This is a genomic window from Mycolicibacterium aubagnense, assembly GCF_010730955.1.
Taxonomy (GTDB): Bacteria; Actinomycetota; Actinomycetes; order Mycobacteriales; family Mycobacteriaceae; genus Mycobacterium; species Mycobacterium aubagnense.
On the sequence record NZ_AP022577.1, the window covers coordinates 3,942,812 to 4,000,482 of the forward strand.

The following is a 57,671-nucleotide window of genomic DNA, read 5'->3' on the forward strand; positions in this document are numbered from 1 at the left end:
GTTCGGTTTCGACGAGCTCGGCGACGCCCCGGTGGTCGCCGACCAGGGCCGCAAACCCTTCCTCCTGGTCGGTAGTGCGCTCACCTCGATCTTCGTCGTCGGTGTTGTGGCCCTTGCTATTTCGCTTGCGGTGAGCATCCGGCCGACGGTCGATCAACGGCCCGCGCCCGCGCAGGCCGCGATCGTGCCCAGCGCTCCGATTGCCGCACCCGTACCCCCGCCGGCTGCGGTCCCTCCGCCCGCGCCCGCCGCCGCGGTTCCCGCGCCGGCTCCGGAAGTCCAGGCCCCCGCTCCGCATCAGGTCGAAGCGCCGCAGGTGGTCAAGGAATCGGCGCCGCAGGTGCACGTGCCGGCTCCTGCCCCGGAAGCCCCGGCCCCCGCCCCTGCGCCTGTCCCGGTGTCGATGCCTGACGTGCCCGCCGCTCCCGTGGTGCCGCCGCCGGCCGCGGTACCTGACCCGGCTCCCGCGGTGCTGCCGCCGCCGGTGATCGCGATCCCTGGGCCGCAGCCGCCTGCCTGGAACCCGTGGGCACCGCGTCCTCGCCAGCCCCAGTGGATTTCGACCGATCCGGGCAACAGCTACCCGGACTACCCGAGTCGGGGCGGCCGTGGACCCAACGACGGTTACCCCGGCGACTACCCAGGTAACGGTTACCCCGGCAACCAGTACCCGGGCCAGTACCCGGGCGGCTCCAACGGTTACCCCGGCGACTACCCGGGCAACGGCAACGGAAAGAAGCCGAAGCAGAAGCCGCAGAACTGCTTCCTCATCTTCTGCGCGCCCAGCTGACGGCTTCGCGGCAGGCTGTTTGTCACCTGCCGTTGGCCTGACGCTCAGTGTCGCGTAGCACCGCGCTCATCAGGGCTGCCTATCAAGGCAGTATGAGATGCACTGTGTTCGGTACCGGCTACCTCGGGGCGACGCATGCCGCCGGCATGGCGGAGCTCGGCCATGAGGTCCTCGGCGTCGACATCGACCCCGGCAAGATCGCGAAGCTGGCGTCCGGTGACATCCCGTTCTACGAGCCCGGGCTGCGAAAGCTGCTGCGCGACAACATCGAGGCGGGACGGCTGCACTTCACCACCGACTATGACGAGGCCGCCGAGTTCGGCGACGTGCATTTTCTCGGTGTGGGCACCCCGCAGAAGAAGGGGGAGTACGGCGCCGACCTGCGGCACGTGCGCTCTGTCATCGACACCCTGGTCCCGCGGCTGCGCCGGTCGGCGGTGATCGTCGGCAAGTCCACGGTTCCGGTCGGCACCGCTGCCGAGCTCGGGGTGCGAGCCCGCGAGCTGGCGCCGGTCGGCGTCGACGTCGAGGTGGCCTGGAACCCGGAGTTCCTGCGCGAAGGCTTCGCCGTCAAGGACACGCTGCACCCCGACCGCATCGTGCTTGGCGTGCAGCCGGATTCGAAGCGCGCCGAAGCGGCGGTACGTGAGCTGTATGCGCGGATCCTGGAACGCGGCGTGCCGTTCCTGCTCACCGACCTGCAGACCGCGGAACTGGTCAAGGTCTCCGCGAATGCTTTTCTGGCCACCAAGATTTCGTTCATCAACGCCATCGCCGAGGTGTGCGAAGCGGCCAACGCCGACGTCACCGTCCTGGCCGACGCATTGGGCCACGACCCCCGCATCGGCCGACGATTCCTCAACGCGGGCTTGGGATTTGGCGGTGGCTGCCTGCCCAAGGACATCCGCGCCTTCATGGCCCGAGCCGGCGAGCTGGGTGCTGACCCCGCGCTGACCTTCCTGCGTGAAGTGGACAGCATCAATATGCGCCGGCGCACCCGCATGGTGGAACTGACCACCAAGGCGTGCCGCGGGACGCTGTTGGGCGCCAACATCGCGGTGCTGGGTGCGGCGTTCAAGCCTGAGTCCGACGACGTGCGCGACTCGCCCGCCCTGAACGTGGCGGGGATGCTGCAGCTCAACGGCGCTGCCGTCAACGTCTACGACCCCAAGGCCATGGACAACTCGCGACGGGTTTTCCCGACGCTGAACTACTCGACGTCCGTCATCGAGGCCTGCGACCGCGCCGACGCCGTGCTGGTCCTGACCGAGTGGCAGGAGTTCCTGGACCTCGACCCCGAGCAGTTGGCGGCCACCGTGCGCGCGAAAGTGATTGTCGACGGTCGCAATTGCCTCGACGTCGCGAAGTGGCAGGCTGCGGGCTGGCGGATGTACGCGCTGGGCCGCAATCTGACCGCCTGATTTCCGACTGCAGTATGTAGCCGCCGCCATCGGGCGTGCTTAAGCTCGGCTTTATGACGCTCAGGCAACGTCTCAACTGGTTCGCGCTGCACGCCGTCATCCGCCAGCTCGCCGGTTACGGCGCGCGGCACGGCGACCTCCAGGGCCGACTCATCGCCGACCCGTCGGTACGGGCCGACCCGGGCGCGTTCGCCGACGAACTGCGCAGCCGTGGCCGGATGTACCGCGGTCGCGCGGCCTGGATCACTGCGGATCACGCTCTGGTGCACCAGATTCTGCGTTCGGACGACTTCACCGTCACCCAGATCGGCGGCACGCTGCCCGGTGTTCTCGGCTGGCTGGAGGGCAAGACCACCGTCAAAGGCCGGTTGCATCCGCTGCTGCCGCCGTCGCTGCTGTCGGTCGACGGAGAGCAGCACACGCGCTACCGCAAGACCGTCTCGTCAGTGTTCACCACGCGGGCCGTCGCGGCGCTGCGGGAACGGGTGCAGCAGGCCGCAACGGGACTCATCGATGAGCTGGCATCGGCGCAGAACGGTCCTGCGGTCGACGTCGTACAGGGCTACTGTTCGCAGCTGCCCGTGACGGTGATCGCCGACATCCTGGGGGTGCCCGAGCACGACCGGTCGCGCATCCTCGAATTCGGCGAGTTGGCCGCGCCCAGCCTGGACATCGGGCTCACGTGGCAGCAGTACCTCAGCGTGGAAGGCGGATTGGACGGCTTCAACAGCTGGCTGAGCGACCACCTCCGCGCGCTGCAGGACAACCCCGGCGACGACCTCATGAGCCAGCTGATCGCGGCCAGTGACGGTGGTACCCGGCTCAATGACGAAGAGCTGCGCGCGACCGCCGGGCTGGTTTTGGCGGCGGGCTTCGAGACCACCGTGAACCTGCTGGGCAATGGCATCCGCATGCTGCTGCAGCACCCTGAACAACTGGCACTGGTGATGGCGCAGCCCGACCTGTGGCCCAATGCGGTCGAGGAGATCCTGCGGCTGGATTCGCCGGTTCAGCTCTCGGCACGTATCGCGAAAGTCGACGTCGACGTCGCCGGGTACCACGTGTTGGCCGGCCAGCCCGTCATCCTCTACCTTGCCGGCGCCAACCGGGACCCGGCCGTCTTCCCTGATCCGCACCGCTTCGACGTCACCCGCGACAACGCCGGCAAGCATCATTCGTTCTCCGGTGGACGGCATTTCTGCCTCGGCGCCGCACTGGCCCGGTCCGAGGGCGAAGTGGGCTTGCGGACGTTCTTCGAGCGGTTCCCCGACGCGCAACTCGCGGGGCCCGGCACGCGGCGCGACACCAGGGTGCTCCGCGGTTGGGCGGCATTGCCGATCGCACTCGGGCAGGCGCGCGCAGCGGTACCGTCGTGAAATGGCCTTCCGCACAGCCCTGATCGAGGAAACCGCCGCCTTCGGCAACATCATCCGCACTGCTGATCTCGATACCGAGGTGCCGACCTGTCCGGGGTGGACGCTCAAGCAACTGCTCAAGCACGTCGGACGTGGTAACCGCTGGTGTGCCCAGATCGTCGCCGACCACATGAAAGAGCCACTCGATCCCCGCGAGGTGCGGGACGGGAAACCGCCCGAGGACCTCGACGGTGCCATCGACTGGCTGAACGCCGGTGCGCAAGCGCTGATCGATGCCGTCGAGCATGTCGGGTCGGACGCGAAGGTGTGGACGTTCATGGGCCAGAAGCCTGCGGGGTGGTGGATTCGGCGCCGGGTCCACGAGCAGACGGTGCACCGCGCCGATGCTGTTCTGGCGCTCGGCCTTCCGTTCATCCTGGATCCGGAGTTGGCGGCCGACGGGGTGACGGAGACATTGGAGCGCGTGGCGATGATGGCGGCTGCCGCGGACCCGCCGCTGGAGCGCGGGCGGTCGTTGCACCTGCACGCTGCGGAGTCGGAGCTGGGCCCGACGGGCGAGTGGCTGGTGGTCAACGACGAGGACGGCCTGGGCTGGTCACACCAGCACGCGAAAGGCGATGCGGCGGTGCGTGGTCCGGTGACCGGGTTGCTGCTGGCGGCCAATCGCCGGCAGACGGCCGAGGAGGCCGGCCTGGACGTGATCGGCGATGCGGTCGTGTGGCAGCGCTGGGTGGATCACTCGGCTTTCTGAGGCTCGCCCGCCGACGATGAAGTAGCGTCTAAATCATGACGACTTCGGAGATCGCGACGGTCCTGGCGTGGATCGACGCCCTCAACGACAGAGACTTGGACACGTTGGACAAGCTGTCCAGCGGGGATATCGAGATCGGTGACGCGAACGGGGCCACCCAAGGCCGGAATGCGTTGCGGGCCTGGGCAACCGATCTCGATGAGAAGGCCACGGCCGGGCGGATGTACGTGCACGACGGTGTCGTGGTGGTTGAGCAGACCATCACCGGCGGCGGCGCCGACCGTCAGGTCGCGACGGCCTTCCGGGTGGTCCACGACCACGTCACCTCGGCGTTCCGGCACGAGGACCTGGCGTCGGCGCTCGCGGCGACGGAGCTCATCGAGTCGGACGCGGTGTAGCCAGCACCGCCGCGATGGCGGTGGTCAGTGGAACCGACAGCGCCAGCGCAATGCCACCGACCGCCGACCGCGCGATCTCGATGGCCACGCTCTCGCTGGTCAGCACGTCGCCCAGCGACCGGTTGGCCACACTGAACAACAACAGCAGCGGGAGCGCGCTGCCCGCGTAAGCCAGCACCAACGTGTAGACGGTGCTGGCGATGTGGTCGCGCCCCACGCGCATGGCGCCGGTGAAGATGGCCCGCCGGGACGCGCCATGTTCGGCCAGTTCGAAGGCTGTCGACGCCTGCGTGACGGTGACGTCGTTGAGCACACCCAGTGAGCCGATGATGAAGCCGGCGAGCAGCAGGCCGGTGATCGACACCGACCCCATGTAGGCCGCGATCTCGTTGTTCTGGTCTTCCGACAGCCCGGTGAGGTGCGCCAATTCGATTGCCGCCCAAGACAACACCGCTGACAGGAGCAGTGAGCTCAACGTACCGAGCAGGGCGGCGCTGGTCCGCAGGCTGACCCCGTGCGCCAGGTAGATCACCGCGTACAGGATCACCGACGACGCGACGAGGGCCACCGGGATGGCCGGGCCACCGTCGCGCAGGGCGGGCAGCAGAAACACCGTCAGCACCACGAATGCGACGGCGATACCGACCAGGGCCCGCAGCCCGCGCCAGCGCGCCACCGCGACAACCACCACGGCGAAGACGGCAGCCAACGCGGTCAGCGGCCAGGTGCGCTCGAAGTCGAAGAAGGCGTAGGTGGTGGTGCCGGAGTCGTCGACCTGGCGCGTCACCCGGATGTGATCACCGGCGGCCAGATGTGGCTGGCCCGGGCCGGTGCTGAACTCCAGCAGGGTATTGGCGCCGGAGTTCGGGCCGGAGTCGATCCCAATCAACGACTGCACACACGTACCCCCACCGGGCGGTGCCGTGACCGGCGCCGAGGTCAGTACCGCGCCGACCGACGGGCTGCCGCAGTTGTTCATCCCGGTCGACACCACGTGCCCGGCTTCGGTACTGACGGCGCCGCCGTGGGCGTTCTGGAACGGCAGCGGGATGTCGACGGCCTTGCCGTGCGGCCACAGGAGCACGGCGCCGATCACGGTGGCCAGCCCGATCACCGCCAGCAGCCCGACGACGATCTTCGCTGCCAGGGGGCTCAGCGGCGCAGGGCCGGAACTGTGCGAATGGGTATGCGAGTGCGCCACCCGAGCCAGCCTAGGGGGTCGGCCTGAGAGCATCCCGCCGCTCGGCCTCGATTGCCAGCTTGGCGGACAACGTGGCCAGCACGTACTTGACCACGGCGCGGTAGCCCAGACCGACGACCCGCCAACGACTTTCGAAGGTCCCGCGCCAGTCGATCCGCGTGCCGCCCGGCTCGGGGGTGAATGTCACCTGTGCCCGGTAGTTCCGCACCGGCGTCTTCGAGATGATGGCGTAGCCGTGCCGTCGCCCGGGTTCGTGGATGGTCGTCTGTTCTCGGGTGGGGAACCGCGGCGTACCGACGGCGCGAATGGCGCCGACACCGCCGTCGTCGTCGGGTCCGCGGGTTTCCCAGGCCGAGTACGTGATCAGTGGACGTGCCCACTCCGACCAGCGGGACCCGTCTGCCACGACGTCGAACAGCGTGCTCGGCGTGGCCTGCGCATGGCGGGTGACCAGGACCTCGTAGTGGCGTGTCATGTTGACCAAGCTAATAGAACGGTGTTCCATTAAGCAATGGATCTGCCGGATTCCCCAGTGGCGCTGACTTTTGCGCGGGCGCGCAGCCAGCAGCAGCGGGAGGATCGCGTGCGGCAGCTGGCCCAGGCGACCCGGGCTCTGCTCAAGGCCACCCCCGCCGGCGAGCTCACGATCGGGGAGATCGCGACCGCGGCGGGCCTGGCCAAATCCGGCGTGCTGCGCTACGCCGGGTCCCGCGAGGCACTCCTGCTCCTGGTGATGTATCACGAGCACCTGGGCTGGCTGGATGACTTGGACGCGCACCTCGCCGATGAACGGCGCAGTGTGGCAAAGGCTTTGGCGCATACGCTCGCCCGGCGACCGGTGTTGTGTGATCTGATCAGTGCCACCCCGGTGCTGATGAACCGGCTGAGGCCGGACGCGGCCGAGGTCGTGCGCACTCAGGCGCGCGACATCGAAGAGCGCCTGCGCGAGACCCTCAAGCCCCGGCTGCCGTTGGACCAGCAGCGCCTGGTGCTGCTGACGGCGGCGATCCACGCGTTCGTCGGCTCGGTATGGGGTTGGGCCGCAATCGATTCCGACAAGCAGCCCGAACCCGGTACCGAACTCGAAACCACCCTCGCCGCGCTGCTGCGGACCTTCATCGTTGGCCTGACGCAGTGATTTGTGCACGATTTTCCGCGGCAAGCGCGGAAAATCGTGCACAAATCACGAGGGACTACTGGCGGTAGCTTGCCAAGAAGTTGCCCAACCGCTCGATGGCCTTGGACAGATCGCGGGCCCACGGCAGCGTCACGATGCGCAGGTGATCCGGTGTGGGCCAGTTGAATCCAGTGCCCTGGGTGAGCAGGATCTTCTCCTGCAGCAGCAGGTCCAGGACCAGCTGTTCGTCGTCCCGGATCTCGTGCACTTCGGGGTCCAGCCGCGGGAACGCGTACAGCGCGCCCTCGGGCTTGACGCAGGACACGCCAGGAATCTCGTTCAGCTTGTTCCACGCGACGTCACGCTGCTCCAGCAGCCGGCCGCCGGGCAGGATCAGGTCCTCGATGCTCTGGTGTCCACCGAGTGCCACCTGAATGGCATGCTGCGCAGGCACATTCGGGCACAGCCGCATGTTGGACAGCAGGCTGATGCCCTCGATGAAGCTGGACGCGTGCTCCTTGGGGCCGGTGATGGCAAGCCAGCCGGAGCGGTAGCCCGCCACGCGGTAGGCCTTGGACAGGCCGTTGAACGTCAGGCACAGCATGTCCGGGGCCACCGACGCCATGGGGATGTGCTTGGCGTCGTCGTAGAGGATCTTGTCGTAGATCTCGTCGGCCAGCAGCAGCAGCTGGTGCTTGCGCGCCAGGTTCGCGATGGACTCCAGGGTCTCGCGGCTGTAGACCGCGCCGGTGGGGTTGTTCGGGTTGATCACGACGATCGCCTTGGTGCGGTCGGTGATCTTCGACTCCAGGTCGGCGATATCGGGGTTCCAGCCCTGCGTCTCGTCGCACAGGTAGTGCACCGGGGTGCCGCCGGCCAGCGCCGTCGACGCCGTCCACAGGGGATAGTCCGGCGCCGGGATCAGTACCTGGTCGCCGTTGTCGAGCAGCGCCTGCAACGTCATGGTGATGAGCTCGGAGACGCCGTTGCCCAAGAAGACGTCGTCGACATCGAACCGGGGGAAGCCCTCGACGAGTTCGTAGCGGGTGACCACCGCACGACGCGCGGACACGATGCCCTTGGAGTCCGAGTAGCCCTGGGCGTAGGGGAGGGCGGCGATCATGTCGCGCATGATCACGTCCGGCGCCTCGAAGCCGAACGGCGCGGGGTTACCGATGTTGAGCTTGAGGATGCGGTGACCCTCGGCCTCGAGCCGAGAGGCCTGCTCGTGTACCGGGCCACGGATTTCGTAGAGGACGTCCTGCAGCTTGGTCGACTGCGCAAACGTCCGCTGATTACGCGGATGGCCGCCATGCCATGTGCGGTCAGCGGGTACCTGGTGGGTGGTCACGGTTTCCATGCTCTCATCGGTGTCGAATTCTTTTGCCGATCTGCGATCGGCGCCACATATGCCAATGGCCAGCTACGACGCTCCTGGGGCGGGTCGTAGCTGGCCATTGCGGCGTACTTCGCGTTACCGCTTACCGGGGCGCCGTGCGCCTGGCTTCATGCCCAGTCCGACGACCGGCGGTTCCGGCTTGGCCTCGGCCGCCGGGGCCGGTTCGACCGCAGTCGAGGCAGGCTCGGTGGCGGTCGATGCCGGCTCAGCAGCCGCAGGAGCAGCCGGTGCTGCTGCCGGAGCAGCGGCCTTCTTGGCGCCGGGACGACGCGCACCCGCAGCCAGGCCGAGCCCGACGACGGGAGCCGCAGGCGCGGCCGGTGCGGCCGGTGCCTCGGCGGCGGGAGCAGCCTCAGCAGCAGGAGCCGGGGCAGTAGCGGCGGCCGGAGCGGCAGCCTTCTTGGCACCCGGACGCTTGGCGCCCGCGGCCAGACCCAGACCGTTGGCAGCAGCGGCCGGGGCGGCTGCCGGAGCGGCGGCCTCAGCAGCAGGTGCAGCCGGAGCGGCGGCCTTCTTGGCACCCGGACGCTTGGCGCCGGCAGCCAGACCCAAACCGCCCGCCGGGGCGGCGGCCTCAGCAGCAGGTGCAGCCGGTGCGGCAGCCTTCTTGGCGCCGGGGCGTTTGGCGGCCATGCCGAGGCCGGTGACCGGCTTGGCGGCGGCGCCGCCGGCGGCGGCGGGGGCGGTCGGGGCGGCGGGTGCCTCGGCCGCGGGAGCGGCTTCAGCGACAGGTTCCGGAGCCGGAGCGGGCTTGGGGGCTTCCTTGGCCTTCTTCTCCGCCAGCGCCGCGGAAGCCTTTGCCGCCGTGCCCTTGGCGGGCAGCGTCACCGTGCTGGTGTCGAGCGAGTTCAGCAGCAGCTGAGCGACGTCGAGCACCTCGGTTTTGTCGATGCTGCGGGTGGCTGCCACGTCATCGACGCCGTCGCTCATCATGACGCGGCAGAACGGGCAGCCGGTCGCGATCGCGGAGGCGCCGGTGTCGACGGCCTCTTCGGCGCGCTCGGTGTTGATGCGTTTGCCGATGTGCTCTTCCATCCACATGCGGGCGCCACCGGCACCACAGCACAGGCCACGGTCGGCGTGCCGGGGCATCTCGGTGAGCGTCGCGCCGGCCGCGCCGACCAGCTCACGCGGGGCCTCGTACTCCTTGTTGTGCCGGCCCAGGAAGCACGGGTCGTGATAGGTGACCTCTTGGCTGGCGCTGGAGACGGGGATCAGTTTTTTGTCCCGCACCAGCCGGTTGAGCAGCTGGGTGTGGTGCACCACGGTGTAGTTCGCGCCGAGTTGCGGGTATTCGCGGCCGATGGTGTTGAAGCAGTGCGGGCAGGTGACCACGATCTTGCGTTTGGCCGCATCGACCCCGTCGAACAGCTCGTTGATGGTTTCGACGTTCTGCGCGGCGAGCTGCTGGAACAGGAACTCGTTGCCGGCGCGGCGGGCCGAATCCCCGGTACAGGTTTCCCCGGTGCCCAGCACCAGGAACTTCACCCCGGCGGTGGCGAGCAGTTCAGCGACGGCCTTGGTGGTCTTTTTGGCGCGGTCCTCATACGCCCCGGCGCAGCCCACCCAGAACAGGTACTCGAACCCCTCGAAACTGTCCACGTCTTGGCCGTAGACCGGGATGTCGAAGTCCAGCTCGTCGATCCAGGTGGTGCGTTCTTTGGCGTTCTGGCCCCAGGGGTTGCCCTTGAGTTCGAGGTTCTTGAACAGCACACCGAGCTCGCCGGGGAATTCGGATTCGACCATGACCTGGTAGCGGCGCATGTCCACGATGTGATCGATGTGCTCGATGTCCACCGGGCACTGCTCCACACACGCCCCGCAGTTGGTGCAGGACCACAACACATCAGGATCGATGACGCCGCCCTGCTCGGCGGTGCCGACCAGCGGGCGCAGCGCCTGCTCGGGCCCGGACCCTTCGATGCGGGCGAAACCGTCCTCGGGCACCCCGTGCCCGTGCAGGCTGTCGCCGAGGGTGGCGAAGTCGACCGAGCCGGCGTCGGGCATCGGTTTGCCTTCGATGATGTACGGCGCCTTGGCGAACAGGTGATCGCGCAGGTTCATCATGACGAGCTTGGGGGACAACGGTTTTCCGGTGTTCCAGGCCGGGCACTGGGACTGGCAGCGGCCGCACTCGGTGCAGGTCGACATGTCCAGGTTGGCTTTCCAGGTGAAGTCCTCGATGCGGCCGCGGCCGAACACCGCGTCCTCGGCCGGGTCGTCGAAGTCGATCGGCTCGCCCTGGTATTCCATCGGCAGCAGCGGGCCCAGACCATCGGGCAGGCGCTTGAAGGTGACGTTGATCGGGGCCAGCCCGATGTGCAGGTGCTTGGAATGCAGCACGATCAGCAGGAACACCAGCATCACCCCGATGTGGGCGAGCAGGGCGATGGTCTCGATCCACACGTTGGCGGTGTGCCCCAGCGGGGCCAGCAGCGCGGCCATGCCGTCGGAGAAGAACGCGCCGTTCTGGTACGGGAAATGCTCGCCGAGCACGTTCACGGCGGCGCCGCGGAAGATCGCGTAGGTCAAGATGACCAGGAAGATCATGATCAGGATCTCCCACGCGCCACCGTTGTGCGAGCCGTAGAACCGGGACTCACGACCAATAGTGTCCGGGTTCTTGGTCAGGCGGATGATCGCGAACACGATGATGCCGGCCAGCACGGCCAGGGCGAAGAAGTCCTGCAGGAAACCCAGCACCGCCCAATGCCCCACGAACGGGATGGCGAACTTCGGATCGAACAGGACCCCATAAGCCTCCAGGTACACCGACGCGAGGACGAAAAAGCCCCACATGGTGAAGAAGTGCGCGATACCGGGGATCGACCACTTCAGCAGCTTCGACTGCGCGAACACTTCCTTGTTCTGATTCAGGAAGCGGCGGGCCAGATCGTCTTTACGGCCACGCTCATCACCGAGCTTCTGCCCCGAGCTGATCAGCTTGGTCAACCACAGGACACGCTTAGCCGCGAACCCCAGGACCACGACCGTTGCCAACAGCCCGATGACCAGTCTGGCCACGTCGAGCGTGTGTTCGAGATTCTCCACCGCGCCTCTCCCAGTTATGTAGCTACCGGCCGGTAACTTATTGAGGTTACTAGCCGGTAACTTAAGCTAGATGCCTGCTCATAGTCGCATCCTGGGCAGAACGATCGCTAGCAAGGCTGTCCTAACTTGGGCTGCGGTTACGCGGCGACATTTTTGTCGTGAACCGGGCCTGGACAGGCGACCACAGCGCGCTCCTTTATATAAGGAGGGCGTCAAGCTTTCTCGACGAGCAACGCGCGCAGCATCGACAGCATCTCGGACCGGGATTCGGCCCCCAACCTGCGGCGAATCCGGGCGACATGGTGTTCGACGGTCTTCGCTGAGATCAGCAGCCGGGCTCCGATATCGCGGTAGGGCATGCCCTGCAGCACCAGCTCGGCAACCTCACGTTCCCGGTCGGACAGCCGGGTCCAGGCCGGTGTTGCGGCGGACGTGGTCCGAGTGCCACCCGAGGCAGGAGGTGGTGTGGTGTTGCGCACATCTGGGCCGGCAGACGGCTCGTGAGGAATAGCGGGGGCCGCAAGCTCGATGGGATCGGCCGCGGCCTCGAGGGCCGCGTCCTGCTTGAGGTCGCGCGCCAGCTGCAACATGGCGCCGGAGATCTTGCCGTCGGCCGAATGCAGCGCTGCCTGACTGGCCAGGCGGGTGGCATCCCACGTCAGCCCGAATCGGGCCAGCCCCCGGGCGGCTGATGTCACCTCCGCGGCGTCGACGCCGTCGGCCAGAACTCGTAGCCAGGCGCGACCGGCGCCGGCGAGTGCGGTGGCGAAGGCGCCGTGCGCGCCCTCGGCACGGCTCGCCGCGGCCAGGGCCTGCCCATGCGGAGCGACGGCCTCGGGCGCATTGGCCAGGATTCCGGCGTGCACGCCCGCCCAGTGCAGTGGGACGGCCCACAGCGCCGGATTGCCGGCGGCCCGCAGCAGCCCGAACGCCTCGGCCAGGGGTTGACGCAGCTGATCGATCTGCTGCAGCCGGGCCGCGGCCACCCACAACTCACCCAGCGGCATGAGCGCATACAGGTCCAGGGAGTACTCGGCCAGGACCTCCATGGCCGCGTACCAATGTTTCTGCAGCGCACCGGTATCGCCGCTGCGCCGTGCGACGGCGGTCTGCAGCGCGGTCAACCACAACGCGTCGCGGCGGTGTAGGTCGGCCGCCTCCGTCGTGCCCAAAGACGGGACCGCGGAATCGAGTTGGCCGTCGAGCATCCGGATCCAGCCGAGCAGCAGCCGGTGGCGCAGCTGGGAGAAGCCCTGGTTGGCGCCGGTCCGGACGGCTCGGCCGATTACGCTGCGCGCGCGGACGGCGTCGCCGCCGTGCAGCGCGACCAGGCCCAGCAGCGCGGCCGGGCTGTCGGGCGCGACCGAGTGGACACCGTTGGTCGAGCCGACGGCCTGTGTCAGCCGCGCCATCGCCACCGCGAACGGCTGGTCGAGCGTCAGCAGCATGCCTTCTGCCAGGCCGCGGGCTGCGCGCGCGGAAGACGTTGGCGGCATGGAGTTCTCGGCCTGCAGGCACGTGCGGGCAAGCTCCGCGTCGGCGGTGGCGACGCCGACCACGGCGCCCGCAGCAGCGACGAACGGATCGGAACTGGGGCCGAGCCACCGGTACAGATCCGCGGCGTGCGCGGCGGCGCCGTCGTGCATGGCGACGCTGGCCGCAATGCGCACCGCCTGGGCCCGGGCGTCGGCGTCCTCCGCCGTGAGCAGTTCGTCTGCCAAGGTGCCCGCGGTCGCGCAGTCGCCGGTGACGGCCAGCGCGTCGGCGAGGTGGATGTCCGCCGGGGCGGTGCCGGCGCGGGCCGCGGCGCGGTACAGGCGCGCGGCCGCACCGGGCTCGGCGGGCGCGGCGCGCTGGATCAGGTAGGCCGCCAGCAGGTCGTCGACCGTGCCGTGCTCGGCCAACTTCAGCGCCAATTCGGTTGACAGCGTGGCTGATTCGATCTGCGAACGCAGCAGCCGGGATTCGGTCTCGCGATGCCGCGCGGCGCCGACCAGTTGGGTGAGGGTCCGGTGCAGCGTGTCGGTGAACCGCGGGTGCAGCGAGGCGGACAGCAGACCGCTGGCGCGGGCCCGGTCCATCAGCACGGCCGCGCCGTCACCGGGCAGCTGCAGGGCGGCGGCGATGTCGTCGGGCCCCAGTTCGGGGCTGAGCGAACACAGCAACAACGTATCCAACAGATGCTCGTCCAGCCGGCGCAACCGCTCGCTCAACGCGACCGAGGCGGACCGCATCGGATCGCCGCCCGAGGCCAGCGCGGACAGCGCCGAGTACACCAGCAGCGGGATGCCGCCGGTGCCGGCGAATAGGCCGGGCACCTGGTTGCCGGGGACGCCGGCGCGGGCCAGCGCCTCGTGGATCTCGCGAGGCGTCATGGAGGCCAGCTGAATCGGCGGATGTTGCCGGCTCAAGGTGGTGATGAGGGCATTGAGTGCGGGCTCATGCGCCAACGGTTCGGCGCTGACCACCACGGTGCGGCCCGGCTCCCCGGCCAGCTCGGTGAGCAACTCCAGTTCTGCCGTCGACAGCAGCTGCACGTCGTCGATGACGATGGCCGCGTCCTGGGTGTCGCCGTTTCGTGGCACCCGCGCCAGCGTCGTTGTATCTTTGGCGCGCAAGGCATTCCGTACCGCCTCCAGGGCGGTGGTCTTACCGCTGCCGATTCCGCCCAGCACCAGTGCCTTGGCACCGCGTGCGGTGGCCAGGGCGGCTAGCGGATCGGGTGTCAATGGGTGGTCGCTGTCGATGGCTGCGAGGCCGACGCCTGGCTTGCCTTCGTGGGCTGGGCGCTTGGGGTCTGGGTGCTGGGCGCCTGGGTGGTCGGCTGCGCGGTGGGCGTCTGCGTCGTCGGGGCCTGCGTGGTGGTCGGCGGCTGCGTGGTGGTGGGCGGTTGCGTCGTCGTCGGCGGCTGGGTCGTCGTGGGCGGGGTGGTCGTGGTGGGCGGTTGCGTCGTCGTGGTGGTCGTCGTCGTCGACGGAGTGGTCGTCGTGGTGGTGGTCGTGGTGTCGGTGGTGGTTGTGGTCGTGGTGGTCGTGGTCGAGCTGGTGGTCGACGAATCGGTGGTCGTCGTGGTGGTCGGCGCGTCCGTGGTGGTGGTGATCGGGTTGGTCACCGTCGACGTCTCCACCTGACCATTCGGATTCGTCTGCGTCACAACGGACTTCGTGGCCTTGTAGGTGCTGGTGGTGATGGAGCCGTCGGGTCCGGTGATGGTGGTGGTGACGTCGACCGTCACCGGACCCGACTGGGAGTCGTTGCTGGTGAGCCCAACCGCGGCCCAACTGCCACCGGCGACCAAGAACGCTGCCGCGGCCGCGCCGAAGAGCAGCGGTGGGCGCCGGTACCAGGGCAGCGGCGCCACGTCGGGCAGGTTGTCCTCTTCTTCATGGGCGAAGTCCATCGCCGGCCGGGCCGTGGTCTCGCCGAAAGGCGCTGCCTCGGCGTAGCCGGTCGCGAAATCCGTGGGGTAGTCCCCGCCTACGGCGCCACCGGGTTCCTCGTCGTCAGACCAGGCCAGCGACGGCCCGACGGTCGAGGACGGGTTCGCGTCGGCGGGAGGCACCGGAGCAGCCATGGTGGCGGGGCCGCCCGCCCAGCCCGCGGGGCCGGCGGCCCAGCCCATGGTGGGTGCCATCCCCGTCGGTGCGTCGGCGCTCATGGTGCTCGGATCAACCAAGGGAGCGCCGCCGGCCGCGGTGAGCGCAGGCTGCGGCGAGGTCACGACCGGGACCCGGAAGTGCTCCGAAAGTCGTTGGGTGACGATCGGAATCGAGGCACCCCCGCCGGCGGTGGCCAGAGCCGTCAGGACGCCGGCCGGAATCTGGTTGCGCTGCAAGGTTTCCTGGACGACGGCGACCAGCCCCGCGAGGGCCGGCTCCAGCAGTCGTTCCAGCTCCGGGCGGGTGATGCGCAGCGCCGAAGCGAAACCGGGCAGGTTGGCGCTGACCGACGTCGCCGTCTCCGACGACAACCGCTCCTTGGCCTGCCGGCACTGGTCCCGCAGCTGGGACAGCGAGCCGACCGCCGCCGTGCCGGCCGGGTCCGCGTCGGCGGACTCGGTGATGCCGGCGATGACGTGGTTCAGCAGGGCCTGGTCCACCAAGTCGCCGGAGAACTCCGGGTAGCGCACCGTCTCGCCGATCTGGCTCAGGGTCGCGGCGTCGGCAAGGGTGACGCTGGTACCGCTACCGCCGAAATCGCAGAGCGCCACCACGCCGTGGTCAGGTAGCCCGGGCCCGGCCTTGAGGCCGGCGAGCGCTGCGGCCGCGTCGGAGACCACCGGTGCGGCCGCCAGGCCAGGCTTGCCGCGCAGGGCCGCGGCGAGTGCGCCGATGGTGGACATCCCCCAATGCGCCGGTGCGGCGATGACGATGGGGCTGCCGCCACCCACGGTCCGGGCCATGGCATCGAGAGCCTCGGCCAGGACGGCCTCGCCGCGATGTGCCGAACCGTCCGGGGCGATCAGGGGAATCGGATCGCCGACGCGCTCGACGAAACCGGTGAGCACCAGGCCGCCGGGCTGCGTGGGGATGCCGACTTCGGCGGGCCGATCCGGGTACAGGGACAAAATGGCGCGACGGCTCACCGGGGGTCGCCCGGCCGGCACGGCCACCAGGTTGGTCTGGCCGATCGACAAACCGAGCCCGTTGCTCATAAACGTCCACTCCTTTGATGCGCTACCGGACTTGCGTGTAGTCGGACTGGGGTCACCCTATGCGCTGGCGGCCCGGGGGTGGGACACAATCCCCTAACGATTGGTGAATCCCTAATGGTTGTGCCCCTAATGGCAGGTGTCGGGTGCTGGGGTCAGCACCGATCTCTGGGAGCTATATCGGCGATAGCATCGAAATAGTTATCGAGGGGTCTACCTGGTGTGAGGCCCGGAGTTTCGAATCGACGGAAGGAGTAGGTGCCGTGGCAAATCCGCTGCTGGATTTCGTCATGTCGGTGGTCCGGGATCCCGACGTGGCAGCGCACTACGCCGCCGACCCCGCCGGTGCCATCGCCGACGCCAACCTCACCGGCGTCACCACCGCGGACGTCGCGCACCTCATCCCGGTGGTCTCCGAGTCCCTGGGGACGGTGTCTTCCGCTGCCGGTGGCGTGCCGACCGCCGGATTCGACGATCCCGGCGTGAACGTCTGGACCAGTGGTGCCGCCACGGCGGCCTTCGACGCCTTCGACGCCGTCAACACGCACGTGCCGACGGTCGTTTCCCCGCACGTGATTTCCGATCCTGACCTGGGCGGATTCGACAGCGCACCGGACCTTCCAGTGCACACCGCTGTGCCGGACCTGGCCATGTCCGACGATCTGGGCCTGCACAACGACGTCCCGGTCATCGACGCCGGGCACCTGTCGGATCCGGGTGCGCTCGACTGGCACGCGGTCGATACCGCAGACCCGTCGTTGGGCTCGTCTGTTGAGCACCATCAGGGCTTCGACTTCTTCAGCTGAACATTGCACACCCCGACAAACGCCGGTGGCCGCTATGGCCACCGGCGTTTTGCGTTCTCTCACCCCGCCCTCAGCAAACACCCTAACAATCCCCTAATCCCCTAGTAGGGGGAGCGGCGGCACCCCACTACGTTCCGTTGGGGGTAGGGGTGGTTGCCCCGTTTGCAGGGTCCTTGCCGGCCCCTAACGTTGTTGTCAGTTCGCCGGACAACGGCGACCCAGAACTTCAGAAGAGCAAGACCCCAAAGAAAGGGACTCCAATGACCAGCCTGATCGAATTCATCATCGACCTGTTCCGCTTCCCGACCGTGGCGAGCTCGTTCGTCGCGGACCCGCAGGGCACCATGCAGAACGCCGGTCTCGCCAACGTCACCGCCGCGCAGCTGGCTTCGGTGGCCGCCAGCGCGGTGCCCGCGGGCGTGGTGCTCGGTGGCGGCGACCCGGTCGTCGGCCTGCAGAACGCGGTCTCGGACTACTACAGCATGTCCTCGCCGTTCTCCCCGCAGAGCGGATTCGTCTCGCAGCCGACCTTCGCTCCCGACACCTCGCTGGCCAGCGGCAACAACGTGCCGATCGCCAGCGGCAACAACGTCCCGGTGCTGAGCCCCACTCAGGACGCCGGAGCCAACGCCCAGCAGGGTGCCTTCAACCTGGGCTTCGGTGACATCACCCTCGGTGGCAGCCACGTCCAGCAGGGCGACGGCGGCGTCAACATCGCCGGCAGCAACAGCGGTGACATCGCCAGCGGCAAGGGCGCCGTCATGGGTGACGGCAACACCGTCAACAACGGCGACATCCACGCCGGCAGCCACTCCCCGGTGATCATCGGTACCGGCAACCACGCGGTCGACAACTCGACCACCGCGGGCGGCAACGTCATCGCCGGTAACTCCGGCCCGGTGATCAGCGACGTCAACACCGGTGGCGGCAACGGCGGCAGCGCCAGCGCCGGCGGCGGTCTGATCGGCGGCGGCCACGCCAACGCGGGTAGCGGTGGCAGCGGCGGCAACATCGTCATCAACGACGGCAACACCACCAACACCCACGTCGGTGGCAACCAGACCACCGCCGGGCACGACCTGGGCAGCGGCAACACCAGCGTCATCGATGACTCGTCGCACTCCTCGACTGTCAACACGAGCCTGAACAGCGGGAACACCGCCAACACCAGCATCGGTAGCGGCAACAGCACCCACACCAGCATCGGTAGCGGGAACACCACCCACACCGACGTCAGCTCGGACAACTCGGTCCACAGCACGGTCGCCGACAACTCGGTGCACGAGGCGAGCATGAACACCTACGCACCGACCGACACCCACACCACCACCGACATCAGCCACACCACCCACGTCGATCCGACGCACATGCACTGATCGATCGCGACAAACCGTCCGGCGGGGCCTCTTACAGGCTCCGCCGGATGTTTGCGCATACCGTTGGTTATCGAGCATGCAGTCGAGGAGAGTCCAGTGACGCAACCCAACGAGGCGAATCCGCGCCCGGTCGCGGTGATCGTCGAGTTGATCGACCACACCAGCCGGATCGCGGGCCTCAACGACCGTGACGACCTGGCGCAGCGGCTGCTGGCGGCGAAGACCAGGATCAGCGATCCGCAGATCCGGGTGGTCATCGCCGGGCAGCTGAAGCAGGGCAAGAGCCAGTTGCTGAACTCGTTGCTGAACATGCCCGTGGCCCGCGTCGGGGATGACGAGAGCACCGTGCTGACCACCGTCGTCCACTACGGTGATGCGGCGACTGCACAGCTCATCCTGGCCCCGCCCGAGGGCGCGTTGGAACCGAGTGTCGTGGCCATACCGCCCAACCAGCTGTCGACCGACCTGCGACAGGCCCCGCAGGCCCAGGGCCGTCAGGTGCTGCGCGTCGAGGTCGCGGCGCCGAGCCCGATGCTCAAAGGCGGACTCACCTTTGTCGACACCCCGGGCGTCGGCGGACTGGGCCAGCCCCACCTGTCGGCCACCCTCGGGCTGCTGCCCGACGCCGACGCCCTCCTGATGGTCAGCGACACCAGCCAGGAGTTCACCGCGCCCGAGCTGACGTTCATCCGGCAGGCCGTCGAAATCTGCCCGGTGGCAACGATTGTCGCCACCAAGACCGACCTGTACCCGCACTGGCGGGAGATCGTCGCGGCCAATGCCGCACACCTGCAGCGCGCGCGGCTGAGCGTCCCCGTGGTGCCCGCATCGTCGGCGTTGCGCACGCACGCGCTGGCGCTGAACGACAAGGAACTCAACGACGAGTCCAACTTCCCGGCCATCATCTCGTTCCTCACCGACAAGGTGCTGAGTCGCGAGAACGACCGGATCAAGGACGAGGTCGTCACCGAAATCCACTCGGCCGCTGAACATCTGACCCTGGCCGTGTCCACGGAATTGGCTGCGATCAACGATCCCGACAAGATCGAGCGCATCAAGGCCGAGCTGGAGCAGAAGAAGGACGACGCCCAGAACGCGTTGCAGCAGACGGCATTGTGGCAACAGGTGCTCAACGACGGCATTGCTGACCTGACCGCCGATGTCGACCATGACCTGCGCAACCGGTTCCGCAACATCACCGCGCACACCGAGCGCATCATCGACGGCTGTGATCCCACCCAACACTGGGCCGAGATCGGCGCAGAGTTGGAGAACGTGGTTGCCACCGCGGTCGGCGACAACTTCGTCTGGGCCCATCAGCGCGCCGAGGCGCTGGCCGCCGAGGTGGCCCGCACCTTCGTGCAGGCCGGGCTGGATTCGGTGGAACTGGCCGAGATCAGGGCCCGCGACATGGGCGCCGGCCTTGGCGAGTTCAACCCCGTCGCGCGGCTGGAATCCGAGCCGATCAGAGCCGGCCACAAGGTGATCACCGGGATGCGCGGGTCTTACGGTGGCGTGCTGATGTTCGGCATGCTGACGTCGTTCGCCGGGCTGGGCATGTTCAACCCGCTGTCGCTGGGCGCCGGACTGGTGCTGGGCCGAAAGGCCTACAAGGAGGACATGGAGAACCGCATGCTGCGCGTGCGGGGCGAGGCGAAGATGAACGTCCGCCGGTTCGTCGACGACGTGTCGTTCGCGGTCGGCAAGGAGTCTCGCGACCGGCTGCGAAACATCCAGCGCCACTTGCGTGATCACTACCGCGAGATCGCCAACCAGACCACCAGATCGCTCAACGAATCGCTGCAGGCAATGCTCGCCGCCGCGCAGATCGAAGCGGGCGAACGCGACAACCGGGTGCGGGAACTGGAGCGGCAGTTGAACATTCTGCGCCAGGTCATCGACAACGCGGTGAAACTGACTCCGGCCCTGGCCCAGTGAGCACGAGCGCACGCGTCCGCGCCATCCTGGGCGGCGTCATGTCGGCCTATCGGTCCGACCCCGGCTACCAGCACCGTCCGCAGGCCCTGGCCGAACTGGACTGGATCGCCCGTCGGCTGGACCAGCCGATCCGCATCGCTTTGGCCGGCACGCTCAAGGCCGGCAAGTCGACTTTGGTGAATGCGCTTGTGGGCGAGGAGATTGCGCCCACCGATGCCACCGAGGCCACCCGCCTGGTCACCTGGTTCCGGCACGGCATGACGCCGCGCGTGACGGCCAACCACCGCGACGGCCGCCGTACGGATGTGCCGATCACCCGCGATGGCGGCCTGACGTTCGATCTCGCGCGCTACTCGGGCGCGCAGGGCGCGGCCAACGTGGGGGACATCGTCGACCTCGACGTGCAGTGGCCCGCTGCCGAATTGGAACAGATGACCATCATCGACACGCCGGGCACGTCGTCGCTGTCGCGTGACGTCTCCGACCGGACCCTGCAACTCTTGGTGCCGCGCGACGGGGTCCCTCGGGTGGATGCCGTCGTGTTCCTGCTGCGCACCCTCAATGCGTCAGACATCGCGTTGCTCAAGCAGATCGGGGAACTCGTCGGCAGCGGCTCGGGCGCGCTCGGCGTGATCGGCGTCGCGTCGCGTGCCGACGAGATCGGGGCCGGACGCATCGACGCGATGATGTCGGCCCGCGAGGTCGCCACCCGGTTCACCACGGAACTCGACCGCACGGGCGTGTGCCAGGCAGTCGTCCCGGTATCGGGGTTGCTGGCGCTGACCGCGCGCACGTTGCGGCAGAGTGAGTTCACGGCACTGCAGAAACTCGCCGCTCTGGACGGCGACGGCGCCACCGCGCTGACCAAGGCCATGCTGTCAGCAGATCGCTTTGTCCGGCAAGATGATTCGCTGCCCGTCGACGCCATCACGCGAGCGGGGCTGTTGGACCGGTTCGGTATGTTCGGGATCCGGATCGCCATCGCGGTCCTACGCGCCGGTGTCACCGACTCCGTGGGGCTGGCCGACGAGCTACTGGAGCGCAGTGGTCTGGTGGCCCTGCGCGACGTCGTCGACCAGCAGTTCGCGCAGCGCGCCGACATGCTCAAGGCGCACACCGCGTTGCGCACGCTGCGCCGCTTCGTGGAGGCCAACCCCATCTACGCGACACCGTTCATCCTGGCGGACATCGACCCGCTGCTGGCCGACACCCACGCGTTCGAAGAATTGCGGCTGCTCGGCCAATTGCGTTCCAGGCCAACCACATTGAACGACGATGAGATGGCGTCGCTGCGCCGCATCATCGGCGGTTCGGGGACCGACGCGGCGAGCCGGCTGGGACTGGGTAACGATGCGCCATATGACGGCCCGCGTGCGGCCTTCGCGGCGGTGCAACGGTGGCGTCGCCGGGCCGATCATCCGCTGAATGACCCCTTTACCGCACGTGCCTGCCGGGCTGCTGTGCGTAGTGCGGAGGCCTTGGTCGCCGACTATGCGGCGCAAGGCAGGTGAGATATCCGTGATCGTTGGCCAATCGGTGCCCCACGCAGCTACCGTTTGCGGGTGGCTCAATCGTTTGACCCCTTCGGACTGGTAGGCCGCGCGGTCGACGCCGCTCGTATCGGCCTGGATGTGTACAGCTGGACCGAGCAGCAGATCGTCGGCGCCCTGCGTAAAGGCCTCAACGAACTGGAACCGGAAGACACCGACCACGACGTCGTCGCGACGCCCGAGACGTCCAAACCGGCAGCCACCGACGACTCGCTCAACTCCAAGATGAGCGAGCTGCTGAATCGGGCGCTCGACCAGAACACCGCCGGCAGCCAGACCGAGTTGTACCACCATCTGCTGGATCAGCTGGTCGCCGACGAGGCCCGCATCGTCGGCGCGCTGTCCGACGGCTCCGTCTCTCCTTTGGTCAACGTGTTCGACCGGACCCGCAAGGCGGTGCTGGAAAACGCGGCCCTGGTGGGCCGGACCGCGAACGTCGCGCTGCCGCAGATGACGCCACAGTACGTCGGGCATTTGCTGGCACTGCGCCTCGTGGAGATCGGTCCGGAGGATTCCTCGCTGAAAACCGAGTACGAGGTGTTGATGGCTGAGACCATCGTGCTCAACGCGATCAAGGCCGCGTCGAAGGGTCCGCTCCCCGCCAAGGTGGAGAAGCTGACGCTGACGCTGTCGCCGCTGGGCCGATCGCTGTGGGCCGCCGCCACCGCGGAGGACGACCAAGACGGGTGGCACTGATGTCCTTGACCGAGATCCTCACCGACTTCCGTGAGCACTGGGTCATCTACTTCTCCATGCCGCTGGTGGCCGCGTTCGTCGGCTGGAGCACCAAGATCGTCGCGATGGAGATGATCTACCGGCCGCTGGAGTTCAAGGGCATCGGGCCCATCGGCTGGCAGGGCATCATCCCGCGGCGCGCCGGCAAGGTCGGCTCGACAACCATCGAGCTCCTCACGTCCAATCTGCTCAAACCCGAAGAACTGGTATCCCGGATCGACGCCAAAGAAGCCGTCGAGGTCTTGCGCGAACCGCTGGCGGCGTCCATCAACGACATCGCCCGCGACGTCGCCGAAGAGATCCGCCCGGGCTTGTGGGACTCCTTGCCCGAGGCCGGGCGCCAGGCCATCCTCAACCGCATCCACTCCCAGGCACCCCGGATCACCGAGAAGATGCTGAACGAGATGCAGGCGGACCTGAGCCGGTTCGTCGACCTGCAGTTCCTCTCGGTCACCACTTTGGTGCGCAACAAAGAGAAGCTCAACAAGCTGATGCGCGGCCTGTCCGACGACGCCATGGCGTTCGTCCGGCGCAGCGGCATCTACTTCGGTCTGATCATCGGTACCGCCCAGATGTTCGTGTGGGCCATCTTCAAACTGCCGTGGATCATGCCGGCCTTCGGTTTCGGTATCGGCCTGGTCAGCGACTACATCGCGCTGAACATGCTGTTCCGGCCCATCAAGCCGACGAAGTACCTGGGCTTCATCAAGTTCCAGGGCCTGTTGCACGCGCAACGGGAGAAGATCACCGCGGACTATGCCCGCATCCTGTCCGAGGACCTGTTCGCACCGGACATCCTGTTCGACGGCATCCTCAAAGGTCCGGGTGCCGACAAGCTGTTTTCCATGGTCGCCCGCGAGGTCGAGCTCGCGATCGACAGCGAGGTCGGTGGGTGGACGGGCACAGTCGTGAAGTTCGCGGTCGGCACGGCGAAGTACAACGCGCTGAAGGACAAGGTCGTCGACCTCGTCGTCGAGCGGCTGCCGGCCACGCTGCTGGACGCCCAGGACTACGCCATGAGCAAGATCGACCTCGAGCAGACCATCATCGACAAGATGAATCAGCTCTCCAACGAGGAGTACGAGTCGATTCTGCGGCCGGTGTTCAAGGACGACGAGCCGTTGATGATCGCCATCGGCGCCATCCTCGGTGGCTGTGTCGGTGAGCTCCAGGTGCTGATGATCGAGTTCTTCACGCACTAGTGCTGCGGCTGCGGCAATACCGTGGTGTGCGGCCTCGACGTGAACGGGTAGGGCCAGCGCGGGTCGGTGGTCGTGTGACTCTGCCGTGACTGGGTGATCGACGTTTCCGTCGACGTCGTCGTGGTGTCCGTGGGGAGCGGCAGGTCGATGTCGGTGGTCGACGGCGGGGTGGACGCGTAGCTGGCCGACGACGGGGTGGTCGTCATCGCGGTCGTGGACGAATGGCCCGAGTCATCCACGATGACGGGCACGGGTGCCGGCTGTGGCTGGTTGTAGTGCCGCGTCAACCATGACCCCGCGAAATACAGCAGCGCAATCGCGATGAGCGCGGCAATGCTGGCGCCGACGACGTGCGGGGTGCGCTCATGCCACGGCCGCTCGGTCATGGCCGGTCAGCGTAGCTGAGGAATGACTTCCGGTCAGCGCAGCTGGGGTGTGACTTGCGGTCAGCGCAGCTGGGGAATGATTTCCGTGCTGAAGAACGCGATGTGGTCGAGATCAGCCATGTCCAGCACCTGCAGGTAGATGCGCTCGACACCGGCCGCGATGAACGGCGCCAGTTTGTCGACGATCTCCGCCGGCGTACCGACGGTGGGGGAGTTGCCGCGCATCTCGTCGACCTCGCGGCCGATGGCGCCGGCTCGACGGGCGATCTCCGCGTCGTCCTTGCCGGCGCACAGCACGAAAGCCGCCGAGTACGTGATGCTTTCCGGCGACCGGCCGGCTTCCGCCACGGCGGCCCGTACCCGGCCGAATTGAGTGGTGAGGGTGTCGATGTCGACGAACGGAATGTTGAACTCGGAGGCGAACCGGGCGGCCAGCGCCGGGGTCCGCTTGGCGCCGCCGCCACCGATGATCACCGGCGGGTGGGCCTGCGCCGGTTTGGGCAGCGCCGGGGAATTCTTCACGGTGTAGTGCTTGCCGTCGAAGTCGAAGTGTTCGCCGACCGGGGTGTCCCAGAAGCCCGTGATGATCTGCAGCTGCTCGTCCAGCCGGTCGAAGCGTTCGCCCAGCGGCGGGAACGGGATGGCGTAGGCCTCGTGCTCTTCGGCGAACCAGCCGGCGCCGAGGCCCAATTCCACACGGCCACCGCTCATTTCGTCGACCTGTGCGACGGCGATGGCGAGCGGACCGGGATGCCGAAATGTCGCCGAGGTGACCATGGTGCCGAGCCGGATGGTGCTGGTCTCGCGGGCGATGCCGGCGAGCGTCACCCAGGAATCGGTCGGGCCGGGCAATCCGTCGCCGGCCATGGCCAGGTAGTGGTCGGATCGAAAGAACGCGGAGAACGCCAACTCCTCGGCAGCCTGCGCGACGGCGAGCTGGTCGGCGTAGGTGGCACCCTGCTGCGGTTCGACGAATACCCGGAAGTCCATGCCGCCCAGCCTAGGCTGTCTCGCCACGCTTCTCATCGCGGCTCGTTCCTCGCCGCTTGATCGTCGCGCGGCGGGTCAGAACGCCTTCACACCCGCCGTCGAGACGAACATCCCGTGGCCTGTGCCGGCGTTGGTGAAGCGGGTGCCTTCGGCTCCGGCGAGGATGGTCCAGCCCACTGCCGAATAGGTCTGGTAGTCGATGGTCACCGTCGGGATGGCCCCGAGATTGCCAACTACCCAAGACAATTCGCCGGCTGCCGTGACCCGGACGCCGTTGGCCGACTCCCCGTTGACCTTCGGCGCGTTGGTGAAGGCCGACTCGCAGTCGACCTCCGCCTTGCTGAGCTGGCAACGGGTTTGGCCGGACTTGGTCGCGATGAAGACGTAGCCGTTCTGCGGTGCGAGGACCTGAGCGTTGGGCGGCACGGCGCTGGGGACCGGTATTGGGTTCACCGGAACCGGGCGGATCGCCTTCCCCGATGGCGTCGGTGTGCTTATGGCAGACGTTTCTCCGGAGGGCAGCCCTGACTTCGGGTTTCCGGGCATGGTGCTGTCGCAGCCCGCGAGCAGCGCGGCTGTCAGCGCAGCGGTGGCAGACATGGTGAGCCGTGTGTGGTTCATCGGCCATCAGGCTACGGGAGATCTGATCGCGCTGATCCAGACCGCTGCCCCGGCGCGTCCTGCTGCTTAACGTCGAACCTCCGTAGTGAACAGAGGTGGCGATGAGCAACAAACACATATCCCCGCTCGGTTTGGTCGGCGTCGTCGCCATTGCGGTCGCCGGAGTTCTGATCGGGTTCAAGAACATTCACGGTCCGTCACCGGACGCACTGCTGAACGTGTCGTATGACCCGACGCGCGAGCTGTACGCGGCGCTGGATCCGCAGTTCGTCGCGCAGTACCGCAAGCAGTCCGGAGTCACTGTCGACATCGGTCAGTCGCACGGCGGGTCCGGCCGGCAGGCGCGCAATGTCATCGACGGTACGTCGAAAGCCAGTGTGGTCTCACTGGCCTTGGTCAGTGACGTCGACAAGCTGGCCAAGCGTGGGCTGATCGCCAAGGACTGGCAGCACCGGCTGCCCAACAACTCGGTGCCGTACACCTCGACCATCGTGTTCGTGGTCCGCAAGGACAACCCGAAGAACATCCATGACTGGCCTGATCTGGTCAAGGGCGACGTCTCGGTGGTGACCCCGGACCCGCATACCTCGGGTAACGGCAAGCTCAGCGTGCTGGCCGGGTGGGGCTCGGTGACGACCCGCGGTGGCTCCGAGGCAGCCGCCCACGACTACCTGGCGGCGTTGTTCAAGCACGTCGCCGTCGCCGATGAGGGCGCGCGCGGCGCTGCCAGCAGCTTCGCCGTGCAGAAGATCGGCGATGTGCACCTGACGTGGGAGAACGAAGCCATCCGGGAGGTGGCCGCGGCGCCCAATGAGCTGCAGATCGTCTATCCACCAGTGAGCATCAGGGCCGAACCTGCGGTGGCCTGGGTAGACGCGAACGTGGCCGGCAAGAAGACCGAGGCCTACGCGAAGGCTTACCTGAACTACCTGTTCACCGACCCTGCCCAGGAAGTGATCGCACAGTACGGCTACCGCTCGATCAACCCGCAGATCCAGGCCAAGTACCGGGCCCAGTTGCCGGACCTCTCGCTGTTCCCGGTGTCCGCGATCGCCAAGGACTGGGACGACGCCGCCGAAAAATTCTTCGGCGACAACGGAATCATCGACACCATTCATATCCCTGCGCAGCGAACGGTGGTGGGATCGTGAGCCTGCTTTCGAACCTGAAACTCAACTACGAGCGCACCCTCGCCCGGCGCGATCTGATCGCCGGCCTGACGGTCGCCGCCATCGCTCTGCCGCAGGGCATGGCCTATGCCTTGATAGCGGGTGTCGACCCCAAATACGGCGTCTTCTCCGCCATCGTGGTGACGCTCATCGCTTCGATATTCGGTTCGTCGTCACACCTGATCAACGGACCCACCAGCGCCATCTCACTGCTGGTATTCAGCTCATTGGCGTTCATCGACCCGGAGAACCGCACCGAACTGTTCGAGGCGCTGTTCTTGCTCGCGGTCCTGGTGGGCACCATTCAGATCCTGATCTCGGTGTTCAAACTCGGTGACCTGACTCGCTACATCTCCGAGTCGGTGATCGTCGGGTTCATGGCGGCAGCCGCGTTCTTGCTTGCTTTGGGCCAGTTGGGAAATGCGGTCGGCGTCAAGGACCGGGGCAGCGGCAACATGCAGGTGCTGTACCGCACCTACCTGACGCTGTTCCACGGCGACGCGATCAACTACCGAGCCGTGGTACTGAGCGTCACGGCTGTCGTCGCAGCCGTAGTGCTCCGAAAGTTGGTGCAGCGCTTCGGCTGGCCGCAGATCGACATGCTTGCCGTGTTGGTCATCGCAGCTCTGATCGCCTACTTCTCGGGCTGGTCGACACCCGGCCACGGGGGCAAGACCGCCGTGTCGATCACCGGAAAGATTCCCGCCAGCCTGCCCGACTTCCATATTCCGGTGGTGCATTGGGAGTGGCTGCCGCACCTGTCGCAGGGCGCGTTGGCGGTCGCTTTCATCGGCTTGATCGAGGCGCTGTCGATCGCGAAAGCCATTGCGCACCAGACACAGCAGAAGATCGACTACAACCGGCAGATTCTGGCGGAAGGGCTGGCCAACCTGACCGGTGGCTTCTTCCAGAGCCTGCCCGGTTCGGGCTCTCTGTCGCGATCGGCCATCAACTTCCAGGCCGGCGCGGCCACCCGGTTCTCCGGCGTCGTCGCGGCGGTGACTGTGGCCGGCGCGCTGCTGTTGTTCGCGCCACTGTTGAGCTACATCCCGAAGGCGGCACTGGCCGGCCTGTTGCTGGTTACCGCGGTGCGTTTGGTCGACTTCCATCGACTGGTGCACACGGTCAAAGCGTCTCGCTACGACGCCGGTTTGGTGATCGTCACGGCAATCACCGGCGTGGTCATCGATCTGGACAAGGCGGTGCTACTCGGCGTTGCGCTCTCGATCCTGCTGTTCGTGCCGCGGGCCTCCAAGCTCAAGATCGCCGAGTTGGTGATCACGCCTGAGCGCGTGGTCCGGGAACGGGTCGGCGATGAGCCCGACAACCCGGCCATCCTGATCTACGACATCGAAGGAGAGTTGTTCTTCGGTGCCGCGCCGGAAATCGAGCGCGCGCTGGACGCCCTCACCGACCGGGTCAAGACCGAAGGAACCCAATTCGTGGTGCTCCGGCTCAAACGGACCCGCAATCCCGACGCGGTCGGTATCGAGCGTATCGAGCGGTTCCTGCACGACCTGACCGAGCTGGGTGTCACCGTCCTGCTGGCCGGCGTTCGGCCCGACACCCTGGATGTCCTGGGCAACGTCGGGCTGCGTGACTGGTTCCCGGACGAGCGCATCTTCCCGGAAGAGGAGAAGGAGTTCTCGGCAACGCTCAAAGCGGTCCGCTACGCGGAGTCACGGCTGGTGCCCAGCGGCGTCAGCAGCAACGAGGAGTTGTACTACCTCGTCTGAGGCGAGGCCGGTTACTACTGCGGAGGCAGTACCGGCGGTCGGCAGATGTTGTTGATCGGGTCCCACCACGCGCCGTCACGGCAGTCGAGTGGCGTCGTCGAGACCGGCGGTCGGCAGCTGTTGATGTTGGGGTCCCACCAGCCACCGGGACAGTTCTGTACGAGCGGGGCCTGACACCGGTTCTGCACGGGATCCCACCAGGTGCCGTTGTCACAGTCCGCATGGCTGACGGCCGGTGTGATCGCCGCGGTGAGGGCCATGGGCGCCAAGGTGGCCGCGGCGATGACGGCGGCACGCTGCAGAGACTTGTGCATGCCGTCAGCCTAAAGGGCTTCAGTTACAAGGCAAGTCGCCCGGCGTGTAGTAGGGCACCCCGGCCGGGGTGTAGCACGGTGGCCGGCCCGTGGCGGCCTGGGCGGCCGCGTCCTCCGGCGCCGCGACCGCCGCCGCCACCGCGGCGTCGCCCGCGATATTCGTACAGCCGCCCGCACTGACGTGGCGGCCCCCGACACTGCCGCACACGTCGGCGTGTGCGGCCGGAGTGCTGACGGCCGGCACCGCCGCGGACGCGAGCAGGAACAGCACTGCAGCTGCGGTCTTCTTCATGCGACGATTATTGACGAATGTGTCAGGTCTGTCTCAGCTTTTCTGGTACCCGCCGTCGTCCATGCGGGTGAAGTAGCGGCCCGGGGGCGGCAGCGGATCGCGCCGCAGCGGGCCGGCGACGGGGCGGTGCCACGGTGTCATCGGCAACTCATCGACAACACGGACGAATGCGGGCCGTTCCTCGCCAGGCAGGTTCGCGAGCGCCTCGTCCAAGTCGGCGGCGGAGATGTCCTGGCCTTCGACCAGTGACAGTGCCGCGACAGCCACCTCGTTGTCGTCGGAAGTGACTCCATACGTGTGCACCAGGTCGACGTTGGGTAGCTTCCCGATGGCTGCGGTGATCGGCAAGGAGGCCACGATCCCGTCGGCGGTGTGGATCTGGGTGTCGACGGAGTCGATCAGCCAGTAATCCCCATCACCGTCCCGGCTGACGAGGCTGCCACTGGAGAACCAGGCGTCACCGGCCTCGAACAGGTTGCGCAGTGGCGGCGCCGACGCGGTGGTCGCGGAACTGATCTTCACCAACAGCAGGCCCGTTTCGTCGTCGGCGCAGCGGATCGCGTAACCGTCCGCGCCCGAAACAACTTGCTGCGCTTCCGGATCCCACCGCACGACCTCGACGGTCGCACTACCCGGCAGGGGCCGGCCCAGCGATCCCGGCTTGGCCGGGTTGACGTTGGCCAGGATGGCCTCGCCCTCGCTGGTGGACCAGAAGTCGAGGACACCGGCCGGGGCGAACCGGTCGAGGACCCGGCGCCACAGGCCGCGAGGCATACCGGAGCCGACGAACAGCCGGACCGAGTGGTTGCGCTCGGCGGGCTGCGGGGCGGCGTTGACCAGCGGCCGCAGCTGCGCCCAGGTGTAGCAGACGATGGTCACGCCGTACCGGCGCACTTCCGTCCAGAATGTCGTCGGGTCCAGGTCGGTGGCCATCGCCAGTCGGCTGCCGCCCGCGACCGCACCGCCGATGCCCGTCAGCAGGCCGGAGGTGTGGTAGATCGGGTTGATGCAGTAGACGGTGTCGGAGTTGTTCAGCGTCGCCGACGTCGCGGTGCCGTACGCCGACAAACCGAAGCGGCCGTTGGTGACTCGGATGGGGCGCGGGTCGTCATCCGGGCCGCCGAAGAAGATGAACGCGAGCTCACCGGCACGGCCCGGGTTCGGGCGGTACCAGTCCGGGATGCGCACCGCGTTGGTCTCGCCGATCTCCAGCGCGGTCAGGGTGCGGTCCCGATTGAGGTAGGGCGTGTCGAGCAGGAAGGTGTGCAGCGGTCGGCCGGCGAAATCGGCCTCGGAATGTTCGGGGTCGGCGATGACGCGGTTGACCTTGCCGAGTTCGACCTCGCGCGCCGTGTCGGCGCCGGGGCGCAGCATCACGGCCACCGCGCCGACGCGGTTGAGCGCCGTCACGACCGCCAGTGCCGACGGGCGCGTACCCATCAACACACCGACGTGTTCACCGGCACGCACGCCCGCGGCGAGCAGACCGCGGACCACCGCGTCGATGCGCACCTTGTTCTCGCCGTAGGTGTAGCTGCGGTCCTCGTACATGAAGCTGACGTCGTCGGGCGCGTGCTGGGCCTGCTCATCGAACAAGAGCGCCAACGAGATTCGCGTGTTCGCGTCCAGTCTCCGGATGCGCGCCAGCCGGGGCATCTGGCGCGACACCGTGCCGAACATGCCGCGGACGTCCCCGACCGAACGTGCGACGGAGCCGGCGACCATGCGGCCGGCGTCGATCAGTGTCTGGACACCCTCGCCCGGCCCTGCCGGCGCCGGCTCGGCGGCGGTGGTCATTGCGTCGACCTTGGTGACGTGCTCCGGCAGCGGGCTCTTGCCCTCGGCGTACCGCATCCAGTCGGCCACCAACGGCCAGGTGTGCGACGTCGCGGTACTGCCCACGACCAGCCCGAAATGCCCTGCGTGCAGGGTGCTTTCGAAGATCTCCGCGCGCGGCGCAGCGCCCAGGATCCCGCGCACCGAGGCCGGCGGGGCGATCTCGTCGACATCTCCGACGAACGCCAGAATCGGCGACGTGATGTCGGCGAGCGTCACCGGCCGCCCGGCGATGCTGAATCCGCCCGTCAACATCCGGTTGTGAACGAGGAACTGCTGCAGGAACTCGGCGAGCGCCGGGCCGGGCCACGCCACCCAGCCGTCGTTCATCAGGTAGCGGCGCTGCCCTTCGCGGGGCAGCAGGGCGTCGCGGTCGTGCAGTGCGAACAGGAACTGCAGCTGGCCCGTCACCGCTTTCACCGGATCGAGTAGCTGGAAGCCCAGCCGGGTCGCCCAGCCCGGCACGGACCGACCTCGCAGGACGTTCTCCATGACGAAACCCATGCCGGGTATGGCGATTTCTGCGGGGACCCCCATCGGGGCGGTCTTGCTCAGGTCCACCGGGCTGCCGAAGGTGATGACGCTGGCGATGCCGACGCTCCGCCGGTACGCCGAGGCCTGGTAGCAGAACATGCCGCCCTGCGAATAGCCGGCGAGGTGCACGTCGCCCCCGGTGAGGGCGCACATCTCGTCGATGGCCGCGTCCACTGCCAGCACGTGATCAGCCAGGTTGCGCTCCAGGCCGCCGGCTTCCTTCTCCGGCGAGCCGAAGTCGATGGTCCATGGGTCGATGCCGTGCTCGATGAGCGTGCGCACGCCGCTGGCCTGCGGCGACACGTCGAACACATCGGCCGTCAGCATCAGCGGCGGCACCAGCAGCACCTGGGGGCGGCCTTTCTCGCCGCTGGTCCGGTACCGCCGTAGTTTGTGGATCCGGCCCTGGGCGACGACGTCGTACGGCGACGGCTCTTCGCCCGTCTCGAGTCCGCCATAGCGGGCCACTTCCAGCCAGTTGCGAGTCGTCGCCACAACCCTGTCGAACATTCAGCCCGCCCTTTCGATCAACACTCGGTGCAGATCATGCCAAGCCGATGCGTTCACCACGGCAGTTTGACCGCCAGTCTGGGTGTCGGCGGGTTCGTCGACCGCAAATGCACGTCGGTCGACCGGATCGGATCGAGGACGCGGGTCAGGAAGGTGATTTCGTCGGCGAGGGCCGCCTCGTGGCACGGGCCGGAGTAGAAGTCGAAATGGTCGGCCGGGTATTCGCACAGATGGGCCAGGTACCCCGCTTTCTTGGCGGCGCGGCGGGCGGCCTCCGGTGGCGCGATGAGGTCGTTGGTGCCGACCTGGACGAGCAGCGGGCACTCCAGCTGACTGGCGTGGACGGTCGGTCGGTTGAACGCGATCTCCAGCACCGTGCGAGCGGTGAATTCGTTGCGCCAGGTCGGGCCGGCCATGGCCACGTACGCCTCTTCGGCGCCGGGCGTGGTGAGCACCGCGGTGTCGCCGTGCTGCCCGGTCAGCGGCAGGTTGTGCGGTCGGCGGCCGAGGCGCGCTCCTACGGCATCGAGCACTCCGTGGGCGACCAGGCGGGCCAGCGGCCCGGCTCCGGCCTCGTGATACCCCTGCACCAGCGCGGCCAGGCCATCCGTCGCGGGGCACAGCGACACCACCGCGGCCACCCTCTGGTCTTCGGCGGCGACGGCGATGACGTGCCCTCCCGAATATGAGGTGCCCCACAACGCGATGCGGTCGCGGTCGACGCCCGGCAGGTTCCGGGCGGCGTCGATGGCGGCGTGGTAGTCCTGACGTTGCTTCCGAACCGAGATATATTGGCGCGGTTCGCCTTCCGAATCGCCGAAGCCGCGGTAGTCGAACACCACCACGTCCATCCCGGCGGCGGCGAACGGCTCCGCGAACGCCATCAGCCCCGAGTCGCGGGTCCCGCCGAAGCCGTGGGCCATGACCACGCACGGGCGTCCCGTCTGTCCGGCCAGTGTGTCACTCTCGGCGGTCAGATGCCAAGCGGCACAACGCTCACCGTGGCTGATGAAAAAGAAGTCGGTTTTCATGGTTGCTCTCTCGGTCAGACCACGGACAGTGGTGCGGCGGCAGGCGTGAAGACCAGGGCGGGGTCCTCGATGGGCCCGTTGTGTAGCCGTTCCTGATCCATTTCGTAGGCGTGCTTGAAGGCCCACGGGCCGTAGGTGCCGCCGCGCGGGAACTTCGCGACGGCCCGCTGCACGTACCCGGAGGTCATGTCCAACAACGGAACTCGTGCCATGGTCCCGTCTTCCAGTACCGGGACCACCTTGCCGTAGCCATGCTCGTCCATGTAGTCGAGCATCCGGCAGAAGTGCTCGCACACCAGATCGACCTTCAACGTCCAGGCGATGTTGGTGTAGCCGACCGCGAACGCGAAATTGGGTACCCCGGAGAGCATCATCGCCTTGTAGACGGTGAGGTCGGGGAGATGGAGCAGGTGCCCGTCGACGCTCAGGGTGATCTTGCCGAACGGCGTCATGTTCAGGCCGGTCGCCGAGATGATGATGTCGGCGGCCAGTTCCTGCCCGGATTTCAGCAGGATGCCGTGCTTGGTGAACCGTTCGATGTGGTCGGTGACGATCGAGGCCTTGCCTGACGAGACCATCTTGAACAGGTCGCCGTCGGGCACCATGGCCAGGCGTTGCTGCCACGGGTTGTATGTGGGGGTGAAGTGCGTGTCGACATCGAAGTTCTTGGGCAGCTGCCGAGCCACGTTGGCGATCAACAGTTTTCGCATCAGCTTTGGGTAGCGCATGCACATCTTGAACAGTCCGCGGTTCAGTGCGATGTTCTTGCGCCGCACGATCTGGTACGCCCGCTCATGGCCGAGCAGTTTGTTGAGCACGTTGGCGATCGGGTCGGACGCCGGTATCGAGAACACGTAGCTCGGGGAGCGCTGCAGCATGGTGACGTGTGCCGCCTTGTCGGCCATGTTCGGGATCAGTGTGACGGCGGTGGCGCCACTGCCGATGACGACGACATTCTTGCCGGTGTAGTCCAGATCCTTCGGCCAGAGTTGTGGGTGGATCACCGGACCCTCGAAATCCTCGCGGCCGGGGAAATCGGGGAGGTACGGATTCTCGTAATCGTAGTACCCGGTGCCGAGGAACAGGAAGCGTGAGGTGAAGGTCTCGGTCTGTCCGTCGTGCGTGGTGGTGACGGTCCAAAGTGCTTGCCGGGAATCGAAATTCGCCGAATCCACGTGGTAGCCGAATCGGATGTGGCCGGCGAGGCCGTTCTCATCGACGGCCTGCTGCAGATAGTCCAGGATGATGTGCCCGTCGGCGATGGACTTGCGGTGCGTCCACGGCTTGAAGCCGAAGCCGAAGGTCGGCATATCCGAGTCGGACCGGATGCCCGGATACTGATGCAGGCTCCAGGTGCCGCCGATCGCGTCTCGTCCCTCCAGCACCACGAACGACGTACCCGGCCGAAAAGTCTTGAGGTGATAGGCCATTCCGATGCCGGAAATCCCGGCGCCGACGACCAGGACGTCGATGGGAGCGGTGGTTGTCATGGGCACTCCTTTGCCGGTCCGGCGGGTGTACCTGACTCTAAATCCGTGACGCCGTGTCCATGCCGCGTTTCGCGGGCCCGGCTTACGGGGTGACGAGGGTCTGAGCGAACTCGTCGATGGCGTCGACCATCTGGTTCAGGCCCGGCTGCTCGAGCGGGTAGTGGCCGGCGTTGTCGAGCACGACGATCGTCACCGGAACCCTGGTGATCTGGCTCAGGAACGGGTCGCTGAGATGCTGCGGTGTCCACCGGTCGGCACCGGGCTGTGTCAGCAGCACCGGGCAGGTGGCGAAGTCCTCGGGTTCGACGGCCGGCTGATAGCCCATGTACGAGGCGAGGAACGCCATCGAGACCCGGTTTCCGGCCGACGTGCGGTCGGCGAGACAGGCCCGCAGCGCCTTCTTGTCGTTGACCAGAGTGTGCATCTTGCTGACCGCCCACATGGGGATACGCATCCGGCGCAGCGGTGTCCTGGCGACACGGCCCATCACCGGTCCGCCGAGCCGACCCACCGTTGGCCTGAGTGCGGTCTCGACCTGGACCTGGGGATTGCGCTGGTCCAGGAACGTCATCCCGACGATGCCCGCGACGTGCGGGCTGATCGCGGCGACGTGGTACGTCAGCATCCCGCCGGCGCTGAGGCCGTACAGCAGGATCGGGCGGTCGTCGCGCTTGAGTTCGGCGGCAACAAGATCGACTCCGGCGGCGACCCAGTCGTCGTAGGTGACCAGTGCGCCCGGCGCGACCTCGGTGACTCCGTAGCCGGGCATGTCGACGGCGATGGTCTCGTATCCGCGCCTGGTCAGCGGCGCCCCGGCGATGGTGCTCATCTGACGACCGTTGGTGCCGACGCCGTGGAATAGGATGACCTTCACCGGCGCGTCCGGGTTGCGGTACGTGTCCAGGTGGATGCGGTGCCCCTGCCAGTCCCACCACTCCTCGGTCGGCTCCATGCCGGGCTTGATCCGGTACTCCACAGGCAGGTGCTGTTGGATTGTGCGCCAGGCTTTTTGGTCGGTATAGGTCATGGTGGGAGATTAGCGTTCCGTACGCCGGCCCGTTGCCGGCATCCGCGAACCTTTACGGGGGCCGAGTAAGGGGTGCCCGGTCAACCCGCACCGTTCTCGAGCTGCGCTACTTGATCGCCGCGGCAATGGCCTCGGCGAAGCGCTGTGCGGTCGCTCGGTTGATCCGCGCGAAATTGACCGCAAGACCGTTGATCTCGGCTCCGGATCGTTGCGGAAAGGCGGAGAGTGGCGCGACGATCAGGCCGTCGGCGTTGAGCCGTTGGGCAATGTCGCGGTCGCGGTGTCCGTCGGGCAGCAGGATGGCGACGTGCAGCCCCGCCTGGACGCCGAGCACCTCCAGGTTGGGGCACCGCGCTTCGAGCTCGGTGATCAGAATGTCACGGCGGCAACGATATTCACGGCCGGACCGGGCGAGATGCCGTTGCAGGTCCCCGGCGGTGATCAGTTCGGTGAGGGCGATGCGGGTGATGGTGGACACCGCGATGCGGTGATCGTGAAGATAGGTCTGGACCGCGTCGCATAGGGGTAGTGGCGGCACCAACCAGGCCGCGCCCAGGCTCGAGGCGAGGATTTTGGACGCGGTGCCGACGTAGGCGACGTGTGCTCCGGCGCCGGGAATCGATCTGATGGCCGGCAGTGGCGCAACGCCATAGCGGAACTCGCCGTCGTAGTCGTCTTCGATGACGATCGACCCGGTTCGCTTGGCCCACGCAACGAGCTCGGCCCGCCGATTCACCGAAAGTCGGTGTCCGAGTGGGTACTGGTGCGCAGGTGTCGTGTAGACGATGCCGGCCTCGTCGCCGAGCTCGTCGACGCATAGCCCGTCCTGGTCGACGGGAATGAAGGTCGTGTCCAAACCGGCGCGGGTGAACTCTTCCGCCGCGGCGGGGTAGCAGGGCGATTCGAGATAGCAGCGGCTGAGGCCACTGACGGCAGCCAGTGTCTGGACGGCGGCAGTCGATCCGGGAATGTCGAAAACAGTGTGGGTGTCGACACCCCGGTTGATGCGGAGGTGGTGGGCCATGGCGGCCGTGAACGCGTCGTCGGGGCCTTCCCATGGGGAGACCGCTGTGGGTCGGGACGCCGCCGCAGCTCGCCAGGCGCGGGTCCAGGCCCGCATGTCGATGAGTCCGGTGTCAGGGGACCCGGGGCGCAGGTCAACGAGGTTCTCGGTCGGGCGCCGAGCGTCATGCGCTGCCGGGGCGGGTGCTGTGTCGTCGAGGCGGGGCGTGCGGCTGGACAGCCCGGCCCGGGCGGCCGCCGTGGCGCCGGCGGTGGTCCGGGTGCCGGCGCCGGGCACGCCTTCGAGAAATCCGGCAGCGACCAGTTCGTCGTAGGCGGCCGCGACCATCGTTCGCGACGCCCCGAGGTCGTGGGCCAGCGCGCGGGTGGACGGCAACCAGTCCCCGTCGCCGACCTGCCCGGCAGCAATCAACGCCACCAGCTGACTCGCGATCGACCTGGCGCTGAGGTCGGCGGTGTCGAGAGGGAGATGCACCAGCCGGGTGTGACGGGCCACCCCGGCAGCATACTGGCCTGACAAAAAACATCATTTCTGGCCATTCAGACAAGGCCGCAATCATGGTGATCTTGAATCATGGAGACGCTCAACCGCAAGTACGGCCGACAGTCCACGGCGCGCGCCGCCCTCGACGAGTTCCTCGATGGGCAATGGTGGGGCGTGCTGAACGTCGGCGACGTGGCGCGCCCGAACGGCATGGTCCGGCCACTTGCGGTGCCGACGTTGTACGTCCGTCACGAGGACCGGATTCTCCTCCACGGCTCGACCGGCGCGGGCACGCTGGGCGTCAAGGGCGCGGGGCGGCAAGTTGCCTTCTGTGTGACGGCCATGGATGCACTTGTGTTGGCGCACAGCACTTTTGACTCGTCGGTTCACTATCGGTCCGCAGTGCTGTACGGCGAGGTGCAACCCGCGCGCCGTGAGGATCGGGCGGCCTTGCTCGAGCGCTTCAGCGAGCTGCTGATCCCCGGGCGTACCGCCGAGGTGCGCGCGATGTTGCCGAAGGAGATCGCGGCGACCAACGTCATCTCGCTGCCGATCGTCGACGGCGACTGGGTCTACAAGGTCAACGGCGGCCCCATGGCCGAACCTGACGAGGAGACCACCGCGTGGGCCGGCATCGTGCCGTTCTCCGTCACCTACGGGGAGCCCCAGCGGGCGGACTGGTCGACGGCGGATTTGCCGGACTCGGTGCGGGCGATGGTCGCCGCGGGAGGCGCCTGACCGGCGTAGATGGGGGCCGGATAGGCATTGTTGGGGAATCGGGAATAGATCGCGAACCGCTCAAGTTGGACTCACCGACAACAAGTTGAGTGCACTTGGCTCAAGTTCGGCTTGACAGGCGGCCCCGTCCGATAGCAAGCTTGAGCGCAGTTCGCTCAGATTAACCAACAATGTCTATCAGGAGGCATCACTATGGCTCGTGCGGTCGGTATCGACCTCGGGACCACCAACTCGTGCGTCGCGGTGCTCGAGGGTGGCGACCCCGTCGTCGTCGCGAACTCGGAGGGCTCCCGGACCACCCCGTCGGTCGTGGCGTTCGCGCGCAACGGCGAGGTGCTGGTCGGCCAGCCCGCCAAGAACCAGGCAGTGACCAACGTCGACCGGACCATCCGTTCGGTGAAGCGGCACATCGGCACCGACTGGACTGTCGAGATCGATGGCAAGAACTACACCTCGCAGGAGATCAGCGCGCGCACGCTCCAGAAGCTGAAGCGCGACGCGGAGGCGTACCTCGGTGAGGACATCACCGACGCCGTGATCACGGTCCCGGCCTACTTCAACGACGCCCAGCGTCAGGCCACCAAGGAAGCCGGCCAGATCGCCGGCCTGAACGTGCTCCGCATCGTCAACGAGCCGACCGCGGCCGCCCTGGCCTACGGCCTGGACAAGGGCGAGAAGGAGCAGACCATCCTGGTCTTCGACCTCGGTGGCGGCACTTTCGACGTCTCGCTGCTGGAAATCGGTGAGGGCGTCGTCGAGGTCAAGGCGACCTCCGGTGACAACCACCTCGGTGGTGACGACTGGGACCAGCGCATCGTCGACTGGCTGGTGGAGAAGTTCAAGGGCACCAGCGGCATCGACCTGACCAAGGACAAGATGGCGATGCAGCGTCTGCGTGAGGCTGCCGAGAAGGCCAAGATCGAACTGAGCTCGAGTCAGAGCACCTCGATCAACCTGCCGTACATCACGGTCGACGCGGACAAGAACCCGCTGTTCCTCGATGAGCAGCTGACCCGCTCGGAGTTCCAGCGCATCACCCAGGATCTGCTGGATCGCACCCGTAAGCCGTTCCAGCAGGTCATCAAGGACGCCGGCATCTCGGTCTCCGACATCGACCACGTGGTCCTCGTCGGTGGCTCGACCCGTATGCCCGCCGTCACCGAACTGGTCAAGGAACTGACCGGTGGCAAGGAGCCCAACAAGGGCGTCAACCCGGACGAGGTCGTGGCCGTCGGCGCCGCGCTGCAGGCCGGTGTGCTCAAGGGTGAGGTGAAAGACGTTCTGCTGCTTGACGTCACCCCGCTGTCCCTCGGTATCGAGACCAAGGGTGGCGTGATGACCAAGCTGATCGAGCGCAACACCACCATCCCGACCAAGCGGTCCGAGACCTTCACCACGGCCGACGACAACCAGCCGTCGGTGCAGATTCAGGTCTTCCAGGGTGAGCGCGAAATCGCCGCGCACAACAAGCTGCTCGGCAGCTTCGAGCTGACCGGCATCCCGCCGGCTCCGCGTGGCGTGCCGCAGATCGAGGTCACCTTCGACATCGACGTCAACGGCATCGTGCACGTCACCGCCAAGGACAAGGGCACCGGCAAGGAAAACACGATCAAGATCCAGGAAGGCTCCGGCCTGTCCCAGGAGGAGATCGACCGGATGATCAAGGACGCCGAGGCGCACGCGGAAGAGGACAAGAAGCGTCGCGAAGAGGCTGACGTCCGCAACCAGGCCGAGTCGCTGGTCTACCAGACGGAGAAGTTCGTCAAGGACCAGCGTGAAGCCGAGGGTGGCTCGAAGGTCCCCGAGGACACCTTGACCAAGGTCGACGGTGCCATCGCCGAGGCCAAGACCGCGCTCGCCGGCACCGACATCGCCGCCATCAAGACGGCCATGGAGAAGCTGGGCGTCGAGAGCCAGGCCCTGGGCCAGGCGATCTACGAGGCCACCCAGGCCGAGCAGGGCGCCGGTGCTGGTGCGGGTGCCCCGGGTGCCGGTGCGGCTGACGACAACGTCGTGGACGCCGAGGTCGTCGAGGACGATCAGGAGCACAAGTGACGCGTCCGGAAAACTTCGGCGACGATTCGAACGAGCCGGTGACCATCACCGACAAGCGGCGCATCGATCCGGAAACCGGCGAAAAGCGTGAGGGCGCTCCGGCGTCGGCCCCTGAGGGGTCGGCGCCGGGCTCCCCGGCCTCCGGTGAGGCCGCCGAGTCTCCGGTGTCCGATGAAGCCGCCGAGCTCAAGGCAGACCTGCAGCGGCTCAAGGCCGAGTACGACAACTACCGCAAGCGCGCGGGCCGTCAGGAGCATGCCGCGGTAGAGCGGACCAAAGGTCTTGTCGTGCAGCACTTTTTGCCGGTGCTCGACGATCTCGAGCGGGCCCGCACGCACGGCGACCTGGAATCCGGACCGTTGAAGTCCGTGGCGGACAAGCTTTCCGGAGTGTTGGAGGGCCTCGGCCTGACGTCGTTCGGTGAAGAGGGCGACGAGTTCGACCCGTCGCTGCACGAGGCCGTTCAGCACGAGGGGGACGGTTCCAACCCGGTGTTGGGCACCGTCATGCGTCGCGGCTACAAGCTCGGTGATCATGTGCTGCGGCACGCGATGGTCGGTGTCGTCGACGCCGGACCCGCAGCTGATGCGCCCGACACGCCCTCCAATGCCACCGCTGCGACTGAACAGAAACCAGAATCAAACGAGTAACCGAGCGACGCTGAGGAGGTGACGCGACATGGCTCAACGTGAATGGGTCGAGAAGGACTTCTACAAGGAACTCGGCGTCACCTCTGACGCCACGAAGGATGAGATCAAGCGCGCCGCGCGCAAGGTGCTGGCCGACAACCATCCGGACCGCAACCCGAACAACCCGGCGGCCGAGGAACGCTACAAGGCAGCGACCGAGGCCAAGGAAGTTCTCACCGACGACGCCAAGCGTGCCGAATACGACGAAACCCGAAGGCTTTTCGCCAACGGGGGATTCGGCCGCCGCTTCGGTGGCGGCGGTGGCGGTGGCGGCTTCGGAGGTTTCGGCGGCGACACGTCGGAGTTCAACCTGGGCGACCTGTTCGACCAGGCCGGGCAGACCGGCGGCGCCAACATCGGTGACCTGTTCGGCGGCCTGTTCGGCCGAGGCGCGCAGCAGCCGCGCCCCAGCCGGCCGCGCCGCGGCAACGACCTGGAAACCGAAACCGAGCTGAGTTTCCTCGAAGCGACCAAGGGCGTGGCGATGCCGCTGCGTCTGACCAGCCCGGCACCCTGCACCAACTGCCACGGCAGCGGCGCGCGCCCGGGCACCAGCCCGAAGGTGTGCCCGAACTGCAACGGCGCCGGCGTCATCAACCGCAACCAGGGTGCGTTCGGCTTCTCGGAGCCCTGCACCGAGTGCCGTGGCACGGGCTCGATCATCGAGTACCCGTGTGATGAGTGCCGAGGCACCGGCGTCTCCACCCGGACGCGCACCATCAACGTGCGCATCCCTCCGGGGGTGGTCGACGGTCAACGCATCCGGCTGGCGGGTCAAGGCGAAGCGGGTCTCCGCGGGGCACCCTCGGGCGACCTGTACGTCACCGTGCACGTCCGGCCCGACAAGGTGTTCGGCCGTGACGGTGATGACCTGACTGTCACCGTTCCGGTGAGCTTCCACGAGTTGGCTTTGGGGACAACACTTTCCGTGCCGACGCTGGAAGGCAAGGTCGGTGTGCGCGTGCCGAAGGGTACGTCCGACGGCCGCATCCTGCGGGTCCGTGGGCGCGGTGTGCCCAAGCGTGGCAGCGCCGGTGGCCATGGCGACCTGCTGGTCACGGTGAAGGTGGCCGTGCCGCCGAACCTCGAGGGCGAAGCGGCCGAGGCGTTGGAGGCGTACGCAAAGGCGGAGCGGGCCAGTGGATTTGATCCGCGGGCCGGTTGGGCAGGGTCGCTGTGATGAGCGCTTGCGCGACGAACCGAGGACACGATGAGCGCCCGGCGTAAGACAGAGGAAGCCCGTACCTTCCTGATTTCGGTGGCCGCCGAGCTGGCCGGTATGCACGCACAGACGTTGCGGACATACGACCGGCTCGGCCTGGTCAGCCCCCAGCGCACCTCGGGCGGCGGTCGACGGTATTCGCAGCACGACGTCGACCTGCTGCGCGAGGTGCAGCGGCTGTCCCAGGACGAGGGCGTCAACCTGGCCGGCATCAAGCGCATCATCGAGCTGACCAATCAGGTCGAGGCACTGCAGGCTCGGCTGTCCGAGGTGACGGCCGAACTCGAACGCGTCCGCAAGCCCAGCACCGCACTGGTGCTGTGGCAGCCGCGGCGCGGAAGCAAGTAACCCAGCAACTGGCGGTCAGTTTGGCCGCAGCGTGCTCATCCCTTTATTCTTTGCCCAGGTTCAATATCTGGCAAATGAGCAGGCCGAAATTCAGCCCGAGGGGACGTCCTACATCATGGCAGAACTGGTGACGCTGGGCTCGATCGTCCGAACGGGCCCTCGTGCTTGACGTCGCGCCGCTAACCGACCGCCGCCGGCGTCTGGCACCGGCGCTGTTGATTGTCAGTGCCGTAGTTCTGCTCGCCGTGACCATCCCTAGCGCGCCCAATTTGGTCGACTTGCACGTCTACATCCTGGGTGGCGCAGCGCTGGAGCACCCCAACACGCTGTATTCGCTGGTCTATTCCGGCCAGTCGCCGATGGCGGGTCAGTCACCGACCGAGCCGTTGCCGTTCATTTATCCGCCGTTCGCCGCGATGCTGTTCTACCCGCTGAAGTTTCTGCCGTTCGCAGTGGCCGGGCTGTTGTGGCAGTTGGGAATCCTGGCTGCGACGTACGGGATCGTGCGTATGGCGCAGCTTCTGGTGGGTAATGGCGGACGTCAAGAGGCGATGCTGTGGACTGCGGGTGTTATCTGGCTCGAGCCGGTGCGGGTTTGCTTGAACATGGGGCAGCTCGGGGTTTTCCTGACCCTCGCTGTGATGTACGCGGCGTACAGCACCAGATGGTGGGTGTCGGGTCTGCTGGTTGGGTTGGCCACAGGCGTGAAACTGACCCCGGCGATCTCCGGCTTCTACTTCGTCGGGATGCGCCGCTGGGCAGTAGCCGTGACTTCGGCAGTGGTATTCATTGCCACGGTGGGTCTGTCGGCGCTCCTGGTGCCGAGTGAGACGCGCTTCTACTTCACTGGTCTGATCGGCAAGTTTGCGGTCCCGGTGGGCACCGCTATCAACCAATCCTGGAGTGGTGCCATTTTCAGGATTCTGGGGTACGACGCTGGACACGGGCCGCTGGTCCTGTCAGTGCTCGCCGTTACGGCTGTGTTGGCCGTGCTGGCATGGCAGGCGCTGGGCGCGGGTGCGCAGACGCGCGACCGGTTGGGCTCGTTGTTGGTCGTCGAGATTTTCGGGCTGCTCGCGTCACCGATTTCCTGGGTGCACCACTGGATCTGGTTGGTGCCGTTGATCATCTGGTTTTTTACGGGCGTGTGGCGCGACAAACCGGGCGCCCGGGTACTCGGGTGGGTATGGGTCGGGGTGACGTTCGTCAGCATTCCCAGTCTGCTGGCGCTCGCCGAGCCTGGCTTGTGGCAGTTCAGCCGACCGTGGTACCAAGCGTGGGCCGGCTTGATCTACGTCGTTGTGGCTATGGCGACGCTGGGCTGGATGGTGGTGACGGGTCGTCGCGTAGCGGTGGCGACTCCATGAAGCCAAACCGCCGCGACAGGTGATTGGGCTATTTCGACGTGCGCCCACATTCGATTGCTGCCCAATTTCTGTAATTTTGTGGCATCGCAGTCGCCGAACATGCCGACCCCGGAAGTAAGTAAGCCGACCTCCGGACATTGCTGGCCTTCCGGGTTTTCCCAGCTGAGCCCCGCAATGATGTCTGCCATAATTTGCTGATTTTGAATTGTCTTGCGGGGCAATAACTATCGGCGCCCAAAGTACTGCAACAAGGCGCTCTTGTATCTAATCTAGACGCGACGAACGTCGACGCGTGGGGGATACATGGGCGCCTTGACAGGCTGGGGAACGCAGCGCTGGCAGTCGCTGGCTCCGCTGGTGCTATTGATAAGCGCAGTGGTGTCCGTGGTGGTCAGCAGCATGACCGACCCGATCGACTTCCATATCTATGTGGCCGGCGGTGCGGCGCTGGATCATCCGGCCACGCTCTATGACGCGGCCTATCTGGATCCGGCACACAACGAGACGATGCCGTTCGTCTACCCACCGTTCGCCGCGATGGTGTTCTACCCGCTGCATCTGCTGCCCTTTTGGCTGGTGGCCCTCGCGTGGCGGGTGGGCATCGTTGCCGCGCTGTATGCCGTTGTCCGCATCAGCCAGAAGATGATCGACGCCGACAACAAGCGCGCCGCCATGCTGTGGACCGCCGGTGCGCTGTGGTTCGAACCGATCGTCGGCAACATCAAGCACGCCACCATCGGAGTCTTCCTGCTGCTGATAGTCATGGCCGCGGCCTACAGCTCGCGGTGGTGGCTGTCGGGCCTACTCGTCGGGCTGGGCGCGGGCGTGAAGCTGACCCCGGCGATCACCGGCCTGTACTTCGTCGGGATGCGGCGCTGGGCGGCCGCGGCGTTCTCGGCGGTGGTGTTCTTCGCGACGCTCGGCGTCTCGTATCTTGTTGCGGGAGACAGGGTTCGGTACTTCTTCACCGACTGGATCGGCAAGGACCGGCTCTTCACCATCGGCAACGTCTACAACCAGTCCTGGCGTGGTGGCATCGCTCGCGTGCTGGGCTACGACCCTGGGATGGGCGCGTATTGGGCGGTGGCCGTCGCCTTCACCGCGACGTTGGCCGCTGCGGCGTGGTGGGCGCTGGGCTTGTATCCGCTGCAGCGTGATCGGCTGGGGTCGCTGCTGGTCGTCGTGCTGTTCGAGCTGCTCGCCTCGCCGGTCTCGTGGACCGCGCACTGGGTGTTGGTGGTGCCACTGCTGGTCTGGCTGCTCCACGGGCCGTGGCGCGACCAGCCGGGCGCGCGGGCGCTGTGGTGGGTGTGGCTGACCGTGGCGGTCACCGCCGTGCCCAACGCACTCGCGACCCTGCAGACGAATCGCTGGGAGATCAGCCGTCCCTGGTACGAGGCCTGGGCGGGACTGATCTATCCGATTCTGACGGTGGCGACCCTGGGCTGGATCGTCGCCACCGGAGTCCGGGCCAGGCGGGCATTGACGGCCGCGGATCTGCCGCCACTCACGGTGGGCGCGGCGGTCCGGGAATCCGGCGACGCGCAGGTGTCGGCCAAGAGTGGTGGTAATGACAAAGAACGCGCAGGCGTGGAAAGCCGGGCTATCGGCGGCTGACGGAGCTAAGGCAGCTCCGGGATGGCGCCCGCACGCAGCGGCGGCTGGGTGCGAAGCTTCAGAGGGCTTGGCGGTCCACCTGATCAGGCGTGTGGAAGAAATCTCGGTCGCCTTCACGGTCGTCGAACATGCCCGCTTGTTCCAAGAGCCGGAAGAACGCTCGATATAGCCGACGGTAGATCACCAATTCTTGGTCGATCAGAGCTGCCACCCACGGGTTGTGCTCGGGCGTGGCAGCCAACCCTCCGACGCAATCCAGTTGCACGCGAAGTGGTTCCTGATCGCGGTGGGTAGTGAAAACTTCGCCGACCGCAAGCAGCACCCCATAGAACGGGTCGTCAGGCACACACGGAATGCGGCCGAAGTCGATGTCCAGGAACGCAAATGTGGCCCGCCGGATGCACTCGGCGGCCGCGAGGACGGCGCGGTTCAGGTCGTCGTCGTCAGCCGCGGCGATGATGTCGACAGTGAGGTTGAACCAGGACTGCTGCCGCCGCCAATGATCGAGGATTCCCCGAACCCATTTTCCGACTACTGGCGCATCGCGCTCAAAGAGCTTTGCGGCGTGCCGGTCGATCGACTCGATAGTGGCGTCCGCATCAATGTTCAAAACCCACGGTTGGCGGAGATGCGCAATCCGCTCAACCACCTCGCGGCTGGCAGCGCCGACCGCAGCTGCATGGCTGGCGTCATCGCCAGTGGCGATCGCTGATAGCAACTGGATGTCCATGTGCCGATAGAGCTCCGGGAAGACCTCGAACGGCTTGACGGCGGTGCGCTCCCACTCGCCGCTGCGGTCACTCACGCCTGAACGCTGCCAAGAACAGGATTCGTGGCGTCCTGGCAGATCGACGAAACGTGTTGCCAGTAAATCCAATCCGACATTGCCTCGCGCTGTGCAGCCACGTGGGGCGCGGTATACGCCTTGTACAGCTCGACGTTTTGCATGTGGTCTGCGTAAGCGATGAGCTTGGTCAGGTGATCGATCGGGCCATTGGTGCCGGTGGTGCGCAGCAGCGGCTTGATGGTCTCCACCCAGAGCTTCATCGTCTGCTTGGCGTCGGGTGGCGCATCCTGCACCGGCCGAGGCGGCAGCGCCTCGTACAGCGTGACGTCAGACCATTCCTCAAGTCGCGCAGCGGCTTCCGGGGCAATCACTTGCAGTCGGGACCGACCCTGCATGGTGCCATCGGCCGGGATGTCGTCAGGCGCCAACTCCTCGGCGTGCATGCTCGATTTGTATGGCTTGACGTCTTCGGGCGTGCCAATGATCGCGCGCAGCGTCTTGCCGTGGAACTGTGCCCAACCTTGTATCGCCAGGAATGGGAAATTCACCCAGCGGCCGCGCTCAGCTGGCGAGATCGCCTCGTCCGCACTGACCAGCGTCACCTGTCCCGGAAGCTTCACCCCGTCGGGGATGTAACCAATGCCGTATGAGTTGGCCGCCAGAATCTGGCCCTCAGACGTGACACCGACTGCCCACACGAATTGATAGCTCGCCGCTGGGATAGACGGCGGCGCATGCAATGCCGCGGAAATGCGCCGCGCGATCTCGATATCCGCGTCAGTATTCCCTGCCGACTTTCGTTGCAAAAGGCCGGCTTTCGCCGCTGCTGCCATGGCATCGCGCTCTGCGCGGGCCGGGCTGACCGGGATCGGCGCGGCTGCCGCAGCCTGCTGGTTGTTCGTGCCGGCGGCTGCGACACTGGGACCCGCAGGTCCGACGGGACCGCCCTGTCCGGGTTGTGCGACCGGTGCCGCCGGAGACGGCGTTGGAGCAGGGCCCAACGGAGCCGCGGGCGCAGCCGGCGTAGCAGCAGCTGGGCCCCCGACGGAACCGCCGCCACCAGCTGCCGACGCGGCGCCGACGGGAGCAGAGCTTGTCCCGGACGTGCCGCCGGCCGCGCCAGTTGGTGTTGCCGGAGGAGGCGTGGTCGGTTGTTGCGTCGCCGGTTGAGCCGAGGCCAGCGGCTGTGAAGCGTTCCCCGCTCCGCTCTGTAAACCCTGGCCGAACTGCTGCAACCCCTGCTGCAGTGGATTAGTCGGTTGACCGCCGGGTGTCTGCGCTCCGGTTGGCTGGCTGCTGGGGTTGCCCGACTGCTGCGCACCGGGGGTGCCACCGAGACCACTCGGAGAACCGCCACCTCCGGTGCTTGTGCTCGTCGTCGGTGTCCCTCCGCCTCCACTGGCTACGGTTCTGGTCGCCGGCTGTGATGGTGCTGCGACGACATTAGCTGGGGCACCGCCGGGGGTCTGTGGGTTCGCCGTTTGCGTGACGACCGGTGTTCCTGCGGGGTTTGACGGCTGAGGGTTTGCGGATGCTGCGGCGTCCGGAGCCCTGGGTGTCGCGGGGGCAGCCGGTGCCGGGGCGGGCGGGGTAACTTCCGCCTGTGGATCAGCGGCTATTGAGGGCCCCTCGCCGCGCGTCACTGGGGCAGGAAGCGTATCGGTCTTTGAGGAAGGGGGCGGCGCGGGAGGGCGCTTCTCAGACTTTGGATCGGCAGAGGCTGGATCTCCTTCACCGCGAGGAGTGGCGGGCGGTGCTGAAGTGCCCCCCGGCAGAGACCCCGGTGGCGGCTGCAGTTCATTTGGCAGGCCGCTACTAAGGAGCTGTTGCTCATTTATCGGAGGTTTGTAAGCCGATGGGTTCGCGACATGACCAGCTGCATCGGAAATGGCCTTGATATTGTCGCTATGGCACTGGATTTTCCTATTGTGAACCTTTGTGTCGTAGTCGGGGTCATCCTGCGACAGTTTGTTGATATAGGACTTCGCAGCGTTGACGTTGTTTATAATCTTGTCTTTGGCGCCAGCGATGGCTTGGGCCATATCGTTGTTCCAGTTTGCGGCAAGCGTCAACTGATTCTGAAGCGCGGCGAAGTTAGTTAGTATCTGTCCGCCTTTGCTGTCGGCGGCACCCGCAGCCCCCCCGGACCAGCTGTCGCCACCGTTGTGGAACGTATCTCGATGCTTGTGACTCCACGGCGTGGATCCGCTATTCACCAGGTTCTGAAGTGCGCGGACGCAATCCTGAGCGACTTGATAGAAGCGAGTCTCGCTGCTATCAGGCCAACCGCCCGGATTCAACATGTCGTCGGCTCCGGTGGGTTTCGGTCGATCTCCCATTAAGCTACCCCAGCGGCGGTGCATGCAGCACTAATGCCTGCCGAAGCGCGCCGGAATACGTTGTACAGGTAGGTATCTGCACTTGTATAGGTTGGCATTCCTTGAATAAATGCACGCCCATACTGCGCCGCGAGAACTCCGAAATCCTGGATAACAGGATTTGCGCTGCCTCTCCCCAGTCTCTCGAAGGTATCGGACGCTGTGGCAAGTAGCGGCTCGACGGCGTCGTTTTCGGACTTGTACTGCGGTGACCAGTCGCTCGCAGGAATATTTAGATCTTCGTTCTTCCATGCCGTGTAAATTGGATTGGCATCTAGCTGCTTGACGGCAGTGTTCCAATCGGCGCAGCCAGGATCGGGCGATGTCAAGAATTGAACTGGCTTTTCAACATCGTCTAGCGGCGCAATTTTTTCGGGAGGCGCTACCGGTGTGACTAGCGGCCCGCGGGCAGCTGCAGAACCAAACGTGATTGCCTGACATATCCCTGTGATTGTCATGCCTAGTGTCACGCCGGTGGTCACTAAATTGAAATCTTCCGGTGCGTAATTCGGTACCTTGCTGACGAATGCGTGCATATACGCCACATACTGCTGATAAAGCTCACGCATGACCCGATGCGTGGTTATCTTTATGAGTGACGTTGCTTGATCGGCGGATTTTCCGAATGCTTCGGCTGACGTCTCGAATACAGTTCGCATATCCGGAGTCCATGCACTTGCAGAGATGGAGGGGTCTCGTCGTTCCCATCCGGCGTTTTTGGTGCTGTTCGCCAAGGTGTCATTAATCGGCCCCCACGGCGCGCACGAAGGATCTTCGGTGATCACGGAGACAGGGCCGGTGTCGTTAGCGCTGGCGATATCGGATTTCGAACCCGACGTCGGTGTACCACCGCCGTTCCCATTGTTCGAACCCTTGCCGCCCGCGCACGACACCGCCACAACGGCAGTCACCGCGATGACAGCAACTAGGGCGATCGCACCGAGGATCCACTTGAGCGGACCCTTCTTCTGAGGGGCGGGCGTGGGATTCGGCCACTGCGGTTGTGAGTTCCATTGGCCCTGCGGTCCCGGCCCCTGCCGTCCACCGGGGTACCCCTGCCAATTACCGGGCTGCTGCGGGGGTTGAGCACCCCACGGGCCGGACGGCGGTGGCTGGGTCACAGTTGTTCCTCCACATTGGGTCGGGTCGGAGCCGCATGGCGCGGTGCAGAAGAGGGGGGTACCGGGACGGCGCCTGAACCGTGGATCGGCGCGGCTGCATGCTTGCCCTCGACGGGGGCCTTGGGCTGCGCTTTCTCGGAGTGCGCCTGAGACTTGTCTTTGTCGTCTGCCGACTTCTTTTCGTCGTCGGCCTTCTTGTCTTCAGCAGCCTTCTGCTCAGCATCTTGCGGCTTGTCCTTCTCGGACTCGCCCTTCTTGCCGGCCATCTGGCCGATTTGCTGACCCACTTGCTGAGCCATCTGCATCGCTGCTTGAGGGATCGCGCCCGCCATCTGGGCCATCTGCATCGGCATCTGGAGCATTTGGCCACCCATCTGGCCGAGTTGGCTCAGCTGGCTCATCGGGTCGCCGCCAGCGCCAGGCGCACCTGCCGCTGCCGTAGACGTCGCACCGGCTTTGGCTGGATTGGCGGCACCGGCGGCCGATCCACCTCCGCTGCCTCCCCCTGGCGCACCACCACTGCCGCCGCCAGATCCTTGGCCTGCTGGATCGTCGAGCTTTTGTTTCAGCACGTCTGCCGCAGCTTGTTGGTCAGTCGTCGCGTACGTGGACGCCGCGTCCTTGATGTTCGCTGCGTAGGCAGCAGTCTCGGTTTTCAGCTTGGGTAAGCCCGTCGTTATCGGATCCGCGAACTTCGGGGCATTCGTCGCCGCGGCAGTCGACAGCGCATCCGAACCGGTCGGAATGTAGAACGCCGGAGCAGCCGGCACGGCGTCCGACGCTGCTTGAAACGCCTGACCGGCAGCGGCAAGTTGGGCCGTATCAACCTTCAACGTGGGCGTCACTTGACGCCCGCCTCGCGGTGTGCCGCCCCTAGTGAACGGTGACTACTCGACACCGAATTCCCCTCCCTGCGTCGGTCAGCCGAACTTGCCCTTGAGCTTCCCCTCGGCAGATTCCATCGAATCATGACCGCTCTGGATGGCGCCGATCAGCTTGTTCAACGCTTCCAGCGCAGCATCGGCCTTCTCGCCCCATGAGTGCTCGGCAGCTTGCCAGCCCTCGCGCGCGGTGCCGTGCCAGATGTCGCTGCTCACCAATTGGATTCGCGCGCGCTCCTCGACCAGGATGTCGTTCAACCGTTTGTGTTCATCCTTGAGGTCGCCGATCGTCTGCTCGATCTCCGCAAAATGCCATTCTTGCTCTGCCATTGACGTCCCCCTACAGATGCATTGCTTGGGTCAGGCCTGTAGCCGCATTGGCGTCGGTCGAGTCGTAGGCGGCTACCGCAGACTGAAGCTTCTCGGTGATCCCGCGTTGCTCGGTGCTCAACGCCGCCATCGCCTTTTTGTAGCTGTTCAGAGCAGCTTCGACGGCCTTACCGGTGTCGCCCTTCAGCGCCTTCGCGAAGTCATCGATGGCCCGCTGTACCTGCGTCTGATGCGAGTCGAGGTGGCCGATCGTCTCCTCGAGTTTCGCGACCTGATGCCGCAGCATCTGCGTATCGACCTTGACTGCGTCCACGCCGCCCCCCTTCGCACGACAACCCCGGGACCGATTTTACGCCCGGGGGCGTATCAGTCGTCCCAACCAAGGATAGTCGGCGGATGTAGGGGGTACCTGCACGAAATTGTCTGGAAGGCCAAGGTGCAGGCGCGACGGTTCCATCGGCTTTTAGCTGGCGCATCGCGGCGCCGATAGGATCTGCTCGCTGCCGACGGTCTAAGTTCAGCCTCGTACCGCCTTGCACTCGCGGTCTCGTCCCAACCACGTCAAGAACGATTCGCACAAGTGACCTCGACTAATGCCGCCTCCCGATTGTGGCCCGCCGTTGACGTTCGGTTGGGCGAACTGGTCGCTGGGTTGGATGCCATTGGGACTCAGCCAATCCCGTACGGAAAGTTGCCTGCTCGGGCACGAAATGCGTACGAATGTAGCTACGTGACGTGGTCCGACATCGCTGATGCGACGGTCGCGGACCTTCTGGGACCCCGATCGGCTGGTGTGCGAACTGTCGAGTCGATGGTGATGGCTGCTCGCGCGGCAGTGGCTCCGCAGCAGGAGACAGCCGACCCAACTCAGACAACCGCTACCGATGCGGCCAATCGGCTGCTGGATCGTCTCAGCACGCGTGACCGCAAGGTCCTGTGGGCGCGTGAATGGGCGCCGGCCAAGGTCACGCAGGAGCGCCTTGCGGCCGAGCTCGGCGTGCATCCGACCTGGCTCTGGCGAAACGAGAGTCGCATTCGATCACGGTTCGCCGAATTGCTCAGCGAGCCCGCCCACAGAGATGTCCGGCAGTCGGCGGCTGAACTGCGCCGCCGATTGGGTGTCTACGTTCCGCGCTCAACAGTCGAATCTGAGATTCGTCAGTTGGGCATGGAGCCGACGACTGAGGCGGCGTGGCTGTTGCTTCACGTTGCCGGGCAGTACAGAGAACACGACGGTTGGTTCGAAAACGTTTCACAGGGCGGACGTCGACGGGTCGATGCTTCTGTCCGCAGGCTCCTTCGTGCCGAGCCCGGTCAGACCCTGGAAACGCTGACTCGGGAGCTGGCAGCCGAGGGAATGCGGCGAGATGCGGTTCCTGCATATCTGGACACGCTGGCGCTGAGCAGGATTGGCGGGGCGTACCTGCCGTCACGCTCTGGGCTCAGGGCCAAGATCGCAGCGGTATTGGACGCTGTCGGTCGGCCGATGACTGCTGAAGAAATCAGCGGCGTGGTGGGGGATTCGGTGGGCGCCAAATCTGTACTGAAAGCGTTGCACGGAAACGACAGATTCACGCGAACGAGCCGAACCAGATGGGCCTTGGCTGGATGGAACCATCGCGAGTACGGCGGCATTGCGCAAGAACTGACCACGCGCATCGAGGCGGCCGGAGGGCGCGTGCTTGTCAGCGAGTTGCTCGACGACATGCGTGCGGCGCTCCCTGACGTCAAGGAAAGCTCGATCCGTACGTATCTCGCGACCCTCGCATTCGTGACGGAAGGTGGCATGGTGCGCCTTCGGCGCCGAGGCGACCCGTGGCCGTCTATTCCGGGGGTGGAAGCTGTGCCCACGGCGTTTCGTCGGTCAGACGGCTGCATCGGAATCGCAGTCCCGGTAACGACACACGTTCTGCGTGGTTCTGGACTGTCCATCGATTCGCCTGTTGCACAAGCGATTGGCGTGGCTCCGGGGCACAGTCGCGACTTTGAAACGGACTTCGGGGTTGTGCCTGTTACGTGGGATCTAGATGAGCCCGCTGCACCCAACATGGGCTCGGTTCGACAACTCGCCAGCGCAGCGGGTGCTGGACTCGGTGATTCCCTGGTGCTGATCTTCGACCCAGCCAAAGGCACCCTGCGTGCAGACTGCGTTCAAGGAAGCGGCGCAGGTCAGGAGTGAGACTCAGTTGACCGGGGTTGCATCACTACTTACCTTGGCGCGCAACAACTCCCGTAACTCCGCAATCTCACCCCGTAGCTGGTCGATGTGCGCCGCGGTGGCGGCGCCTTGCTTCTGATCGTCATCCGACACCGTCTGCACGATCCACGACGCGATGGTCGCCGTGATGGAACCGACCAGGCTGATCCCACCAATCATCATGAGACTGGCCATGACTCGTCCCGTGGTGGTGACGGGATACATGTCGCCGTAGCCGACCGTGGTGATCGTGGTCATCGCCCACCACACGGCCAGGCCGAAGCTCGTGATGTGGGCGTCCGGAGCCGCGCGCTCGGCGTCGTACACCGCCAGCGCCCCGACGTACACCAACAGCACGGCACCAGAAATGGTGTAGATGATCACCTTGCCGCGGATGGCGTTGCCGATGGCCTTCTGCATGGCGCTGACCAATACGACCAGCCGGATCAGACGGAGCGGTCGCAGCAGGGGGAGCAGCACCACGGCCAGGTCGACCAGATGCCGAAGGAACCACTGCTTGCGGTCGGGGGCCAGGTACAGCCGCGCCGCATAGTCGGCGGTGAACACCGCCCACGCCAACATGGTCACCAGGCTCAGGAGATGTGCGACAAGGCCCTTCGGCTGGACGAGGACGTCGATGCTGTACGCGGCAAGGAACAGGGCGGCGACGGCGGCCAGCGGCCATTCCGCGCGATGTTCCCACCTGTCGAGGCGGTCTTGCGTAGTCACGTCAGAAGTGTGCGGCACCAGCGGGTACTTCGGAAACTCCGATCGAGAACCGCATTGTCACCGGCCGGCCCGGGGAAGCGAGGCGATATCCGCCGTGGCGCAGGGCGTCGGTGGGCGCGGCCATGGGCTCGATGGCCACCAGCGCGTCGCCCGGCGGTGCGAACAGTTGCGCGGCGGGGTAGCCGGTTTCGAACGTCACCGTGATTCGGTGACTCCCGCCGCTGAGGGTGAACTGCGCGCCGTCGGGTACCTGGTCGAAACCGTCGTCGTACGCGGTGTCGCCCAGCGGCCCGGATCGGGCCGCCCAATTCTCCGTAGCGCCGGTGGGCAACCCGCGATCGTCCGTCGGTAGGTGTCGTAGCGCAGGCGTCTGAAGAACCCAATTCTCCCGCGGCACAACAGGAATGGTCAGATACGGGTGGTAGCCGAAACACAGCGGTACTGCCGCAGACGCGGACGGCCGAACGCTGGTCTCGATCGTCAACACCCGCCCGGTCAGCGTGACGCGCTCCGTCAGCACGTGTGGGAAGGGAAACGACGCCAGCAGGCCCGGCCGGCTGAAATCGACTGCCGCGGTGACGGAATTCGCCGACTGCTCCGTGACCAGCCAGCCTGGGTAGGCCGCGAGTACACCGTGCATGGGTGAGCCGTGCTCGTCGGTGCGGACGCCACCGGTTCCGGGCGTCAAGGTGACGGCACCACCGTCGACGTCGTAGGTGTTGGCGCTCAACCGATTCGCCCACGGATAGAGCAGGGGGATGCCCATGGTCTTGGCGTTGGTCAGATAGGCGTCGAGCCCGCGCCGCTGGCCCAGGAACTCCACCTGCCCATCGGAAAACGACGTCCCGATCATCCCGGCGGCGGGCACGAATGTCGCGGTCATCGTCGACTCGGGGTCGCGCAGTACGACGGTATCGAGTTCGGCCATCGGGGTCCTCCAGTGTCAGTGGGCCAACGGGTCGTGCTGAATGCGTTCTGGCGGAGAGCCTTTGGCAATCAGGGCGGCTTTGGTTGCGGCGACCATCTTGGGCCCGCCGCACACCAGGATCTGCCGGTCGCTCCAGCTGCCGTAGCTCGTCACCACGTCGGGGAGCAACCCGGTCTGCCGGACATGCAGCCCGCGGGGCGGCTGGACATCGGGATAGTCGGCGGCCCACGGCGGGTCGGTGGAGTATTCGGACACCGGCGTCACCGACAGCCACGGGTTGGTGGCCGCGATCTCCCACAGCGTGCGCAGGTCGTAGAGGTCGCAGGGATAGCGGCCGCCGAAGAACAGGTGCACGCGCGGGTTCTCGGCCTCGCGGCACAAGTTCATCAGCAGCGCGCGCAGCGGCGCCAGCCCGGTGCTGCCGGCGACCATGAGCACGTCTCCGTCAGAGCGGGAAACGTTCATTCCGCCATGGGGATTCGACAGTCGCCAGCGGTCGCCGGGCGTGGTCTGGTTGACGATCGCGGTGCTCACCATGCCGCCGCTGACCGAGCGGATGTGAAACTCGATGGCGCCGCTGGCATCGGATGGCATCGAGGGACTCAGGTGCCGCCAGCGCCGCGGCCATTGCGGCACCTGTACCGCGACGTACTGGCCGGCGTGGTACGAGAGCGCCTGGTCCAGTTGCAACCGCACGATCGAAACGTCGCGCGTCACCCGCAGGTGCTCGACGACGGTGCCGTCGACATAGGGCGGGGTCTGCTCGGAGTCGGCGGCGCCGCGCATGACACCGACGATGAGGTCGACGGCGTGCGTGGTGGCTTCGGCGACGCGGGCATCCCAGCGGTCACCGAGCTCGACACGCAGGGTCGCCAGCAACGCGTCGTGCAGGGCCACGTAATGCTGAGGTGCCACACCGTATTTGCGGTGGTCGCGGCCGAGCTGAGCCAGGAACGCCACGGGTTCTTCGGCCCGCTGGTCGATGAATTCGCCGAGTACCCAGAACAGCGCCTGACCGAATGCGGTGCGCTGGGCGGCCAGGTCGGGTGGAAAGAGATCGCGCGCCGACAGGTCGGTGGCGAACCAGCGGGCGTAGAAGCGACCGATCACGCCGTCCCCGCCGCGGGCAGGGTCGACCGCGGCGCGCACCGTCATCAGGGCTTCGCGGTCGTCAAGTCCCATCGGGCGTCGGTGACGTGGTGTCGAAATGGTTCTGCCCCAACGTGCTGACGAAGGTGGGGCCCAACAGATCGAGTTCGCGCCGGTGCGCGTCGGCCCAGGCGCCATACGGGTAGTGGGCCAGGTACTCGTTCCGGAAGCGGTCGTCCTCGGACACCTCGGTGACGCAGAACGTCGGGATCGCCAGATCGACCACCGGCCCGCCGCGTTCCACCTCGGCCAGCAACAGTGGGGCGTTGCCGCCCAGGAATCGGTCGACGATCCAGCCGTCCTCGCCGAGCCACACCGAATACCGCACCTTGGTGACGACATGTTCGGCGCGACGGACGATTTCGCCGGCCACCAGCGGATCGAGTTCACGCTCGGCCTCGTAGCGGGTGCCGCCGGCCGCCGGTCCCTTGGCTGTCATGGTGCCGAGCGAGTCGCTGCCGATGGCGTCGATGAGGTCGATCGACGGATCGCTCAGATCGGCCGGCGCGGGACCCTGGACCCGCACCCGGACGGCATACCCGTCGGACGCGAACAGATACGCCTGCACGATCAGGGCCGGACTGGGGTCGGACGCGGTGACGGCGGGCAGGTCGTGGACGAGGAACTTTCGCTCGAACTCGAAATCGCCGAAGTCGGATTCGGATTCGGACATGGTTAACGGTAACCCGCCTGACCAGCTACAGGTGGCTAAGGCCCTTGTATGCGACCAGGAGTCCGATGACGATCAGAATTCCGGCGACCAGCACCGCATGCTGTCGGTGCAACCAGGCGCCGAGACGGGCCATGGCCGGGTCCAGCCGCTCGCCCGCGGCGGCGTAGGTCAGGACGGGGATGGCGACCGAACTGCCTGCCACCACCGCGAAATACAGCACCGACGCCCAGGTCGCCGCGCGGGGGAGTTCATCGGTGCTGATGGCCAGGCCGGCAGCGACGCACATGAACAGCACCTTGGGGTTCACCACCGCGAGCACCGCCGCGGTCACGAAGCCCCGGGCCGGGGTGACGCTGGTCAGCTTCCGCATCCAGGCCGGCTCGTGCGTGTCGTGCTTGCGGTTGGCCCAGCGGTAGATACCGAAGGCGACCAGCAGGACGCCGATCACGATGCGTACCCACGACGCCGTGGTCGACGGCTGGCCTGCCTCGGGCATCAGACCGGACAGCTGGACGAACACCCCGGTGAGCACGGCGATGGCCACCAGCCATCCGGCGAGAAAAGTCAGACCGGTAAGCCGGGCGTGGGGAGATTGCAGCACGAGCACTGCGGGGATGATCGACAGCGGGGAGAGGGCGATCACCAATGCCAGAGGAATCAATTCCGTCAGTACCGAAGTCCAATCGGTCATTCGCTGCACCCCTTCGCGGTCGCGACAAGTATGCCTGTGCCGGAAAGGGCATTCGGGCGTCCTGGAAAAGGACTTGTGGCGGTGTTGAAAATCGGGCAAATTTTCTAGACTTGAGCGGAACAGACTCAACCTTGACTGCGTTGAACTGACCGACAAGCATTTTCTCCAAACGAAAGGGAGGTGTCGTGGACTCGTTCAACCCGACCACGAAGACTCAGGCGGCGCTGACCTCAGCGTTGCAAGCGGCGACCGCCGCCGGAAATCCGGAGATCCGTCCGGCGCACCTGTTGATGGCTCTGCTGACCCAGAATGACGGCATCGCCGCACCGCTGTTGGAGGCCGTCGGCGTCGAGCCCGCGACCATCCGGGCCGAAGCCCAGCGGCTGATCGACCGGCTGCCCAGTGTCAGCGGCGCCAACTCGACGCCGCAGCTGTCTCGTGAGTCGGTCGCGGCCCTGACGGCTGCCCAGCACCTGGCCACCGAGATGGACGACGAGTACGTCTCCACCGAGCATCTGTTGTACGGCCTGGCCAGCGGCGACTCCGACGTCGCCAAGATCCTGGTC

The 57,671-nt window shown here is 66.4% G+C and carries 51 protein-coding genes (2 of these 51 running past the window's edge); 24 read left to right on the forward strand and 27 right to left on the reverse strand.

The genetic code is table 11. From position 1 onward, the window contains the following. The 5 genes from G6N59_RS18835 to G6N59_RS18855 all read left to right on the forward strand — a co-directional run. On the forward strand, positions 1–790 hold the 3' portion of the coding sequence (locus G6N59_RS18835; RefSeq protein ID WP_138228333.1) for a DUF7159 family protein. The gene continues 761 nt to the left of window position 1, outside the view; the window shows 790 of its 1,551 coding nt (coding positions 762–1,551); the start codon falls outside the window, past its left edge; it ends in the stop codon at positions 788–790. Positions 791–882: 92 nt separating this feature from the next. Then, positions 883–2,211: a UDP-glucose dehydrogenase family protein gene (locus G6N59_RS18840; RefSeq protein ID WP_138228334.1), complete on the forward strand. Its 1,329-nt coding sequence runs from the start codon at positions 883–885 to the stop codon at positions 2,209–2,211. Between the two features lie 53 nt (positions 2,212–2,264). Next, positions 2,265–3,587: a cytochrome P450 gene (locus G6N59_RS18845; protein WP_138228335.1), complete on the forward strand. Its 1,323-nt coding sequence runs from the start codon at positions 2,265–2,267 to the stop codon at positions 3,585–3,587. Between the two features lies 1 nt (position 3,588). Next, positions 3,589–4,338: a maleylpyruvate isomerase family mycothiol-dependent enzyme gene (locus G6N59_RS18850; protein ID WP_138228336.1), complete on the forward strand. Its 750-nt coding sequence runs from the start codon at positions 3,589–3,591 to the stop codon at positions 4,336–4,338. A 35-nt stretch (positions 4,339–4,373) separates the two neighbouring features. Next, the gene (locus G6N59_RS18855) at positions 4,374–4,736 is read left to right on the forward strand and encodes a nuclear transport factor 2 family protein (RefSeq protein WP_138228337.1); all 363 of its coding nucleotides are present in this window, start codon (positions 4,374–4,376) and stop codon (positions 4,734–4,736) included. Here G6N59_RS18855 and G6N59_RS18860 read toward each other — a convergent pair. Then, positions 4,714–5,937 carry a YibE/F family protein gene (locus tag G6N59_RS18860; protein ID WP_138228338.1) on the reverse strand — a complete coding sequence of 408 codons (1,224 nt, stop codon included), beginning with the start codon at positions 5,935–5,937 and terminating at the stop codon, positions 4,714–4,716. The genes G6N59_RS18855 and G6N59_RS18860 overlap by 23 nt on opposite strands. A 10-nt stretch (positions 5,938–5,947) precedes the next feature. Then, positions 5,948–6,412: an SRPBCC family protein gene (locus G6N59_RS18865; protein ID WP_163911470.1), complete on the reverse strand. Its 465-nt coding sequence runs from the start codon at positions 6,410–6,412 to the stop codon at positions 5,948–5,950. Between the two features lie 36 nt (positions 6,413–6,448). Between G6N59_RS18865 and G6N59_RS18870 the strand changes: the two genes are divergently transcribed. Then, positions 6,449–7,075, forward strand: a complete 627-nt coding sequence (locus G6N59_RS18870; protein WP_138228340.1) for a TetR/AcrR family transcriptional regulator — start codon at positions 6,449–6,451, stop codon at positions 7,073–7,075. 55 nt (positions 7,076–7,130) lie between these two features. Here G6N59_RS18870 and G6N59_RS18875 read toward each other — a convergent pair whose 3' ends face one another. From G6N59_RS18875 to G6N59_RS18890, 4 genes are all read right to left on the reverse strand, one after another. After that, positions 7,131–8,414, reverse strand: coding sequence for a pyridoxal phosphate-dependent aminotransferase (locus tag G6N59_RS18875; RefSeq protein WP_138228341.1), 1,284 nt, complete (start codon positions 8,412–8,414; stop codon positions 7,131–7,133). 114 nt (positions 8,415–8,528) lie between these two features. Then, positions 8,529–11,504: a heterodisulfide reductase-related iron-sulfur binding cluster gene (locus G6N59_RS18880; RefSeq protein WP_163911473.1), complete on the reverse strand. Its 2,976-nt coding sequence runs from the start codon at positions 11,502–11,504 to the stop codon at positions 8,529–8,531. Between the two features lie 212 nt (positions 11,505–11,716). After that, positions 11,717–14,233, reverse strand: a complete 2,517-nt coding sequence (gene iniR, locus G6N59_RS18885) for an isoniazid response ATPase/transcriptional regulator IniR (RefSeq protein ID WP_163911476.1) — start codon at positions 14,231–14,233, stop codon at positions 11,717–11,719. Beyond that, on the reverse strand, positions 14,230–16,158 hold the full coding sequence (locus tag G6N59_RS18890; protein WP_234884042.1) for an Hsp70 family protein: 1,929 nt from the start codon (positions 16,156–16,158) through the stop codon (positions 14,230–14,232). The genes iniR and G6N59_RS18890 overlap by 4 nt, the downstream gene beginning before the upstream one ends. 260 nt (positions 16,159–16,418) lie before the next feature. On the opposite strand from G6N59_RS18890, the gene G6N59_RS30845 reads away from it, so the two are divergent. The 6 genes from G6N59_RS30845 (at position 16,419) to G6N59_RS18920 (ending at position 23,762) form a co-directional block, all read left to right on the forward strand. Then, positions 16,419–16,961, forward strand: coding sequence for an Rv0340 family IniB-related protein (locus tag G6N59_RS30845; RefSeq protein ID WP_191248064.1), 543 nt, complete (start codon positions 16,419–16,421; stop codon positions 16,959–16,961). 260 nt (positions 16,962–17,221) lie between these two features. Then, on the forward strand, positions 17,222–18,337 hold the full coding sequence (locus G6N59_RS18900; protein ID WP_138228378.1) for an IniB N-terminal domain-containing protein: 1,116 nt from the start codon (positions 17,222–17,224) through the stop codon (positions 18,335–18,337). A gap of 96 nt (positions 18,338–18,433) precedes the next feature. Beyond that, a complete protein-coding gene (locus G6N59_RS18905; RefSeq protein WP_163911479.1) occupies positions 18,434–20,275 on the forward strand; it encodes a dynamin-like GTPase family protein in 1,842 nt (613 codons plus the stop codon). Then, the gene (locus G6N59_RS18910; protein WP_138228379.1) at positions 20,272–21,786 is read left to right on the forward strand and encodes a dynamin family protein; all 1,515 of its coding nucleotides are present in this window, start codon (positions 20,272–20,274) and stop codon (positions 21,784–21,786) included. Before G6N59_RS18905 ends, G6N59_RS18910 begins: the two co-directional genes overlap by 4 nt. A gap of 51 nt (positions 21,787–21,837) precedes the next feature. Next, on the forward strand, positions 21,838–22,521 hold the full coding sequence (locus tag G6N59_RS18915) for an Abi-alpha family protein (protein WP_138228380.1): 684 nt from the start codon (positions 21,838–21,840) through the stop codon (positions 22,519–22,521). Continuing rightward, positions 22,521–23,762 (forward strand): DUF445 domain-containing protein, encoded by a 1,242-nt coding sequence (locus G6N59_RS18920; RefSeq protein ID WP_138228381.1) that lies wholly within the window; start codon positions 22,521–22,523, stop codon positions 23,760–23,762. Before G6N59_RS18915 ends, G6N59_RS18920 begins: the two co-directional genes overlap by 1 nt. Here the strand turns inward: G6N59_RS18920 and G6N59_RS18925 are convergent. The 3 genes from G6N59_RS18925 to G6N59_RS18935 form a co-directional block, all read right to left on the reverse strand. After that, entirely contained in the window at positions 23,759–24,148 is a 390-nt protein-coding gene (locus G6N59_RS18925) for a hypothetical protein (RefSeq protein WP_138228382.1), read from the reverse strand. The two genes, G6N59_RS18920 and G6N59_RS18925, sit on opposite strands and share 4 nt — an antisense overlap. A gap of 60 nt (positions 24,149–24,208) precedes the next feature. Further along, the gene (locus G6N59_RS18930; RefSeq protein ID WP_138228383.1) at positions 24,209–25,138 is read right to left on the reverse strand and encodes an LLM class F420-dependent oxidoreductase; all 930 of its coding nucleotides are present in this window, start codon (positions 25,136–25,138) and stop codon (positions 24,209–24,211) included. Between the two features lie 75 nt (positions 25,139–25,213). Next, positions 25,214–25,759, reverse strand: coding sequence for a hypothetical protein (locus tag G6N59_RS18935; protein WP_138228384.1), 546 nt, complete (start codon positions 25,757–25,759; stop codon positions 25,214–25,216). Between the two features lie 101 nt (positions 25,760–25,860). Here G6N59_RS18935 and G6N59_RS18940 point away from each other — a divergent pair, with 101 nt between their 5' ends. Both G6N59_RS18940 and G6N59_RS18945 read left to right on the forward strand, forming a co-directional pair. Continuing rightward, positions 25,861–26,910 (forward strand): sulfate ABC transporter substrate-binding protein, encoded by a 1,050-nt coding sequence (locus tag G6N59_RS18940; protein WP_170212340.1) that lies wholly within the window; start codon positions 25,861–25,863, stop codon positions 26,908–26,910. Beyond that, positions 26,907–28,664 (forward strand): SulP family inorganic anion transporter, encoded by a 1,758-nt coding sequence (locus G6N59_RS18945; protein WP_138228385.1) that lies wholly within the window; start codon positions 26,907–26,909, stop codon positions 28,662–28,664. Before G6N59_RS18940 ends, G6N59_RS18945 begins: the two co-directional genes overlap by 4 nt. A 14-nt stretch (positions 28,665–28,678) precedes the next feature. Here the strand turns inward: G6N59_RS18945 and G6N59_RS18950 are convergent, their stop codons facing one another. From G6N59_RS18950 to G6N59_RS18980, 7 genes are all read right to left on the reverse strand, one after another. Beyond that, positions 28,679–28,978 carry a hypothetical protein gene (locus tag G6N59_RS18950; protein WP_138228386.1) on the reverse strand — a complete coding sequence of 100 codons (300 nt, stop codon included), beginning with the start codon at positions 28,976–28,978 and terminating at the stop codon, positions 28,679–28,681. Positions 28,979–28,997: 19 nt separating this feature from the next. Further along, positions 28,998–29,270, reverse strand: a complete 273-nt coding sequence (locus G6N59_RS18955; protein ID WP_170212341.1) for a hypothetical protein — start codon at positions 29,268–29,270, stop codon at positions 28,998–29,000. A gap of 33 nt (positions 29,271–29,303) precedes the next feature. Next, a complete protein-coding gene (locus tag G6N59_RS18960; protein ID WP_234884043.1) occupies positions 29,304–32,150 on the reverse strand; it encodes an AMP-binding protein in 2,847 nt (948 codons plus the stop codon). 53 nt (positions 32,151–32,203) lie between these two features. Further along, a complete protein-coding gene (locus G6N59_RS18965; RefSeq protein WP_138228387.1) occupies positions 32,204–33,181 on the reverse strand; it encodes an alpha/beta hydrolase in 978 nt (325 codons plus the stop codon). A gap of 14 nt (positions 33,182–33,195) precedes the next feature. Then, positions 33,196–34,671: a flavin-containing monooxygenase gene (locus G6N59_RS18970; protein ID WP_138228388.1), complete on the reverse strand. Its 1,476-nt coding sequence runs from the start codon at positions 34,669–34,671 to the stop codon at positions 33,196–33,198. An 82-nt stretch (positions 34,672–34,753) separates the two neighbouring features. Then, positions 34,754–35,698 carry an alpha/beta hydrolase gene (locus tag G6N59_RS18975; protein ID WP_138228389.1) on the reverse strand — a complete coding sequence of 315 codons (945 nt, stop codon included), beginning with the start codon at positions 35,696–35,698 and terminating at the stop codon, positions 34,754–34,756. A 106-nt stretch (positions 35,699–35,804) separates the two neighbouring features. Continuing rightward, positions 35,805–37,217 carry an aminotransferase-like domain-containing protein gene (locus G6N59_RS18980; RefSeq protein ID WP_138228390.1) on the reverse strand — a complete coding sequence of 471 codons (1,413 nt, stop codon included), beginning with the start codon at positions 37,215–37,217 and terminating at the stop codon, positions 35,805–35,807. Positions 37,218–37,295: 78 nt separating this feature from the next. Here G6N59_RS18980 and G6N59_RS18985 point away from each other — a divergent pair, with 78 nt between their 5' ends. The 7 genes from G6N59_RS18985 to G6N59_RS19015 all read left to right on the forward strand — a co-directional run bounded on the left by G6N59_RS18985 (position 37,296) and on the right by G6N59_RS19015 (position 45,241). Next, positions 37,296–37,943 carry a pyridoxamine 5'-phosphate oxidase family protein gene (locus G6N59_RS18985; RefSeq protein ID WP_138228391.1) on the forward strand — a complete coding sequence of 216 codons (648 nt, stop codon included), beginning with the start codon at positions 37,296–37,298 and terminating at the stop codon, positions 37,941–37,943. A 192-nt stretch (positions 37,944–38,135) separates the two neighbouring features. After that, the gene (gene dnaK, locus G6N59_RS18990; RefSeq protein ID WP_138228392.1) at positions 38,136–39,998 is read left to right on the forward strand and encodes a molecular chaperone DnaK; all 1,863 of its coding nucleotides are present in this window, start codon (positions 38,136–38,138) and stop codon (positions 39,996–39,998) included. Further along, complete coding sequence (grpE, locus tag G6N59_RS18995) at positions 39,995–40,648, forward strand: nucleotide exchange factor GrpE (protein ID WP_138228393.1); 654 nt, start codon at positions 39,995–39,997, stop codon at positions 40,646–40,648. The genes dnaK and grpE overlap by 4 nt, the downstream gene beginning before the upstream one ends. Positions 40,649–40,676: 28 nt before the next feature. Next, positions 40,677–41,867 carry a molecular chaperone DnaJ gene (gene dnaJ, locus G6N59_RS19000; RefSeq protein ID WP_138228394.1) on the forward strand — a complete coding sequence of 397 codons (1,191 nt, stop codon included), beginning with the start codon at positions 40,677–40,679 and terminating at the stop codon, positions 41,865–41,867. Between the two features lie 30 nt (positions 41,868–41,897). After that, complete coding sequence (locus G6N59_RS19005; RefSeq protein ID WP_138228395.1) at positions 41,898–42,257, forward strand: heat shock protein transcriptional repressor HspR; 360 nt, start codon at positions 41,898–41,900, stop codon at positions 42,255–42,257. Between the two features lie 161 nt (positions 42,258–42,418). Continuing rightward, entirely contained in the window at positions 42,419–43,624 is a 1,206-nt protein-coding gene (locus G6N59_RS19010; protein WP_138228396.1) for a mannosyltransferase, read from the forward strand. 303 nt (positions 43,625–43,927) lie between these two features. Then, positions 43,928–45,241: a mannosyltransferase gene (locus G6N59_RS19015; protein ID WP_138228397.1), complete on the forward strand. Its 1,314-nt coding sequence runs from the start codon at positions 43,928–43,930 to the stop codon at positions 45,239–45,241. A gap of 58 nt (positions 45,242–45,299) precedes the next feature. On the opposite strand, the gene G6N59_RS19020 is transcribed toward G6N59_RS19015, so the two are convergent. Together G6N59_RS19020 and G6N59_RS19025 are read right to left on the reverse strand one after the other, a co-directional pair. Further along, entirely contained in the window at positions 45,300–46,118 is an 819-nt protein-coding gene (locus G6N59_RS19020; RefSeq protein WP_138228398.1) for a hypothetical protein, read from the reverse strand. After that, the gene (locus G6N59_RS19025) at positions 46,043–46,861 is read right to left on the reverse strand and encodes an EspK C-terminal domain-containing protein (protein ID WP_138228399.1); all 819 of its coding nucleotides are present in this window, start codon (positions 46,859–46,861) and stop codon (positions 46,043–46,045) included. The genes G6N59_RS19020 and G6N59_RS19025 overlap by 76 nt, the downstream gene beginning before the upstream one ends. A 1,035-nt stretch (positions 46,862–47,896) precedes the next feature. Here G6N59_RS19025 and G6N59_RS19030 point away from each other — a divergent pair. Further along, positions 47,897–48,130 (forward strand): hypothetical protein, encoded by a 234-nt coding sequence (locus tag G6N59_RS19030; protein ID WP_138228400.1) that lies wholly within the window; start codon positions 47,897–47,899, stop codon positions 48,128–48,130. Positions 48,131–48,366: 236 nt separating this feature from the next. On the opposite strand, the gene G6N59_RS19035 is transcribed toward G6N59_RS19030, so the two are convergent. From G6N59_RS19035 to G6N59_RS19050, 4 genes are all read right to left on the reverse strand, one after another. Next, positions 48,367–49,317 (reverse strand): ESX-1 system-associated protein, encoded by a 951-nt coding sequence (locus G6N59_RS19035; RefSeq protein ID WP_138228401.1) that lies wholly within the window; start codon positions 49,315–49,317, stop codon positions 48,367–48,369. Between the two features lie 206 nt (positions 49,318–49,523). Next, entirely contained in the window at positions 49,524–50,372 is an 849-nt protein-coding gene (locus tag G6N59_RS19040; protein WP_138228402.1) for a hypothetical protein, read from the reverse strand. A 75-nt stretch (positions 50,373–50,447) separates the two neighbouring features. After that, the gene (locus tag G6N59_RS19045; RefSeq protein ID WP_138228403.1) at positions 50,448–50,738 is read right to left on the reverse strand and encodes a WXG100 family type VII secretion target; all 291 of its coding nucleotides are present in this window, start codon (positions 50,736–50,738) and stop codon (positions 50,448–50,450) included. A gap of 10 nt (positions 50,739–50,748) precedes the next feature. Next, the gene (locus tag G6N59_RS19050) at positions 50,749–51,051 is read right to left on the reverse strand and encodes a WXG100 family type VII secretion target (RefSeq protein WP_138228404.1); all 303 of its coding nucleotides are present in this window, start codon (positions 51,049–51,051) and stop codon (positions 50,749–50,751) included. Positions 51,052–51,468: 417 nt separating this feature from the next. On the opposite strand from G6N59_RS19050, the gene G6N59_RS19055 reads away from it, so the two are divergent. Then, positions 51,469–52,917: a hypothetical protein gene (locus G6N59_RS19055; RefSeq protein ID WP_163911483.1), complete on the forward strand. Its 1,449-nt coding sequence runs from the start codon at positions 51,469–51,471 to the stop codon at positions 52,915–52,917. Between the two features lie 3 nt (positions 52,918–52,920). On the opposite strand, the gene G6N59_RS19060 is transcribed toward G6N59_RS19055, so the two are convergent. Genes G6N59_RS19060 through G6N59_RS19080 form a run of 5 tightly spaced genes read right to left on the reverse strand, consistent with a single transcriptional unit; the run spans position 52,921 to position 57,105 of the window. Beyond that, positions 52,921–53,664 carry a potassium channel family protein gene (locus tag G6N59_RS19060; RefSeq protein WP_138228406.1) on the reverse strand — a complete coding sequence of 248 codons (744 nt, stop codon included), beginning with the start codon at positions 53,662–53,664 and terminating at the stop codon, positions 52,921–52,923. Between the two features lies 1 nt (position 53,665). After that, positions 53,666–54,592, reverse strand: coding sequence for an aldose 1-epimerase (locus tag G6N59_RS19065; protein ID WP_138228407.1), 927 nt, complete (start codon positions 54,590–54,592; stop codon positions 53,666–53,668). Between the two features lie 15 nt (positions 54,593–54,607). Beyond that, entirely contained in the window at positions 54,608–55,774 is a 1,167-nt protein-coding gene (locus G6N59_RS19070) for an FAD-binding oxidoreductase (protein ID WP_138228408.1), read from the reverse strand. Beyond that, on the reverse strand, positions 55,764–56,414 hold the full coding sequence (locus G6N59_RS19075) for a CYTH domain-containing protein (protein WP_138228409.1): 651 nt from the start codon (positions 56,412–56,414) through the stop codon (positions 55,764–55,766). Before G6N59_RS19075 ends, G6N59_RS19070 begins: the two co-directional genes overlap by 11 nt. A gap of 25 nt (positions 56,415–56,439) precedes the next feature. After that, on the reverse strand, positions 56,440–57,105 hold the full coding sequence (locus G6N59_RS19080) for a GAP family protein (protein ID WP_138228410.1): 666 nt from the start codon (positions 57,103–57,105) through the stop codon (positions 56,440–56,442). A gap of 185 nt (positions 57,106–57,290) precedes the next feature. Between G6N59_RS19080 and clpB the strand changes: the two genes are divergently transcribed. Then, positions 57,291–57,671, forward strand: partial view of an ATP-dependent chaperone ClpB gene (gene clpB, locus G6N59_RS19085; protein ID WP_138228411.1) — the 5' portion only. Its footprint extends 2,166 nt past the window's final position; the window shows 381 of its 2,547 coding nt (coding positions 1–381); the start codon lies at positions 57,291–57,293; its stop codon lies off the right edge, out of view.

Coding starts and splice junctions, on each gene's coding strand:
- G6N59_RS18840 (WP_138228334.1), top strand. CDS start 883: ATGAGATGCACTGTGTTCGGTACCGGCTACCTCGGGGCGACGCATGCC.
- G6N59_RS18845 (WP_138228335.1), top strand. CDS start 2,265: ATGACGCTCAGGCAACGTCTCAACTGGTTCGCGCTGCACGCCGTCATC.
- G6N59_RS18850 (WP_138228336.1), top strand. CDS start 3,589: ATGGCCTTCCGCACAGCCCTGATCGAGGAAACCGCCGCCTTCGGCAAC.
- G6N59_RS18855 (WP_138228337.1), top strand. CDS start 4,374: ATGACGACTTCGGAGATCGCGACGGTCCTGGCGTGGATCGACGCCCTC.
- G6N59_RS18865 (WP_163911470.1), bottom strand. CDS start 6,412: ATGACACGCCACTACGAGGTCCTGGTCACCCGCCATGCGCAGGCCACG.
- G6N59_RS18870 (WP_138228340.1), top strand. CDS start 6,449: ATGGATCTGCCGGATTCCCCAGTGGCGCTGACTTTTGCGCGGGCGCGC.
- G6N59_RS18875 (WP_138228341.1), bottom strand. CDS start 8,414: ATGGAAACCGTGACCACCCACCAGGTACCCGCTGACCGCACATGGCAT.
- G6N59_RS18890 (WP_234884042.1), bottom strand. CDS start 16,158: ATGAGCAACGGGCTCGGTTTGTCGATCGGCCAGACCAACCTGGTGGCC.
- G6N59_RS18900 (WP_138228378.1), top strand. CDS start 17,222: ATGACCAGCCTGATCGAATTCATCATCGACCTGTTCCGCTTCCCGACC.
- G6N59_RS18920 (WP_138228381.1), top strand. CDS start 22,521: ATGTCCTTGACCGAGATCCTCACCGACTTCCGTGAGCACTGGGTCATC.
- G6N59_RS18925 (WP_138228382.1), bottom strand. CDS start 24,148: ATGACCGAGCGGCCGTGGCATGAGCGCACCCCGCACGTCGTCGGCGCC.
- G6N59_RS18930 (WP_138228383.1), bottom strand. CDS start 25,138: ATGGACTTCCGGGTATTCGTCGAACCGCAGCAGGGTGCCACCTACGCC.
- G6N59_RS18935 (WP_138228384.1), bottom strand. CDS start 25,759: ATGAACCACACACGGCTCACCATGTCTGCCACCGCTGCGCTGACAGCC.
- G6N59_RS18940 (WP_170212340.1), top strand. CDS start 25,861: ATGAGCAACAAACACATATCCCCGCTCGGTTTGGTCGGCGTCGTCGCC.
- G6N59_RS18950 (WP_138228386.1), bottom strand. CDS start 28,978: ATGCACAAGTCTCTGCAGCGTGCCGCCGTCATCGCCGCGGCCACCTTG.
- G6N59_RS18955 (WP_170212341.1), bottom strand. CDS start 29,270: ATGAAGAAGACCGCAGCTGCAGTGCTGTTCCTGCTCGCGTCCGCGGCG.
- G6N59_RS18960 (WP_234884043.1), bottom strand. CDS start 32,150: ATGTTCGACAGGGTTGTGGCGACGACTCGCAACTGGCTGGAAGTGGCC.
- G6N59_RS18965 (WP_138228387.1), bottom strand. CDS start 33,181: ATGAAAACCGACTTCTTTTTCATCAGCCACGGTGAGCGTTGTGCCGCT.
- G6N59_RS18970 (WP_138228388.1), bottom strand. CDS start 34,671: ATGACAACCACCGCTCCCATCGACGTCCTGGTCGTCGGCGCCGGGATT.
- G6N59_RS18975 (WP_138228389.1), bottom strand. CDS start 35,698: ATGACCTATACCGACCAAAAAGCCTGGCGCACAATCCAACAGCACCTG.
- G6N59_RS18985 (WP_138228391.1), top strand. CDS start 37,296: ATGGAGACGCTCAACCGCAAGTACGGCCGACAGTCCACGGCGCGCGCC.
- dnaK (WP_138228392.1), top strand. CDS start 38,136: ATGGCTCGTGCGGTCGGTATCGACCTCGGGACCACCAACTCGTGCGTC.
- dnaJ (WP_138228394.1), top strand. CDS start 40,677: ATGGCTCAACGTGAATGGGTCGAGAAGGACTTCTACAAGGAACTCGGC.
- G6N59_RS19005 (WP_138228395.1), top strand. CDS start 41,898: ATGAGCGCCCGGCGTAAGACAGAGGAAGCCCGTACCTTCCTGATTTCG.
- G6N59_RS19015 (WP_138228397.1), top strand. CDS start 43,928: ATGGGCGCCTTGACAGGCTGGGGAACGCAGCGCTGGCAGTCGCTGGCT.
- G6N59_RS19025 (WP_138228399.1), bottom strand. CDS start 46,861: ATGGCAGCAGCGGCGAAAGCCGGCCTTTTGCAACGAAAGTCGGCAGGG.
- G6N59_RS19030 (WP_138228400.1), top strand. CDS start 47,897: ATGACCAGCTGCATCGGAAATGGCCTTGATATTGTCGCTATGGCACTG.
- G6N59_RS19045 (WP_138228403.1), bottom strand. CDS start 50,738: ATGGCAGAGCAAGAATGGCATTTTGCGGAGATCGAGCAGACGATCGGC.
- G6N59_RS19065 (WP_138228407.1), bottom strand. CDS start 54,592: ATGGCCGAACTCGATACCGTCGTACTGCGCGACCCCGAGTCGACGATG.
- G6N59_RS19070 (WP_138228408.1), bottom strand. CDS start 55,774: ATGGGACTTGACGACCGCGAAGCCCTGATGACGGTGCGCGCCGCGGTC.
- G6N59_RS19075 (WP_138228409.1), bottom strand. CDS start 56,414: ATGTCCGAATCCGAATCCGACTTCGGCGATTTCGAGTTCGAGCGAAAG.
- G6N59_RS19080 (WP_138228410.1), bottom strand. CDS start 57,105: ATGACCGATTGGACTTCGGTACTGACGGAATTGATTCCTCTGGCATTG.